The 57,290-nt window shown below is 70.5% G+C and carries 51 protein-coding genes, 1 other RNA gene and 1 pseudogene (1 of these 53 running past the window's edge); 33 read left to right on the top strand and 20 right to left on the bottom strand.

All coding sequences use genetic code 11. The features are described from left to right. Both XM48_RS13510 and lnt read left to right on the top strand, forming a co-directional pair. Window positions 1-1,370, top strand: the 3' portion of a protein-coding gene (locus XM48_RS13510) for an RNA helicase (RefSeq protein ID WP_046456360.1). It extends 904 nt beyond the left edge of the window; the window shows 1,370 of its 2,274 coding nt (coding positions 905-2,274); the start codon falls outside the window, past its left edge; its stop codon occupies window positions 1,368-1,370. Window positions 1,371-1,375: 5 nt separating this feature from the next. After that, complete coding sequence (gene lnt / locus XM48_RS13505; protein ID WP_046456359.1) at window positions 1,376-3,046, top strand: apolipoprotein N-acyltransferase; 1,671 nt, start codon at window positions 1,376-1,378, stop codon at window positions 3,044-3,046. A gap of 24 nt (window positions 3,047-3,070) precedes the next feature. On the opposite strand, the gene XM48_RS13500 is transcribed toward lnt, so the two are convergent. Further along, on the bottom strand, window positions 3,071-3,430 hold the full coding sequence (locus XM48_RS13500; protein ID WP_046456358.1) for an RNA polymerase-binding protein RbpA: 360 nt from the start codon (window positions 3,428-3,430) through the stop codon (window positions 3,071-3,073). A 191-nt stretch (window positions 3,431-3,621) separates the two neighbouring features. Here XM48_RS13500 and XM48_RS13495 point away from each other — a divergent pair, with 191 nt between their 5' ends. The 8 genes from XM48_RS13495 (at window position 3,622) to XM48_RS13460 (ending at window position 16,109) form a co-directional block, all read left to right on the top strand. Then, window positions 3,622-4,386 carry an SDR family oxidoreductase gene (locus tag XM48_RS13495; protein ID WP_046456357.1) on the top strand — a complete coding sequence of 255 codons (765 nt, stop codon included), beginning with the start codon at window positions 3,622-3,624 and terminating at the stop codon, window positions 4,384-4,386. 364 nt (window positions 4,387-4,750) lie between these two features. Continuing rightward, window positions 4,751-9,382, top strand: coding sequence for a glutamate synthase large subunit (gltB, locus tag XM48_RS13490; protein ID WP_046456408.1), 4,632 nt, complete (start codon window positions 4,751-4,753; stop codon window positions 9,380-9,382). Continuing rightward, window positions 9,375-10,820 (top strand): glutamate synthase subunit beta, encoded by a 1,446-nt coding sequence (locus XM48_RS13485; RefSeq protein ID WP_046456356.1) that lies wholly within the window; start codon window positions 9,375-9,377, stop codon window positions 10,818-10,820. The genes gltB and XM48_RS13485 overlap by 8 nt, the downstream gene beginning before the upstream one ends. Window positions 10,821-10,908: 88 nt before the next feature. After that, on the top strand, window positions 10,909-11,553 hold the full coding sequence (locus tag XM48_RS13480) for an NAD(P)-dependent oxidoreductase (RefSeq protein WP_046456355.1): 645 nt from the start codon (window positions 10,909-10,911) through the stop codon (window positions 11,551-11,553). A gap of 64 nt (window positions 11,554-11,617) precedes the next feature. Beyond that, a complete protein-coding gene (locus tag XM48_RS13475; RefSeq protein WP_046456354.1) occupies window positions 11,618-13,225 on the top strand; it encodes a methyltransferase in 1,608 nt (535 codons plus the stop codon). Between the two features lie 10 nt (window positions 13,226-13,235). Next, entirely contained in the window at window positions 13,236-14,558 is a 1,323-nt protein-coding gene (gene hisD, locus XM48_RS13470) for a histidinol dehydrogenase (RefSeq protein WP_197074215.1), read from the top strand. Continuing rightward, window positions 14,558-15,061: a transcriptional regulator NrdR gene (gene nrdR / locus XM48_RS13465; RefSeq protein WP_046456352.1), complete on the top strand. Its 504-nt coding sequence runs from the start codon at window positions 14,558-14,560 to the stop codon at window positions 15,059-15,061. Before hisD ends, nrdR begins: the two co-directional genes overlap by 1 nt. A 13-nt stretch (window positions 15,062-15,074) precedes the next feature. Further along, window positions 15,075-16,109, top strand: a complete 1,035-nt coding sequence (locus XM48_RS13460; RefSeq protein ID WP_046456407.1) for a quinone-dependent dihydroorotate dehydrogenase — start codon at window positions 15,075-15,077, stop codon at window positions 16,107-16,109. Between the two features lie 58 nt (window positions 16,110-16,167). Here XM48_RS13460 and XM48_RS13455 read toward each other — a convergent pair whose 3' ends face one another. Continuing rightward, complete coding sequence (locus XM48_RS13455; RefSeq protein WP_046456351.1) at window positions 16,168-16,746, bottom strand: DUF3043 domain-containing protein; 579 nt, start codon at window positions 16,744-16,746, stop codon at window positions 16,168-16,170. A gap of 163 nt (window positions 16,747-16,909) precedes the next feature. On the opposite strand from XM48_RS13455, the gene XM48_RS13450 reads away from it, so the two are divergent. From XM48_RS13450 to XM48_RS17090, 6 genes are all read left to right on the top strand, one after another. Next, window positions 16,910-17,275, top strand: a complete 366-nt coding sequence (locus tag XM48_RS13450) for an iron-sulfur cluster assembly accessory protein (protein WP_046456350.1) — start codon at window positions 16,910-16,912, stop codon at window positions 17,273-17,275. Between the two features lie 142 nt (window positions 17,276-17,417). Continuing rightward, the gene (coxB, locus tag XM48_RS13445; protein WP_084821180.1) at window positions 17,418-18,272 is read left to right on the top strand and encodes a cytochrome c oxidase subunit II; all 855 of its coding nucleotides are present in this window, start codon (window positions 17,418-17,420) and stop codon (window positions 18,270-18,272) included. A 5-nt stretch (window positions 18,273-18,277) separates the two neighbouring features. After that, window positions 18,278-19,924 (top strand): cytochrome c oxidase subunit I, encoded by a 1,647-nt coding sequence (gene ctaD, locus XM48_RS13440; RefSeq protein WP_046456348.1) that lies wholly within the window; start codon window positions 18,278-18,280, stop codon window positions 19,922-19,924. A gap of 22 nt (window positions 19,925-19,946) precedes the next feature. Next, window positions 19,947-20,369, top strand: coding sequence for a cytochrome c oxidase subunit 4 (locus tag XM48_RS13435; RefSeq protein WP_046456347.1), 423 nt, complete (start codon window positions 19,947-19,949; stop codon window positions 20,367-20,369). Between the two features lie 9 nt (window positions 20,370-20,378). Next, window positions 20,379-20,822 (top strand): GNAT family N-acetyltransferase, encoded by a 444-nt coding sequence (locus tag XM48_RS13430; RefSeq protein WP_046456346.1) that lies wholly within the window; start codon window positions 20,379-20,381, stop codon window positions 20,820-20,822. Beyond that, a complete protein-coding gene (locus XM48_RS17090) occupies window positions 20,809-21,417 on the top strand; it encodes a TetR/AcrR family transcriptional regulator (protein WP_052961517.1) in 609 nt (202 codons plus the stop codon). The genes XM48_RS13430 and XM48_RS17090 overlap by 14 nt, the downstream gene beginning before the upstream one ends. Before the next feature lie 1,398 nt (window positions 21,418-22,815). On the opposite strand, the gene XM48_RS13420 is transcribed toward XM48_RS17090, so the two are convergent. Genes XM48_RS13420 through XM48_RS13405 form a run of 4 tightly spaced genes read right to left on the bottom strand, consistent with a single transcriptional unit; the run spans window position 22,816 to window position 26,995 of the window. Further along, on the bottom strand, window positions 22,816-24,429 hold the full coding sequence (locus XM48_RS13420) for a cytochrome bc complex cytochrome b subunit (protein ID WP_046456345.1): 1,614 nt from the start codon (window positions 24,427-24,429) through the stop codon (window positions 22,816-22,818). Then, window positions 24,426-25,505 carry a ubiquinol-cytochrome c reductase iron-sulfur subunit gene (locus XM48_RS13415; RefSeq protein WP_046456344.1) on the bottom strand — a complete coding sequence of 360 codons (1,080 nt, stop codon included), beginning with the start codon at window positions 25,503-25,505 and terminating at the stop codon, window positions 24,426-24,428. The genes XM48_RS13420 and XM48_RS13415 overlap by 4 nt, the downstream gene beginning before the upstream one ends. Window positions 25,506-25,551: 46 nt before the next feature. After that, on the bottom strand, window positions 25,552-26,352 hold the full coding sequence (locus tag XM48_RS13410; protein ID WP_046456343.1) for a c-type cytochrome: 801 nt from the start codon (window positions 26,350-26,352) through the stop codon (window positions 25,552-25,554). A gap of 19 nt (window positions 26,353-26,371) precedes the next feature. Continuing rightward, window positions 26,372-26,995 (bottom strand): heme-copper oxidase subunit III, encoded by a 624-nt coding sequence (locus XM48_RS13405; protein WP_046456342.1) that lies wholly within the window; start codon window positions 26,993-26,995, stop codon window positions 26,372-26,374. A gap of 247 nt (window positions 26,996-27,242) precedes the next feature. On the opposite strand from XM48_RS13405, the gene trpD reads away from it, so the two are divergent. Together trpD and ybaK are read left to right on the top strand one after the other, a co-directional pair. Beyond that, window positions 27,243-28,304, top strand: coding sequence for an anthranilate phosphoribosyltransferase (trpD, locus tag XM48_RS13400; protein ID WP_046456341.1), 1,062 nt, complete (start codon window positions 27,243-27,245; stop codon window positions 28,302-28,304). 33 nt (window positions 28,305-28,337) lie between these two features. Further along, entirely contained in the window at window positions 28,338-28,844 is a 507-nt protein-coding gene (gene ybaK, locus XM48_RS13395) for a Cys-tRNA(Pro) deacylase (protein WP_046456340.1), read from the top strand. A 60-nt stretch (window positions 28,845-28,904) separates the two neighbouring features. Here ybaK and pdxY read toward each other — a convergent pair whose 3' ends face one another. The 3 genes from pdxY to XM48_RS13380 form a co-directional block, all read right to left on the bottom strand. Beyond that, on the bottom strand, window positions 28,905-29,756 hold the full coding sequence (gene pdxY / locus XM48_RS13390; protein WP_046456339.1) for a pyridoxal kinase PdxY: 852 nt from the start codon (window positions 29,754-29,756) through the stop codon (window positions 28,905-28,907). Between the two features lie 91 nt (window positions 29,757-29,847). After that, a complete protein-coding gene (locus tag XM48_RS13385; protein WP_046456338.1) occupies window positions 29,848-30,456 on the bottom strand; it encodes a phosphoribosylanthranilate isomerase in 609 nt (202 codons plus the stop codon). A gap of 83 nt (window positions 30,457-30,539) precedes the next feature. Then, window positions 30,540-32,999 carry a glycosyltransferase gene (locus XM48_RS13380; RefSeq protein ID WP_084821179.1) on the bottom strand — a complete coding sequence of 820 codons (2,460 nt, stop codon included), beginning with the start codon at window positions 32,997-32,999 and terminating at the stop codon, window positions 30,540-30,542. A gap of 130 nt (window positions 33,000-33,129) precedes the next feature. On the opposite strand from XM48_RS13380, the gene XM48_RS13375 reads away from it, so the two are divergent. After that, window positions 33,130-33,606, top strand: coding sequence for a GNAT family N-acetyltransferase (locus tag XM48_RS13375; RefSeq protein WP_052961516.1), 477 nt, complete (start codon window positions 33,130-33,132; stop codon window positions 33,604-33,606). 10 nt (window positions 33,607-33,616) lie between these two features. Here XM48_RS13375 and XM48_RS13370 read toward each other — a convergent pair whose 3' ends face one another. Then, window positions 33,617-34,999: a PLP-dependent aminotransferase family protein gene (locus XM48_RS13370; protein WP_046456336.1), complete on the bottom strand. Its 1,383-nt coding sequence runs from the start codon at window positions 34,997-34,999 to the stop codon at window positions 33,617-33,619. A gap of 225 nt (window positions 35,000-35,224) precedes the next feature. On the opposite strand from XM48_RS13370, the gene XM48_RS13365 reads away from it, so the two are divergent. Both XM48_RS13365 and XM48_RS13360 read left to right on the top strand, forming a co-directional pair. Continuing rightward, a complete protein-coding gene (locus tag XM48_RS13365) occupies window positions 35,225-35,701 on the top strand; it encodes a GNAT family N-acetyltransferase (RefSeq protein ID WP_046456335.1) in 477 nt (158 codons plus the stop codon). A gap of 103 nt (window positions 35,702-35,804) precedes the next feature. Beyond that, window positions 35,805-36,758, top strand: a complete 954-nt coding sequence (locus XM48_RS13360) for a beta-ketoacyl-ACP synthase 3 (RefSeq protein WP_231580883.1) — start codon at window positions 35,805-35,807, stop codon at window positions 36,756-36,758. 31 nt (window positions 36,759-36,789) lie between these two features. Here the strand turns inward: XM48_RS13360 and XM48_RS13355 are convergent, their stop codons facing one another. Beyond that, on the bottom strand, window positions 36,790-37,791 hold the full coding sequence (locus tag XM48_RS13355) for a hypothetical protein (RefSeq protein ID WP_046456334.1): 1,002 nt from the start codon (window positions 37,789-37,791) through the stop codon (window positions 36,790-36,792). A 125-nt stretch (window positions 37,792-37,916) separates the two neighbouring features. On the opposite strand from XM48_RS13355, the gene XM48_RS18015 reads away from it, so the two are divergent. Then, window positions 37,917-38,486, top strand: a complete 570-nt coding sequence (locus tag XM48_RS18015) for a hypothetical protein (RefSeq protein ID WP_052961515.1) — start codon at window positions 37,917-37,919, stop codon at window positions 38,484-38,486. A 15-nt stretch (window positions 38,487-38,501) separates the two neighbouring features. Here XM48_RS18015 and XM48_RS13345 read toward each other — a convergent pair whose 3' ends face one another. Further along, window positions 38,502-39,479 carry an RNA polymerase sigma factor gene (locus XM48_RS13345; protein WP_052961514.1) on the bottom strand — a complete coding sequence of 326 codons (978 nt, stop codon included), beginning with the start codon at window positions 39,477-39,479 and terminating at the stop codon, window positions 38,502-38,504. After that, entirely contained in the window at window positions 39,449-40,426 is a 978-nt protein-coding gene (locus XM48_RS18695) for a TIGR00730 family Rossman fold protein (RefSeq protein ID WP_156175069.1), read from the bottom strand. The genes XM48_RS13345 and XM48_RS18695 overlap by 31 nt, the downstream gene beginning before the upstream one ends. A 74-nt stretch (window positions 40,427-40,500) precedes the next feature. Between XM48_RS18695 and XM48_RS13335 the strand changes: the two genes are divergently transcribed. Beyond that, complete coding sequence (locus XM48_RS13335) at window positions 40,501-41,304, top strand: aspartate dehydrogenase domain-containing protein (protein WP_046456333.1); 804 nt, start codon at window positions 40,501-40,503, stop codon at window positions 41,302-41,304. Window positions 41,305-41,324: 20 nt separating this feature from the next. Here the strand turns inward: XM48_RS13335 and XM48_RS13330 are convergent, their stop codons facing one another. From XM48_RS13330 to XM48_RS13310, 5 genes are read right to left on the bottom strand one after another with little or no spacing between them, the layout of a single operon-like run. Beyond that, complete coding sequence (locus tag XM48_RS13330; protein ID WP_046456332.1) at window positions 41,325-42,779, bottom strand: MFS transporter; 1,455 nt, start codon at window positions 42,777-42,779, stop codon at window positions 41,325-41,327. Continuing rightward, the gene (locus XM48_RS13325; protein ID WP_046456331.1) at window positions 42,776-44,119 is read right to left on the bottom strand and encodes a M20/M25/M40 family metallo-hydrolase; all 1,344 of its coding nucleotides are present in this window, start codon (window positions 44,117-44,119) and stop codon (window positions 42,776-42,778) included. The genes XM48_RS13330 and XM48_RS13325 overlap by 4 nt, the downstream gene beginning before the upstream one ends. A 53-nt stretch (window positions 44,120-44,172) precedes the next feature. Next, entirely contained in the window at window positions 44,173-45,156 is a 984-nt protein-coding gene (locus tag XM48_RS13320) for an epimerase (protein WP_255350872.1), read from the bottom strand. Then, entirely contained in the window at window positions 45,153-46,013 is an 861-nt protein-coding gene (locus XM48_RS13315; RefSeq protein ID WP_046456330.1) for a universal stress protein, read from the bottom strand. Before XM48_RS13315 ends, XM48_RS13320 begins: the two co-directional genes overlap by 4 nt. Window positions 46,014-46,058: 45 nt before the next feature. Next, complete coding sequence (locus XM48_RS13310; RefSeq protein WP_046456329.1) at window positions 46,059-47,498, bottom strand: glyceraldehyde-3-phosphate dehydrogenase; 1,440 nt, start codon at window positions 47,496-47,498, stop codon at window positions 46,059-46,061. 230 nt (window positions 47,499-47,728) lie between these two features. On the opposite strand from XM48_RS13310, the gene XM48_RS13305 reads away from it, so the two are divergent. The 5 genes from XM48_RS13305 to XM48_RS13285 all read left to right on the top strand — a co-directional run bounded on the left by XM48_RS13305 (window position 47,729) and on the right by XM48_RS13285 (window position 52,076). Then, the gene (locus XM48_RS13305) at window positions 47,729-48,643 is read left to right on the top strand and encodes a MetQ/NlpA family ABC transporter substrate-binding protein (RefSeq protein ID WP_046456328.1); all 915 of its coding nucleotides are present in this window, start codon (window positions 47,729-47,731) and stop codon (window positions 48,641-48,643) included. 127 nt (window positions 48,644-48,770) lie between these two features. Beyond that, on the top strand, window positions 48,771-49,799 hold the full coding sequence (locus XM48_RS13300; RefSeq protein WP_046456327.1) for a methionine ABC transporter ATP-binding protein: 1,029 nt from the start codon (window positions 48,771-48,773) through the stop codon (window positions 49,797-49,799). Further along, window positions 49,799-50,464 (top strand): methionine ABC transporter permease, encoded by a 666-nt coding sequence (locus tag XM48_RS13295; protein ID WP_046456326.1) that lies wholly within the window; start codon window positions 49,799-49,801, stop codon window positions 50,462-50,464. The genes XM48_RS13300 and XM48_RS13295 overlap by 1 nt, the downstream gene beginning before the upstream one ends. Window positions 50,465-50,466: 2 nt before the next feature. Next, window positions 50,467-51,336 carry a Nif3-like dinuclear metal center hexameric protein gene (locus XM48_RS13290; protein ID WP_046456325.1) on the top strand — a complete coding sequence of 290 codons (870 nt, stop codon included), beginning with the start codon at window positions 50,467-50,469 and terminating at the stop codon, window positions 51,334-51,336. An 11-nt stretch (window positions 51,337-51,347) separates the two neighbouring features. Beyond that, complete coding sequence (locus XM48_RS13285) at window positions 51,348-52,076, top strand: zinc ribbon domain-containing protein (RefSeq protein ID WP_046456324.1); 729 nt, start codon at window positions 51,348-51,350, stop codon at window positions 52,074-52,076. 7 nt (window positions 52,077-52,083) lie between these two features. Here XM48_RS13285 and XM48_RS13280 read toward each other — a convergent pair whose 3' ends face one another. Further along, the gene (locus tag XM48_RS13280) at window positions 52,084-52,773 is read right to left on the bottom strand and encodes a helix-turn-helix transcriptional regulator (protein WP_046456323.1); all 690 of its coding nucleotides are present in this window, start codon (window positions 52,771-52,773) and stop codon (window positions 52,084-52,086) included. Window positions 52,774-52,838: 65 nt separating this feature from the next. Here XM48_RS13280 and XM48_RS13275 point away from each other — a divergent pair, with 65 nt between their 5' ends. Both XM48_RS13275 and rnpB read left to right on the top strand, forming a co-directional pair. Beyond that, on the top strand, window positions 52,839-53,471 hold the full coding sequence (locus tag XM48_RS13275) for a flavin reductase family protein (protein WP_046456322.1): 633 nt from the start codon (window positions 52,839-52,841) through the stop codon (window positions 53,469-53,471). 15 nt (window positions 53,472-53,486) lie between these two features. Beyond that, window positions 53,487-53,863: RNase P RNA component class A (gene rnpB, locus XM48_RS17105), an RNA gene on the top strand. 194 nt (window positions 53,864-54,057) lie between these two features. On the opposite strand, the gene map is transcribed toward rnpB, so the two are convergent. Further along, window positions 54,058-54,930 (bottom strand): type I methionyl aminopeptidase, encoded by an 873-nt coding sequence (gene map, locus XM48_RS13270; protein WP_046456321.1) that lies wholly within the window; start codon window positions 54,928-54,930, stop codon window positions 54,058-54,060. A gap of 18 nt (window positions 54,931-54,948) precedes the next feature. Here map and XM48_RS13265 point away from each other — a divergent pair, with 18 nt between their 5' ends. From XM48_RS13265 to XM48_RS13255, 3 genes and pseudogenes are all read left to right on the top strand, one after another. Beyond that, window positions 54,949-55,152, top strand: coding sequence for a hypothetical protein (locus tag XM48_RS13265; protein WP_046456320.1), 204 nt, complete (start codon window positions 54,949-54,951; stop codon window positions 55,150-55,152). A gap of 82 nt (window positions 55,153-55,234) precedes the next feature. Further along, window positions 55,235-56,572: a type I glutamate--ammonia ligase gene (gene glnA, locus XM48_RS13260; protein WP_046456319.1), complete on the top strand. Its 1,338-nt coding sequence runs from the start codon at window positions 55,235-55,237 to the stop codon at window positions 56,570-56,572. Between the two features lie 7 nt (window positions 56,573-56,579). Continuing rightward, window positions 56,580-57,290, top strand: a pseudogene (locus XM48_RS13255) (hypothetical protein); the annotation flags it as partial.

Here is a 57,290-nt window from a genome sequence, read left to right as displayed (position 1 = left end):
GCCTGTTCGAGGGCATCCGGCTCACGACGCGCGAGGAGCGCGACGAGATCCGGCGCATCGTGGATCGCGAACTCGACGGGCTCGATCCCGAAGACCTCCGCGTGCTCGGCGTCAGCGAGTGGCGCTCCGCGCTTGAGCGCGGGGTCGCGGCGCACCACGCCGGCCTGCTCCCCGTCTTCAAATCGATCGTCGAGAAGCTGTTCCAATCCCGCCTCGTCAAGCTCGTGTTCGCGACGGAGACGCTCGCGCTCGGCATCAACATGCCGGCCCGCTCGGTCGTGATCGAGCGGCTCGACAAGTACAACGGCGAGCAGCGCGTGCCGCTGACCTCGGGGGAGTACACGCAGCTGACCGGCCGCGCCGGCCGCCGCGGCATCGACGTCGAGGGGCACGCGGTCGTCGTCTGGAACGACGGCACCGACCTCGAAGCGGTCGCGCACCTGGCATCGACGCGATCGTTCCCGGTGAAGTCGAGCTTCCGTCCGACGCCGAACATGGCCGTGAACCTGCTGCAGCGCATGAGCTTCGAGCGGGCGCGCGAGACGCTCGAGCTCTCGTTCGCCCAGTTCCAGGCCGACCGCGCCGTGGTCGACGACGCGCGCGAGCTCCGCGCCGAGCAGGATTCGCTCGCCGGCTACGACGCCGCCGCGAAGCGAGCCCACGGCAAGGATCGCGTCCGCTGGGAAGAACGCGCCCGCAAGCTGCGCCGTGAGATCGAGCGGGGCCGCCGCCGCATCACCGCGCGGACGGGCACGATCGCCCGCACCTTCGACCGCGTGGTCGACATGCTCGCCGAGCTCGAGTACCTGGCGCCGGAATCCGCGCAGAGCGACGATCTGGTCGTGACCGACTGGGGCACGATCCTGTGCCGGATCTACGGCGACCGGGACCTGCTCGTCGCCGAGTGCCTGCGACGCGATGCCTGGCGCGGTCTCGACGCCTCGGGCGTCGTGGCGATGTGCTGCGCGCTGAGCTATGAGCCCCGGCGCGACGACGAGCCCGAGGGGCGCCTGCCCTCCGGAGCGTTCCGCGGCGCGTTCGAGCGCACGATCCAGCTCTGGGAGGAGCTGGACGAGCTCGCCGAGCGCAACCGGCTTCCGCGCACCGCGCAGCCGCACGCCGGCCTCGCCTGGTCGATGTTCGCCTGGGCGAACGGGCAGTCCCTCACCCGCATCCTGGAAGACGGGATGATGAGCGCGGGCGACTTCGTGCGCTGGGCGAAGCAGACCATCGACCTGCTCGATCAGGTGGCGCAGGCCGCCGAATCGGAAGCCGGAGCGGCTGCGGGCCTCACCGAGCTGGGCGCGCTCGCGCGCGAGGGCAAGAAGCGGATCCGGCGCGGCATCGTCGAAGCGTCGAGCACGTCGTGAGGATCATGATCGGCGCGGGCGCCGCGGTGCGCCTGCGCTTCTGGGCCGCGATCCCGCTCGCCGCGCTCGGCGGCTGGCTGCTCGGCTTCGCCACCCCGCAGCTCGCCTGGTGGCCGATGCTGTTCGTCGGCGTGGCGTTCGTGCTCGCATCCCTCTGGCGGCAGCGGCTCGGCGTCGCCGCCTTGGCCGGTGCCGCAGCGGGGGCCGGGTTCTGGTTCCCCGTGCTCTCCTGGCTCACCCTCTATCTCGGTCCGGTGCCGTGGCTCGGCCTCGGGGTCGTGATGGCGGCCTGGTACCTGCTCATGGGCCTCGCGATCGCGGCCGCCACGCGCGGGCTCGCGCTGCTGCCCGCGCGCCCCTGGCTGCGCATCACCGTCGTCGCGCTGGCCGTCGCCGGGCTCTGGACGCTGCGCGAGCAGCTGCAGGGCTTCGTGCCGTACGGCGGGTTCCCGTGGGGGCGCCTCGCGCACTTCGTCGCGGAGACGCCGCTCGCCTCGCTCGTGTCCTGGCTCGGATTCTCGGGGCTCAGCGCGGTCATCGCGCTGGCCTGCGCGGTGCCGGTCGCGGTGCTGTTCGAACGGCTCGGCGCGAAGCGCGCGAGCGCGGAGGCGTCGGAGACCCCGGAACGCGAGTCTGCGCCCGCGGGTCTCGTCTCCCGCGCCCGGGTCGTCGCGATCCCGACCGCGTTCGCCGTGCTCGGGACCGCGCTCGCGCTCGCCCTCCTCGCCGTCGTGCCCGTGGCGCCGGTCGAGCGGACGGGATCGCTGCGCGTCGTCGCCGTGCAGGGGAACGCGAAGGCCGGGATCTTCGACGACCGCGAGTCCGGCGACGTGCTGCGCGCCCACCTGGACGCCACCCAGCAGGTCGTCGACCGCCTGCGCGCCGAGGGCGAGCGCGTCGACGTGATCGTCTGGCCCGAGAACAGCGCCGAGTTCAACCTGCCGCGCAATCCGCTCGCCGAGGTGCAGATCGCCGCGCTCGCACGCGAGGCCGGGGCGCCCATCGTGCTCGGCTCGGTGCTGCAGGATCCGGACGGCAGCTACACCAACAGCTCGCTCGTGTGGACGGGGGAGGGCGACGCCGGCGTCCGCTACGACAAGATGCACCCCGTGCCCTTCGCGGAGTACATGCCGAACCGGGAGTTCTTCCGCGCCCTCGCCCCCGACCTCGTCGACCTCGTGCAGCTCGACTACCGGACGGGTACGCGGTCGCCCGCGATCGAGGTGCCCGTCGGCGAGACCGCCGAGCGGATCCGCGCGGGGATCGCGATCTGCTTCGACATCATCTTCGACGACCAGGCGGAGCGCATGGTCGACGACGGCGCGCAGGTCATCTTCGCGCAGACCAACAACGCCGACTTCGGCCGTACCGCCGAGAGCGCGCAGCAGCTGCAGATCGCGCGGCTGCGCGCGATCGAGACGGGACGCGCGGTCGTCAACATCTCCACGGTGGGCACCAGCGCGATCGTCGCGCCCGACGGCCGCGACCTCGCGCGGCTGGAACCCTTCACCGCGGATGCGATGGTCGCCGACGTGCCGCTCACGCGCGGCGAGACGCCCGCGATCCGCTTCGGCGCCTGGATCTGCGGCGCCTGGATCGCGCTGGGCGCGGCCGGCCTCGTCGGAGGCTCGGCGCTGAGCATCCTCGCGCGTCGCCGTGCGCGCGACGGGGCGTAGCGGCCCCGATCTGCCGGGCGGCGGCTACGCGCCGCCGGCGCGCCGCGAGCGCAGCAGTTCGAGCCGCTCCTCGAGCAGCACCTCGAGCTCCTCGCGCGTGCGCCGCTCGAGCAGCATGTCCCAGTGGGTCCGCTGCGACGAGCCCTTCTCCTCGAACTCGGCGCGGGCGGCACGGCCGGCCTCGTCGTCGAGGAACCCCACCTCGCCGCTGCGCTGATCGGCCCATTCCGCGGGTGGTTCCGCGTCCGCGTCGAACATGACCGTGAATCGGGTGCCCTTGTCGGTGAGGTACTCGATCCGCTGGCGTGGAGCCAGCTCGATCCCCTCCTCGCCCTGCAGGCTCGTCGAACCGATCCTCGCTCCGCGGAGTGTGCGCTCGGCCATGGGATCCTCCCCTCGTGCGGGGACCCCGGCTGTTCGAGGCCCCGTCGATCGTGTCTCCTCGGTTGCAGAGTACATGCCGTGCCTTGGCGGCGATAGAGTCTCGCCGGATTCGCTCGTATCCCGGCCGCGCGGGCGGCTTCGACTACAGTGGAAACCTCATCACCGCCCCGTTTCCCACGCAAGGAGCACCCGTGTCACAGCCACTCGAACCGCAGAGCCTCACCGGACGCCGAGCCCTGGTGACGGGATCGTCGCGGGGCGTCGGCGCCGACACCGTCCGCTACTTCGCAGAAGCCGGCGCCGACGTCGTCATCAACTTCCGCAACAAGGCGCCGCGCGCCGAGAAGCTGGCGGGCGAGCTCCGCGAGCTGGGCGTCCGCGCGCTCGTGCAGGGCGCCGATCTGACCGACGCGTCGTCGGTGGATCAGCTCATGGTCGCCGTGCGCGAGGAGTTCGGCGGACTCGACATCCTCGTGCTCAACGCCTCGGGCGGCATGGAGAGCGGCATGGCGGAGGACTACGCGCTGCAGCTCAACCGCGACGCGCAGCTCCGCGTGCTCGACGCCGCGCTGCCGCTGCTGGGCGAGGGATCCCGCGTGGTGTTCGTGACCAGCCACCAGGCGCACTTCATCAACACCACGCCGACCATGCCCGAGTACGAGCCGGTCGCCCGCTCGAAGCGCGCCGGCGAGGACGCGCTGCGCGAGCGGATCCCGGCGCTCGCCGAGCGCGGCATCGAGTTCGTCGTGGTCTCCGGCGACATGATCGAGGGCACCGTCACGGCCACCCTCCTCAACCGTCTGAACCCGGGCGCGATCGAGGAGCGCCGCGAGCAGGCGGGCAAGCTCTACAATGTGGCCGAGTTCGCCGCAGAGGTCGCCCTCGCCGCGGTCGAGCAGGTTCCCGCCGACCACACCCGCCTCGTCGGCGACACCTCGAGCTTCGGCGGCGAGTAGTCTCCGCGCAGCGCGAACCGAAACGGCCGCGCGGTCCCGTCGATGACGGGACCGCGCGGCCGTTCCGTTTTCCGGCGTGTCGTGGGAGGATTCCCGCACCGAAGATCTCGCGCGCCGACGGGGGGCATCGCTTCGCGAAGCTGCGGCCCAGATCATATATTTTCGCAGAAATCACGGTCGTGCTTCGAGTGTGACCGCGTGTTGCGCAGAAAGTTCGCCGCCGAATTGCATTCGCCGAAGAAGTCGCTGCTATTCTCAAAGCTCCCACTCCGCTCACGGCGGCACGGCAATGATGCCGACCGGTGCACCCGTCGAGCGAGTCTCCACGCGGGCCGCCGACGTCCCGATGATCGAGAGGACGTCGATGCGAACGACTCCTGCGACCCCGAACCCGGCCGTGACGAGCGGATTCCCCGCTGCGACCGGCCTCTACCGCCCGGAGGACGAGCGCGACGCGTGCGGCCTCGCCGCGATCGTGGCCCTGACGGGAGCGCCCGGACACGAGGTCATCTCGCAGGCGCTCGAGGCGCTCGAGCACCTCGAGCACCGCGGCGCGGTCGGTTCCGACGCGGGCACCGGCGACGGCGCCGGGATCCTGAGCGATCTGCCCGACGCGCTGATCCGCGCCGAGTTGGCCGAGCACGACCCCGAAGCGGTGCTGCCGGAACCCGGCCGCTATGCGGCGGGCCTCGCGTTCCTGCCGCAGTCCTCCACCGAGCGGCGCGCGGTGCGCTACCGCATCGCGGCGATCGCCGCGGAGGAGTCGCTCGACGTGATCGCCTGGCGTCCCGTCTCGGTACGTTCGGAGGTGCTCGGCGAGAGCGCGCGCGAGGCGGCTCCGCGGATCGAGCAGCTGATCCTCGCACCGCGCGTCGACGAGGCCGGGGGAGCCGCGCTGCTCGGCCAGGTGCGCCCCATCGACACCGACGAGCTCGAACGCCGCGCCTTCCGCACCCGGAAGCGGGTCCAGAACGAGACGGGCGTCTACCTGCCCTCGCTCAGTGCGCGCACCATCGTCTACAAGGGCATGGTCACCACCCTGCAGCTCTCCGGCTTCTACCCGGAGCTGTCCGACGAGCGCTTCGCGAGCCGCTTCGCGATCGTGCACTCGCGCTACTCGACGAACACCTTCCCGTCCTGGCACCTCGCCCAGCCGCTGCGCCTCGTCGCGCACAACGGCGAGATCAACACGGTGCGCGGCAACCGGAACTGGATGCGGGCGCGCGAGGCGCAGCTCGAGAGCGACCGCCTCGGCGACGTGCGGCAGCTCGCGCCCATCTGCTCCGACGGCGGCAGCGACTCGGCCAGTTTCGACGAGGTGCTCGAACTCCTGGTGATGGCGGGACGCAGCCTGCCGCACGCGCTCGCGATGATGGTGCCCGAGGCGTGGGAATCCGAGCGGGGCCTCAGCCCCGAGCTCGTCGAATTCCTCGAGTACCACTCGCTGCTCATGGAGCCGTGGGACGGACCCGCCGCCATGATCGCGACCGACGGCACCGAGCTCGTGGCGCTGCTCGACCGCAACGGCCTGCGGCCGGGACGCTATCTCGTGACGAGCGACGGCACCATGGTGATCGCCAGCGAGACGGGCGTGCTCGACATCGCCCCGGAGCGCGTGGTCAAGCGCGGGCGCCTGCAGCCCGGCCGCATGCTCGCGGTGAACCTCGCGACCGGCGAGATCCGTGACGACGAGACCGTGAAGAACGAACTGGCCGGTCTCGCGCCCTGGGGCGAGTGGCTCGACGAGGGGCGGATCCGCCTGTCGGACCAGCCCGAGCGCGAGCACCTGATGCACCCGCCGGCCTCGATCACCCGGCGCCAGCGCACATTCGGCTACACCGACGAGGAGCTGCGGCTGCTGCTCACTCCCATGGCGCGCGAGGGCATCGAGCCAATCGCGGCGATGGGCACGGACACCCCGATCGCGGTGCTGAGCGAGCGGCCGCGGCTCATCTTCGACTACTTCGTGCAGCAGTTCGCGCAGGTGACGAACCCGCCGCTCGACGCGCTGCGCGAGGAGCTCATCACGAGCCTGCGCGCGGGCATGGGGCCGCAGGAGAACCTGCTCACCCAGTCCGCGGCGCACGCCCGGCAGGTGATCCTCGACTTCCCGGTCATCGACAACGACGCCCTCGCGCGGATCCAGCACTTCGGCGAGGACTTCGAGCGCGAGCGCGCGGTCGCGCTGCGCGGCCTCTACCCGGTCGACTTCGGGGCGAAGGGCCTCGCCGACCGGCTCGAAGCGCTCTGCTGGGAGGCCAGCGCGGCGGTCGACGCCGGCGCCGAGTTCCTGGTCATCTCGGATCGAGATTCGAACAAGGACCTCGCGCCCGTGCCCTCGCTGCTGGCGGTCTCCGCCGTGCACCACCACCTCATCCGGGAGGGGCAGCGCATGCGTGTCGCGCTCATCGCCGAGGCCGGCGACGTGCGCGAGGTGCACCACGTGGCGGCGCTCATCGGCTACGGCGCGGCGGCGGTGAACCCGTACCTCGCGATGGAGACCGTCGGCCTGCTCGTGCGCGACGGCTCGATCGGCGGCGTGACCGAGGAGCAGGCGATCGCCCGGCTGATCAAGGGCCTCGGCAAGGGCATGCTCAAGGTGATGAGCAAGATGGGCATCTCGACCGTCGCCTCCTACTGCGGCGCGCAGACCTTCGAGGCGGTCGGGCTCGCGCAGGACGTGGTCGACCGGTACTTCACCGGGACCGCCTCGCGACTCGGCGGGGTCGGGCTCGACGTGATCGCTGCGGAGGTCGCCGCGCGCCACCGCTCGGCCTACCCGGACGACGCGGCGACGCTCGCGCACCAGCGGCTCGCCACCGGCGGGGAGTACCGGTGGCGGCGCGGCGAGGAACCGCACCTCTTCGACCCCGAGACGATCTACAAGCTGCAGCACGCCACCCGCACCGGGCGCCGCGAGATCTTCTCGGAGTACACGCGGCGGGTGAACGAGCAGCAGGAACGGCTCATGACGCTGCGCGGTCTGTTCCGGTTCTCCGCGCAGCGGCCGCCAGTCCCGCTCGGCGAGGTCGAGCCGGTGAGCGAGATCGTGAAGCGCTTCGCGACGGGAGCCATGAGCTACGGCTCCATCTCGCCCGAGGCGCACCAGACGCTGGCGATCGCCATGAACCGGCTCGGCGGCAAGTCGAACACGGGCGAGGGCGGCGAGAGCGACGAACGGCTCATCGATCCCGAGCGCCGGAGTGCGATCAAGCAGGTCGCCTCGGGCCGGTTCGGGGTCACCTCGATGTACCTCACGAACGCCGACGAGATCCAGATCAAGCTCGCGCAGGGCGCGAAGCCCGGCGAGGGCGGCCAGCTGCCGCCCGCGAAGATGTACCCCTGGATCGCGCGCACCCGGCACGCGACGCCCGGGGTCGGCCTCATCTCGCCGCCGCCGCACCACGACATCTACTCGATCGAGGATCTCAAGCAGCTGATCTTCGACCTCAAGCGGGCGAACCCCTCGGCGCGCATCTCGACGAAGCTCGTCGCGCAGTCGGGCATCGGTCCGGTGGCCGCGGGCGTCGCGAAGGCGCTCTCCGACGTGATCCTCGTCTCGGGGCACGACGGCGGCACGGGCGCGAGCCCCATGAACTCGCTCAAGCACGCGGGATCCCCGTGGGAGCTCGGCCTCGCCGAGGCGCAGCAGACCCTCATGCTCAACGGCCTGCGCGAGCGCGTGGTGCTGCAGGCGGACGGGCAGCTGAAGACGGGCCGCGACGTCGTGATCGCGGCGCTGCTCGGCGCCGAGGAGTTCGGCTTCGCGACGGCCCCGCTCGTGGTGTCCGGCTGCATCATGATGCGGGTCTGCCACCTCGACACCTGCCCCGTCGGCGTCGCGACGCAGAACCCGGAGCTGCGCGAGCGCTTCACCGGGCAGGCGGAGCACGTCGTCAACTTCTTCCGCTTCATCGCGGAGGAGGTGCGCGAGATCCTGGCCTCGCTCGGCTACCGCACGCTCGACGAAGCGGTGGGCGACACCGCGGCGCTCGACGTCGACGATGCGATCCGGCACTGGAAGGCCGACGGACTCGATCTCTCGCCGATCCTGCGGGGCCCGGACTTCGACGAGTCGGCGCCGCGGCGCAGCGGCCGGGAGCAGGATCACGAGCTCGCCGAGCACTTCGACGCCGGCCTCATCGAGATCTCGACCGACGCGCTCGAACGGCGCGAGCCGGTGATCATCGACCTGCCGATCAGCAACATCGACCGCGCGGTCGGCACGATGCTGGGGCACGAGGTGACGCGCCGCTTCGGCGCGGAGGGGCTCGCCCCCGCGACGATCGACGTCACGCTGACGGGGTCCGCGGGCCAGTCGCTGGGGGCCTTCCTCCCGACCGGCATCGCCCTGCGCCTCGTGGGCGACGCCAACGACTACGTCGGCAAGGGCCTCTCGGGCGGCGAGATCTCGATCCGCCCCGATCCGAACGCCGGGCACCCGGCCGCGGACAACGTGATCGCGGGCAACGTGATCGGCTACGGCGCGACGAGCGGATCGCTCTGGATCGCCGGCGTCGTGGGGGAGCGGTTCATGGTGCGCGGCTCCGGCGCGACCGCGGTCGTCGAGGGCACGGGCGATCACGCGCTCGAGTACTTCACCGGTGGTTTCGCGCTGATCCTCGGTCCGACGGGGCGCAACATCGGCGCCGGCATGTCGGGCGGCGAGGCCGTGCTGCTCGACCTCGACCCGGCCGACGTCAACGCGGCGGAGCTCGGTTCGGGCGACCTGCTGCTGACCCCCGTCCCGCAGGAGCTGCGCGAACGGATCGTCGGCCTGCTCGGGCGGCACGTCGAACAGACCGGATCGGAGCTGGCGGAGACGCTGCTCGGCGACATCGAGACGGATCCCGAGGCCGCGTTCGCGCGCTTCACGCGGATCATCCCGAAGAACTACTCGCGCGTGCTCGAGATCCGCGAGCGCGCCGGAGCGACCGGGGCGGATCCCGACGGCGAACAGGTGTGGAACGAGATTCTGGAGGCGACCCATGGCTGACCCGCGCGGATTCCTGAAGACCCGCGAGCGCGAGCTCGCGCCCAAGCGCCCGGTCGCGCTGCGCCTCATGGACTGGCGGGAGGTCGTCGACCCGGCGAACCCCGGCATGGTGCAGCGCCAGGCCTCGCGCTGCATGGACTGCGGCGTCGCGTTCTGCCACCAGGGCTGCCCGCTCGGCAACCTGATCCCCGAGTGGAACGACCTGATGTACCGGGGTCGCGAGCGCGAGGCGATCGAGCGGCTGCACGCGACGAACAACTTCCCCGAGTTCACGGGGCGCGCGTGCCCGGCGCCGTGCGAGTCGGCTTGCGTGCTCGGCATCAACCAGCCGGCGGTCACGATCAAGCAGATCGAGAACAGCATCATCGACCAGGCGTTCGCGAACGGCTGGGTGCAGCCGCAGCCGCCCGAGCGGCTCTCAGGCAAGACGGTCGCGGTCGTCGGCTCGGGTCCCGCCGGCCTCGCCGCGGCCCAGCAGCTCACCCGCGCGGGTCATACCGTGGTCGTCTACGAGCGCGACGAGGAGCCGGGCGGCCTGCTGCGCTTCGGGATCCCCGACTTCAAGCTCGAGAAGGAGCTGGTGAGCCGCCGGGTCGAGCAGCTCCGGGCCGAGGGCACCCGGTTCCGCTGCGGGATCGAGATCGGCGGCGACATGAGCTGGGCCGAGCTGCGGCGCCGCTTCGACGCGGTCGTCGTCGCTACGGGATCGACGATCCCGCGGCCGCTGCCGATCGACGGCCGCGACCTCGCTGGCGTGCATTACGCGATGGAGTACCTGACCGCGCAGAACCGCATGGGCGGGCTCCCCGGCGCCCCGATCGACGCGGCCGGCAAGCACGTGATCGTGATCGGCGGCGGCGACACCGGCGCGGACTGCGTGGGCACCGCCCACCGCCAGGACGCCGCGTCGGTGACGAGTCTCGCGATCGGGCGTCGTCCCGCCGAGAGCCGCACCGACGCGCAGCCCTGGCCCGTGCATCCGACGCTGTTCGAGGTGTCGAGCTCGCACGAGGAGGGCGGCGAGCGGAAGTACCTGGCCTCGACGGTCGAGTTCGTCGGCGACGACGCCGGCCGCGTGACGGGCCTGCGGGTCGCCGAGACGGGGTTCACCGAGGAGGGGCGTGTGCCGATCCCCGGGACCGAGCACCTCCTCGAGGCCGACCTGGTGCTCATTGCGATGGGCTTCACCGGACCCGAGACGATCGACGACGCCGGCTTCGCGCTGCCCGTCGCGCGCCGGGGGGCGTTCGCCCGCGCGGCCGACTTCTCGACCGAGCTGCCCGGCGTCTACGTCGCGGGCGACGCCGGCCGCGGGCAGTCGCTGATCGTCTGGGCGATCGCCGAAGGCCGGGCCGCGGCGGCCGCGGTCGACCGGCACCTGACCGGCTCGACGGAGCTCCCGGCGCCCGTCGGCGCGAACGACCGCGCGTTCGCCTGATCCGGAGAAACGCCGGATACGGTCGGAATAGGCCCCGGCCGAGTCCGGTTGTGGCCAACGACCCCAACACTCGGTGAAAGGACGGAACATGACTCGTGTGACAGTCATCGGCGGCAGCGGATACGCGGGCTCCCACATCGTGGAGGCCGCGGCGGTGCGCGGGCTCGAGGTGACGAGCGTGACCCGCAAGGAAGCGCCGAACCAGATCGCGAACGTGCGCTACACCACCGGATCCATCACCGACCCGGCCGACCGCGCGCGCGTGCTCGCCGAGTCCGACGTGGTCGTCGTCGCGGCGTCACCGCGCGGGGACATGGTCGATGCGCTGCGTCCCGCCATCGCCGAGTTCGCCGCCGAGGCGGACGCCGCGGGCGTGCGGTTCGGCGTGGTCGGCGGGGCGGGTTCCCTGCTGGTCCGCGAGGGCGGCCCGATGGCGGCCGAGACGCCCGAGTTCGGCGACGAGTACCGGCCCGAGGCGCTCACCATGGCCGGTGTGCTCGAGGATCTGCGGGGGACCCCCGAGAGCCTCGACTGGTTCGTCATCTCGCCTCCCGGCGACTTCGGCCCCTGGATCGCCGGCGAGTTCCGCGGCGAGTACCGGGTGGGCGGCGACCTCCCCGTCGTCGCTGCCGACGGCAGCTCGACCATCGGCGGCGCCGACTTCGGCGTGGCCGTGGCCGACGAGATCGAGCAGCCGGCGCACCGCCGGGCCCGGTTCACCGTCGCCTACTGAGCCGCTCCGCCCGTTCCAGCTTCGGGCGTGCCCGGGACCTCCGGGCACGCCCTACGCTGGAACGGTGCATCTCGAACCCGAACTGATCGACCGGCTCGCCGCCGACCTCGCCGCCGCCGACTACCGCGTCCCCGCGGTGCGGGAACGCCTCGGTGCCGCCGCCGATGACGCGCGGCAGCGCGGGGTCTTCGCGGCTGCGACCGCCGTGCTCGACGCAACCGAGGCCGAAGCGGGCGCGGACCCGCTCGGCACCCTGATCCGGCTGCTGCTGCTCGGCGAACCCCTGCGGCCCGAGCGGATCGACGCCGCGCTGCCCGAGCTCGGCGCGGCGGGCGCACGCGCGCTCGGCGTGCTCGTCCCGAGCGGCGACGAACTCTCGATCGCGCTGTCGCTGAGCCCCGTGCTCGCGAACGACGCGATCGCCGACGATCCCCGGCACTGGTGGATCCTCTCCGACCTCGACGACCAGCTGCGCCGCGGCCCCGCACGCAGCGATCACGTCATGGGCGTCGGGGGAGCCACGCGCTCCCTCATCTCCCAGGCCCCCGCCCAGCCGGTCGAACGCTCGCTCGACCTCGGCACGGGATGCGGCATCGTGGCACTGCACCTCGCGCTCCGCGGCCCGGTCGTCGCCACCGACATCTCGGAGCGGGCGCTCGCGCTGGCACGCGCGAACGCGCGGCTCAACGGGCTCGCCGATCGGATCGAGTTCCGCCGGGGCGATCTGTTCGCCCCGGTCGCGGGCGACCGCTTCGACCTGATCCTCTCGAACCCGCCCTTCGTGATCACGCCGCGGGAGCCGGGCGCGGCCGTCTACGAGTACCGCGACGGCGGGCGCACGGGCGACGAACTCGCCGCGGACGTCGTGCTTGCGGCGCCCGAGCACCTGCGGACCGGGGGCACGATGCTGTGCCTCGCCAACTGGGAATCGCCGTGGGGCGAGAACGGGCTCGAGCGGGTGCGCGGCTGGATCGAGGACGCCGCGGGCCGTCTGGGCGACGATTCGCTCGCCGCGTGGGTGATCGAGCGGGATCGCGTGCTCCCGGTGCAGTACGCCGAGACCTGGGCGCGCGACGGCGGCGCCCGGCCCGGCGACCCCGCGTTCGACGCGCTCGTCGCCTCCTGGCTGCGCGATTTCGCCGCCCGGCGCGTCGTGTCCATCGGGCTGGGCGCGATCCGGATCCGCCGGCTCGCCGCAGCCGCGGCCTCCGCAGCCGCGGCCTCCGCGGCCCTCGGCGCCGCGGAATCGCGCGCCGGTGCACCGCTGATCCACCTGGAGCAGGCCACCGGAGCCTTCGCGCCGGAGCGACTCGGAACGCTGCTCGAATCGGCCTTCGACGCCGGGCTCGCCGCAGCGGCGAAGCGCAGCGCGGACGCGCTCGATGCCCACTGGCTGCTCGACCGGGCCGTGGTCGAGGAGCGCGAGCACGTGCCCGGACAGGAGGCCCCGAGCTCGATCGTGCTGCGCACCGATCGGCCGATCGCGCGCCGGGTCGCCGCGGATCCGCTGCTGGCCGCCGCGGTGGGCGCCTGCGACGGCGAGCTCACGCTCGGGCAGATCGCGGACGCGCTCGCGACCCTGCTCGAGGTCGATGCGTCGGCGGCTCGGGAAGCGCTGGTCGCCGGTGCCCGGGAGCTCGCGTGGTTCGGAATGCTGCAGCCGATAGACTGAGCGCAATATGATGCGCACGATCGACCTCCGCGGCCGCGAGCTGAGCCGCGCCGAACTGCTGCAATTGGTCCCCAGGGCCGCCGTCGACACCGGCATCGCCGTCGAGCGGATCCGCCCGCTCGTCGACGCGGTCCGCGATCGGGGCGAGGCCGCGCTGCGCGAGCAGGCGCGCGATTTCGACGGGGTCGAGGGGCACGCGCTCCGGGTGCCCGAGGCCGAGATCGCGGCATCGCTCGCGAGTTGCCCGCCCGAGATCGAACAGGCGCTCCGCCTGCTGGCCGAGCGGCTGCACGTCGCCTCGGCCGCCCAGGTGCCCGAGCCGCGCACCACGCGCTTCGGCGACGGCGCCGTCATCCGGCAGCGCTGGCAGCCGGTGTCGCGGGTGGGGCTCTACGCGCCCGGCGGCAAGGCCGCGTACCCGTCCTCGGTGCTCATGAACGCCGTCTCGGCCCAGGCCGCCGGCGTGCCGAGCCTCGCGCTCGCCTCGCCCGCGCAGCGGGAGCACGGGGGAGGCGTGCACCCCGCGGTGCTCTGGGCCGCGGCGATCGTGGGCGTCACCGAGGTCTACGCCATCGGCGGCGCCGGCGCCATCGCGGCCTTCGCGCACGGAGTGCCGAGCATCGGGCTCGATCCGGTCGACGTGGTCACCGGTCCGGGCAACGTCTTCGTGGCCGCCGCCAAGCGGGTGGTCAACGGACTCGTCGGCATCGACTCCGAGGCCGGAACGACCGAGATCCTTGTGATCGCCGACGGCACCGCCGAGCCGGGCTTCGTCGCCGCGGACCTCATCAGCCAGGCCGAGCACGACGAGGCGGCCGCCTCGGTGCTCGTGACCGACTCGCCCGAACTCGCGGAGCGCGTCGGAGCCGAGGTCGAGCGCCGTGCCGCGCGCACCCGGCACGCGGAGCGCGTGCGCCAGGCGCTCGGCGGCCCGCAGTCCGCGGTGATCCTGGTCGACGACCTCGCCACGGCGGCGCGCGTGAGCGACGCGTACGGCCCCGAGCACCTCGAAGTGCAGACCGCCGATCCCGAAGCGCTGCTCGGCTCGCTGTCCAACGCGGGTGCCATCTTCCTGGGCGGGCACACGCCCGTGAGCCTCGGCGACTACCTCGCCGGTTCGAACCACGTGCTGCCCACCGGCGGCACCGCCCGTTTCGCGGCCGGGCTCGGCGCGCACACCTTCTTGCGCCCGCAGCAGGTCATCTCCTACGAGCGCGACGCGCTGTCGGAGGTGCACGAGCCGCTGCTCGCCATCGCCGGCGCAGAGGGGCTACCCGCGCACGGCGAGGCGGTCACCGCCCGCTTCGAATCCGAGACCGAGGGGACCGTCTGATGCACTGCCCGTTCTGCCGCCACCCCGATTCCCGGGTCATCGACTCCCGCACCTCAGACGACGGCCTGTCGATCCGTCGCCGGCGCCAGTGCCCCGAGTGCGGCCGCCGGTTCAGCACCACCGAGACCGCGAGCCTCACCGTGATCAAGCGCTCCGGCGTGGTCGAGCCGTTCAGCCGCGAGAAGGTCATGAGCGGAGTCCGCAAGGCCTGCCAAGGCCGCCCGGTCACCGAGGCCGACCTCGCGATCCTCGCCCAGCGCGTCGAGGAATCGGTCCGCTCCGCGGGCATCGCGCAGTTCGAGGCCAACGAGATCGGCCTCGCGATCCTGCCACACCTCCGCGAGCTCGACGAGGTGGCGTACCTGCGCTTCGCGAGCGTCTACCAGGCCTTCGAATCGCTCTCCGACTTCGATTCGGCGATCGCCGAGCTGCGGGCGCACCCGCGCACGGGGTCCATGCCGAGCATCGACGAGCCCGCTTCGATCCAGAACCCCCAGGAGTAGCCGCACCATGCGCCTGTACCCCCAGCTCTTCAACACGCTGCTGCGCCGCATGGACCCCGAGCAGGCCCACCACCTGGCGTTCGGCGTCATCAAGGGAGCCCCGGCGGCCGGAGCGGCGCTCCGCGCCCTCTGCGCTCCCGATCCCTCGCTGCGCGTCCGCGCGCTCGGCCTCGACTTCCCGAGCCCCTTCGGGCTCGCCGCGGGCTTCGACAAGAACGCCGAGGGCATCCTCGGCCTCGGCGCCTTCGGCTTCGGCCACGTCGAGGTCGGCACCCTGACCAGGCACGCGCAGCCCGGCAACCCGAAGCCGCGCATGCATCGCCTGGTCGACGACCGCGGGCTCATCAACCGCATGGGCTTCAACAACGGGGGATCCGCGGCCGCGGTGGCCCGAATCGAGCGCGCTCGGCTGTCGCGGCACCGCCCGATCATCGGCGTGAACATCGGCAAGAGCCGGGTCACCGAGGTCGATGACGCGGTGCAGGACTACGTGTGGAGCGCGCAGCGCCTCGCGCCCGTCGCCGACTACCTCGCCGTCAACGTGAGCTCACCGAACACGCCCGGGCTGCGCGGACTGCAGGAACTCTCCATGCTCCGTCCGCTGCTCGCCGAGGTGCGCGACGCGGCCCAGGGCACGCCGCTCCTCGTGAAGATCGCCCCCGATCTCGACGACCCGCAGATCGACGGCATCGTCGATCTGGTGGGGGAGCTGGGCCTCGACGGCATCATCGCCACCAACACCACCATCTCGCGCGAGGGGCTCACCGCCCCGGCGTCGGAGGTCGAGGCGATGGGCGCGGGCGGCCTGTCCGGCGCACCGCTCAAGGAGCGCTCGCTGGAGGTTCTGCACCGGATCCGCGCGGCAGCGCCCGCCGATCTCTGCGTCGTCTCGGTCGGGGGGATCACCACGGCCGCCGACGTGCGCGAGCGGCTGGACGCCGGCGCGACCCTCGTGCAGGGCTTCACCGCCTACATCTACGAAGGTCCGTTCTGGGCCCGCGAGATCAACCGGGGGCTCGCCGCTTCCGGCTGGCGGCAGCACGCATAGGAACGCACAGAAAAGGGAGCGGAGGCGATGCCTCCGCTCCCTTCTTTCGTCGTCCCGATCAGTTCGGGTACTGGCGGCGCTTGACCTGCGGCTTCGGCATCCGCAGGAAGCGCATCTGGAACGCGCGCATGGCGGCGTACCAGCGGAAGCCCTTCTGGACGTTCTCCTTGCCGAACTTCGCCGCGAGCTTGCCGTTCAGGCGCACGCCGAGGAGCACCGAGTCGAGCACCGCGAGGGCGACGAAGCCCCAGACGATGAAGACGCTGTAGACGCCGGCCATGCCGGGCAGGAACGTGCCGAGCAGCATGAGCAGCATGAGGGGGATGAGGATCTCGCCCATGCTGAAGCGCGCATCGACGAAATCGCGCACGTAGCGGCGCTGCGGGCCGCGGTCGCGTGCGGTGAGGTAGCGCTCCTCGCCGTTCATCATGCCGAGGCGCGCGCGATCGCGGTCGGCCATCTGGCGCTGACGCGCGGCCTTCATCGAGGCCTTGTCGCGGCTGCCGACGAGCGGCTGCGCGTTCGCGGCCTGCGCGGCCTTGCGGCTCGGCGTGGGGCGCCCCTTGCCGACGACCGGTTCCGTCGCTCCGCTCTCAACGCTCGGCTTCGACGAATCTTCGGTCCGCTTCGGTGCCACGCCCGACTCCTTGACTGCTTCTGGGCGCCGCGTCGATCGCGACGCCGCCCTCGTGCGCCCGACGATTGTGCGGGCCGTCCTCCAGGATACCCGGTGCGCATGTGAGCGACGCGCGCGGGCGTAGACTTGATTCAGACATGTTCATCGCGAGCAAGGAGTCGGTGTGAGCACTGATACCCAGACCCCCGAGGTCGAGGCCCCGGCGCACGGCGTCAAGCTGTCCGAGACGGCACAGGACAAAGTCCGCAGCCTGCTCTCGCAGGAGGGTCGTGACGACCTCCGCCTGCGCATCGCAGTGCAGCCCGGAGGCTGCTCCGGCCTCATCTACCAGCTCTACTTCGACGAGCGCGTGCTTGACAACGACGCCGTCGTCGACTTCTCCGGCGTCGAGGTGATCGTCGACCAGATGAGCAAGCCCTACCTGGACGGCTCGACCATCGAGTTCGAGGACACGATCCAGAAGCAGGGCTTCACCATCGACAACCCCAACGCCCAGGGCAGCTGCGCCTGCGGCGACAGCTTCAGCTGAACCGAAGATCCTGCGACGCACCGGCCCGTGTCCTGGGCGCTTGCCGGATCGCGCTAAGCTGTCAGGGAGTCATCAGTTTCGCCTGCCCGCCGGGTGGCGAACATCACGTTTCGAAAGGTATGCGGTGCGTTCCAATCGTCGAATGAAATGGGTCGCGACCCCACTCGCGCTGGCTGCAGCGCTGGTGCTCGCAGGCTGCACCTCCGAGCAGCAGCGGGGCTTCCTCCCCGCTGGCTCCGAAGGCGCGACGAACCATACGGACGGCATCACCAGCCTCTGGGTCAACTCCTGGATCGTGCTGCTCGCCGTCGGTGTGATCACCTGGGGTCTGATCATCTGGGCGGCGATCGCATACCGCCGTCGCAAGGGCCAGACCGGCATGCCGGTGCAGCTGCGCTACAACATGCCCATCGAGACCTTCTTCACGATCGTCCCGGTCATCCTGGTCATCGGCTTCTTCGCCTTCACCGCGCAGGAGCAGTCCAAGATCGAGGCGCGGGATCCCAACCCCGAGAACGTGGTCGAGGTCTTCGGTAAGCGCTGGGCGTGGGACTTCAACTACGTGAAGGACGACGTCCACTTCCAGGGCGTGCAGGTCCAGACCGACAAGAAGGGCTCGGCCAAGCCCGAGACCATGCCGGTGCTCTACCTGCCCGTCAACAAGACGACCGAGATCCGTCTCGAGTCGCGCGACGTCATCCACTCGTTCTGGGTCGTGGACTTCCTCTACAAGAAGGACATGATCCCGGGCAAGACCAACTACATGACCTTCACGCCCACCAAGACGGGCACCTTCATGGGCAAGTGCGCCGAGCTCTGCGGCGAGTACCACTCGATGATGCTGTTCGAGGTCAAGGTCGTGAACCAGGACGAGTACGACGCATACGTCAAGTCGCTGCGCGAGCAGGGCAAGACGGGTCTGGTCGGCAACGATCAGAACCCGAACCAGGATCTGTTCGCCGCTCCGGCCGCCGCCGGTGAAAAGCACGAGGGATAAGGCACATGAAGAAGGGCAACGTATTCGTCACGTGGATCACGTCCACGGACCACAAGGTGATCGGATACATGTATCTGATCAGCTCCTTCGTGTGGTTCCTGATCGGTGGCCTCATGGCCCTCGTGATCCGCGCCCAGCTGTTCGCTCCCGGCCTCGAGATCGTCGCCACCAAGGAGCAGTACAACCAGCTGTTCACCATGCACGGCACGATCATGCTGCTCATGTTCGCGACGCCGCTGTTCGCCGGCTTCGCCAACGTGATCATGCCCCTGCAGATCGGCGCCCCTGACGTCGCCTTCCCGCGACTGAACGCCTTCGCCTTCTGGCTCTACACCTTCGGCTCGCTCATGGCGGTCGGCGGCTTCCTCACCCCGCAGGGCGCGGCCTCCTTCGGCTGGTTCGCCTACTCGCCCCTCTCCGGTATGACCTTCTCGCCGGGCGTGGGCGGCAACCTCTGGGTGCTCGGCCTCGGCGTCAGCGGCTTCGGCACGATCATGGGCGGCGTGAACTTCATCACCACGATCATCACCATGCGCGCTCCGGGCATGACCATGTGGCGCATGTCCGTGTTCACCTGGAACACGCTCATCACCTCGATCCTGGTGCTCCTCGTCTTCCCCGTGCTCGCCGCGGCCTTCTTCGGCCTCGCAGCCGACCGCATCTTCGGTGCGCACATCTACGACGGCCAGGGCGGCGCCATTCTCTGGCAACACCTCTTCTGGTTCTTCGGGCACCCCGAGGTCTACATCATCGCGCTGCCGTTCTTCGGCATCGTCTCCGAGATCTTCCCGGTGTTCAGCCGCAAGCCGATCTTCGGCTACAAGACCCTGATCTACGCGACCATCTCGATCGCGGCCCTGTCGATGACCGTGTGGGCGCACCACATGTACGTCACCGGCTCGGTGCTCCTGCCGTTCTTCGCCCTGATGACCATGCTCATCGCGGTTCCGACCGGCGTGAAGATCTTCAACTGGCTCGGCACCATGTGGCGCGGCTCGATCACCTTCGAGACCCCGATGCTCTGGTCGATCGGCTTCCTCGTGACCTTCGTCTTCGGCGGTCTCACGGGTGTCATCCTCGCCTCGCCGGCGCTCGACTTCCACCTGTCCGACACCTACTTCGTCGTGGCGCACTTCCACTACGTCGTGTTCGGTACCGTCGTGTTCGCGATGTTCGCGGGCTTCTACTTCTGGTGGCCGAAGTGGACCGGCAAGATGCTCAACGAGCGTCTCGGCAAGATCCACTTCTGGGTGCTCTTCATCGGCTTCCACACGACCTTCCTCATCCAGCACTGGCTGGGCGTCATGGCCATGCCGCGTCGCTACTACACCTACCTCCCCGAGGACGGTGTCACCTGGATGAACCAGCTCTCGACCGTGGGCGCGATGATCCTCGGCGCTTCGATGATCCCGTTCCTCCTGAACGTGTACATCACCTCGCGCCGCGCACCGAAGGTGACCGTGAACGACCCGTGGGGCTTCGGCCGCTCGCTCGAGTGGGCGACCTCCTGCCCGCCGCCGCGTCACAACTTCACCTCGATCCCGCGTATCCGCACCGAGTCGCCCGCCTTCGACCTCAACCACCCCGAGGTCAGCGGCATCCAGCAGGTCGGCCAGGAGAGCGAGCAGCACGAGCTCGCCCCCAAGAAGTGACGACTGAGAGGCAACGAACGACATGAAGTCCAACATCGTCATCTTCTGGATCCTGACCGCGTACCTGGTGCTCCTGGCAGCCGTCTACACCGTCTGGAACCTCATCGACCACGGCGGCGTCGAGTGGGTCGGATCCACCGCGATCCTGCTCTCGGGCGGCCTCACCGGCTTCATCGCCTTCTACCTGCAGCTCACGCGCAGCAAGCAGGGCGGCGAGCTGATCGAGGACCTCGAGGACTCGGACATCGACGACGGCGACCCCGAGCTGGGCGAGTTCAGCCCGTGGAGCTGGTGGCCGATCGTCCTCGCCTTCGGTGCGTCGCTGGTCGTCCTCGGCCTGTGCATCGGATTCGAGTTCTGGCTCGCGTTCCTCGCAGCACCGATCGTGCTCGTGGGCGTGGTCGGCTGGGTCTACGAGTACTACCGCGGCAACTTCGCCCGCTAAGGAACTCGCGTGGGAATCACGATTCGACGGGGCCAGATCGAAGACGCTGCGGCGCTCTTCGATCTGGCTCGCCAGTATCAGACCGGCCGTGAGCCGATCGGCCGCGACGAGTTCCTCGTCGGTCTCGACAACGTGCTCCGGCGCCGCGACCACGAGACCAACGTGCTCTTCGTCGCCGAGCTCGACGAGAAGGTCGTCGGCTACTCGCTGACGACCGTCTCCCGGTTGCTGCACGCACCGGGCCTGACGGCCCACCTGCAGGAGATCGTCGTCGATTCAAACTCTCGCGGGCACGGCATCGGCGATCGCCTGATGCAGGCCAACGAGCACTACTGCATGGGGCGCGGCGTGCGTCAGCTGTCCGCGTCGACCGCTCGCATCGGTTCGTTCTACAACCACCGAGGGTTCGAGGCGGTCGGGGAGCACTACCGGAAGATCCTTGACCTCGGATAGCCAGTTTTTTGCTCCCGCCCGTCCCCGGCGTCGTCCGGGCGAGAACCGGGAGCGCCTGATCGAGGCCGGACTCATCGAGTTCGGCCTCTTCGGCTATCACGGAGCATCGACCGCGGGCATCGCCGCCCGGGCCGAAGTTCCACAGCCGCACGTCTACGCGAGTTTCCCGTCCAAGGGGGAGCTCTTCCTCGCGGTCGTGCGTCGCGTTGCGGAGCGGCTTGCGGGGCCGACCGCATTGGCTCCCGCCGGCACCGGCGAAGGCCTTCTCGGCGGGGCGCCCGATGAAGTTCCTGCTGGTGTGCCTGCTGGCGCCCACGGACCCGGTCTCGACGCGGGCGGCGAGGGCTCGGATGCGCGCGAGAGCGAGAGCCACGGCGCTGGTGAGCGTGAGCGCGACGGCGCTGCCGAGGGCGAGAGCCACGGCGCTGCCGCGGCTCGAGTGCTGCTGCAGGCGATCGCTCTTGCCGCAGACGCTCAGCTGGGACCGGAGCTCCACCTCGAGCTCTCGACGCTGCGCACCAGGATCGGCGCGTCTGCGTTCGATGAGCTGGTGCTGCGTGGCGCGCAGCTGCTGCTCACTGGGCCGGAGGCCTAGCCGGCCGCTGGTTGGACAGGGCGCGGCCGCCGCTGTTGGACAGCCACCTCGCTGCGACACAGCCCTCCCCGTTGCGCAGAAACGGGTTCTGAGCCGGCGCCGGCGTGCACTCGCCGTCCCGAGCTCGCGCATCTCACTCGGCCGTTTGGCGGTGCGGGCACACGTTCAGAAGGAGATCCGCGTTCAGAAGGAGACGAACGGCGAAGTTCGTCCGGAAGAACGCGAATCTCCTTCCGACGGTAGGGCCTGAGTGGATCCTCTGAGCTCGACGTCGGCCCTGGGACGCGTTGGCGCGTGGGAACTGGCCCGGCAGAAGAGGGTGAGAGTCTCGTCGACGGGGGCCGTCGCATCCACGGCGTCCAGGGCTTGCACGGCATCCAGGGCTTGCACGGCATCCAGGGCTTGCACGGCATGCGCGGCGTCGACCGAGGTCTTGGAGCCCGTAACGCGTGGCGTCGCAGGCCCTCGGGCGGCCCGGGCGCGCACGCTTGCGCGGACCGACGCATGCGCGCCCGGGTGTCTTTCGGGCGAACACGCGCGGGTCCGCGCGACCGCCGGGGCTTGAAACGGGGTCCGAGGGTGTTGAGATGCCCGCCCGCCTGCACCGAGTGGCGGCAAACGCATCGAATGCGGGCTCATAAGACCGCTTTGGCGCCGCTCGGCATCAATGGCGGTGCGTTGGGGCGGGAGAGGGCGCGTGCTGGTCACGGTGTGCGCGTGGTGGGCTCGCCGGGGTCAGGGCCAGAGCCAGGGCCAGTGCACGAGCACAGGGCACGAGCACAGGGCACGAGCAGAGCCGGCGCGAGCAGAGCCGGCGCGACAGCCAGGGCCAAGATCACGGGGCCAGTATTCAGGTGTAGGGGGAGAGGCGAGAGGACGAGAGGAGCTGCCTCTCGAACTTGGCGGGCGGCAGATGAGCTGCGGGAGACGCCGCGACGCGCTGCAGCGGATCTGGCCCGGACTTCTCGAGCCCGTGCGAGCCTACGCCTCGGGTATCGTGCGTGGGATCTCGGATCTCGGATCTCGGATCTCGGATCTTCGGACTCCGGCGCACAGGGTCCTGGTGACATCGCCGGGCTCTGGAGACCTGGTGAAATTGCCGGGTAGGGGAGCCGATGCGGTCGCCGATGGGAGAGCGCCGCGTGAGCGGAGTCTCACGTGAGCGGAGGCCGCACGTGGGGGAACGATCATTCCCCTACAACAGCATCTTCGCCCGCGAGACTCTCAGCACCAAGACTTGCCCGCCCAAGTGCCCAGCCCGACGGCCCAGCCCGACGGCCCAGCCCGACGGCCCAGTCCCACGAAGCCCAACCAGCGCCGGCACTCAGCACGCAAAAAACGGGTGGGCCTCCGCAGGAACGAATCCTGCGGAGGCCCACCCGTTGTTCAGCCCGAGAGTCAGTGACCCTCGTGGTGGCTCTGCTCGATCTCACCCTTGGTCGGGGGAACGATACGGTCCTCGAAGAACCAGCGGCTGACGCCGGCGCGCAGACGACGCGAGAAGGGAATCTTGCCCTCGTCGTTCGGGCGCAGCATGAGCGGTGCGTAGTCGTGGTAGCTGACGAGCTTCCAGGACTCGTAGTCGCTGAGCGGCTTGTGCACCTCGATGAACTCGCCACCGGGCATGCGCACGATGCGTCCCGACTCGTAGCCGTGCAGAGCGATCGAACGATCCTTCTTCTGCAGGCCGAGGCAGATGCGCTTCGTGACCTGGTAGGCGACGATCGGGCCGAGGATCAGAAGAGCCTGCAGCGCGTGGATCACACCCTCCATGGAGAGCTGGAAGTGCGTGGCCATGAGGTCCGAGCTCGCACCGGCCCACATCACGGCGTAGAAGGTCACGCCGGCGGCGCCGATCGCGGTACGCGTGGGAGCGTTGCGGGGGCGGTCCAGGATGTGGTGCTCGCGCTTGTCGCCGGTGACCCACGCCTCGATGAAGGGGTAGATCATGACGAGCACGATGAACAGACCGATGATGATCAGCGGCAGGAGCATGTTGAACGACCAGGTGTAGCCGAACCACTCCGCCTCGAGCCCCGGCGGGACCAGACGCAGCATGCCGTCCGCGAAGCCGATGTACCAGTCGGGCTGGGTACCGGCGGACACCGGGGATGGGTCGTACGGTCCGTAGTTCCAGATCGGGTTGATTCCGACGAACGATGCGATGAGCACGATGACGCCGAACACGATGAAGAAGAAGCCGCCGGCCTTCGCCGCGTACACGGGGAGGACGGGGAAGCCGACCACGTTCTGCTGGGTCTTGCCCGGGCCTGCGTACTGCGTGTGCTTGTGGATGACCACGAACGCGAGGTGCAGCGCGACGAACAGGATCACGAGTGCGGGAAGCACCATGATGTGCAGCATGTAGAGGCGTCCGACGATCGCGGTGCCCGGGAACTCTCCGCCGAAGAAGAAGAAGGAGAGGTAGGTGCCGATGACCGGGATGGCCTTGATGATGCCGTCGATGATGCGGAGGCCGTTGCCCGAAAGCACGTCGTCGGGGAGCGAGTAGCCGGTGAAGCCCTCGGCCATCGCGAGGATGAAGAGGACGAAGCCGATCACCCAGTTGAGCTCGCGCGGCTTGCGGAACGCACCCGTGAAGAAGATGCGCAGCATGTGCAGGCCGATGGAGGCGACGAACAGCAGCGCGGCCCAGTGGTGGACGTGACGCATGAGCAGGCCGCCGCGCACCGAGAAGGAGATGTCGAGCGTCGACGCCATGGCGGCGGACATCTCGAGGCCCTTCATGGGCACGTAGGGACCGGTGTAGTGGGTTTCGACCATCGACGCCTGGAAGAACAGGGTCAGGAAGGTGCCCGACAGCAGGATGACGACGAAGCTGTAGAGCGCGACCTCACCGAGCAGGAACGACCAGTGGTCGGGGAACACCTTGCGGCCGAACTCCTTGACGGCGACACCGATCTTGGTGCGCTCATCGATGTAGTTCGCCGCGGCGGCGGTGAATCGGCTCGATCCGCTCGCGGTCGAGGTGGTGGTGGCGGTGCTGCTCACTTGAGACGCTCCCAGAAGCTCGGGCCGACGGGTTCATGGAAATCGCTCTGCGCGACGAGGTAGCCCTCTTCGTCCACCGTGATGGGGAGCTGGGGAAGGGGGCGCTTCGCCGGGCCGAAGATGACCTTGGCGTGCTCGGACACATCGAACTGCGACTGGTGGCAGGGGCAGAGCAGGTGGTGGGTGCGCTGCTCGTAGAGCGCCACCGGGCAACCGACGTGGGTGCAGACCTTCGAGTACGCGACGATGCCGTTGTACGACCAGGTCTTGCGGTCGGGGAGCTCCTTGAGGTCCGCAGGATCGAGGCGCATGAGCAGGACGATGGCCTTGGCCTTCTCGTCGAGCACGTGCTCTGCCTCGTGCAGGTTCTCGGGGATCACGTGGAAGGCCGATCCGATGGTGACGTCGGAGGCCTTGATCGGGACGCCGGAGGGGTCGCGGGCGAGACGGACGCCCTTGTCCCACATGGTGTGCTTCAGCAGCTCCACCGGATCCTTGTCCTGCGGAGCGAGACCGCGGAGCAGGGTGATGCCGGGGAGGGGGAACGCGACCAGGGCGCCGATGAGGCTGTTGCGCACGAGCGAACGGCGCGAGAAGCCCGACTCCTTGTCGGCGAGCTCGAACACCTCGGCCGAGGCCTCGCGGGTCGCGGTGTCGCTGGCGACCGGGTGGCGCTCGTCGATCGACTCGTGGTCGGCCATGAGGGCCTTGCCCCAGTGGACGGCACCGATGCCGACGGCGAGCAGCGCGAGCGCCATGCCCAGACCCACGAACAGGGTGTTCAGGCGGATGGCCATGAGATCCCCGGTCTCGATGGGGAAGAACATGTAGGCGAGGACCGAGCCGAGGCTGCCCGCGATCGACAGGTAGAAGAGAGTGAAGACGATGCGCTCGGCTCGCTTCTCCTTCTTCGGATCGGTGTCGGTGACACGCTTCCGGTGCGCAGGAAGGCCCGGGTTCTGAACGGCGTCGTCGGAGACGACCGCGGTACCGACCGCGACGTCACCTGCTGCGCCGTGGCTGCGGGCTGCGACAGCGGCGCTATCGCTGCCGCTGTTCATCGCTTCCTCTGCCATGTTGCTCCTTGATTCGTGATGTTTCACTGCTGATCCGCGTCCGTCGTCAGTTCGACTTCGCGGTGACCCAAACGGTGAAGGCGATGACGATGCCGAGGCCGATCACCCAGATGAAGAGGCCCTCGGCCACGGGGCCGATCGAACCGAGCGTGATACCGCCGACGGCGGGCTTGTTCTCGATGTACTTCAGGTAGGTGATGATGTCGGCCTTCTCCTGGGGGGAGATGTTCGCATCGTTGAAGACGGGCATGTTCTGCGGGCCGGTGATCATGGCCTCGTAGATGTGCGAGGGTGCGACGCCGGTCAGCTTCGGCGCGAACTTGCCCTGGGTGAGCGCACCGCCGGCCGCGGCCACGTTGTGGCACATGGCGCAGTTGATGCGGAAGATCTCGCCGCCCTTGGCCGCGTCGCCGTCGGCCTGGAGGTACTTCGAGTCGGGGATCGAGGGCCCGGGAGCCAGCGACGCGACGTACGCGGCGAGCTCGAGGGTCTGCTCCTCGGTGAACTGCTTCGGCTTGACCATGCCCTGCGGGCCCTGGAAGGCGAGGGGCATGCGGCCCGTGCCGACCTGGAAGTGCACGGCGGCGGCGCCCACACCCACGAGGGTGGGGCCGTCCTTGGTGCCCTGTGCGTTCATGCCGTGGCAAGTGGCGCAGTTGGCGCCGAACAGCTTCTGACCGGCCTCGATGGTCGAGGGAGCCTTCATATCGACCTCGGCGGTCGCGGAGGTCTGGCTGAACCCGGCGTACGCGCCGCCGGTGACGAGCAGACCGATGGCGACGAGGGCCACGGTCGCGAGCGGGTGCCGACGGCCGGACTTGCGGAGGTGCTTCTTGGCGCGAGCCATGTGACGAGTGCTCCTGACCTTACTTGAGGACGTAGATGACGAGGAAGAGGATGATCCAGACGATGTCGACGAAGTGCCAGTAGTAGGACACGACGACGGCCGTGGTCTCTTCCTTGTGCGTGAAGTTCTTGACCGCGTAGATGCGGCCGATCACGAGGAGGAAGGCGATGAGGCCGAGGGACACGTGGATTCCGTGGAAGCCGGTGGTCATGTAGAAGGCCGCACCGTAGGGGTCAGCGCCTTCGCCGCCGAGGGTCACGCCCTCCGAGACGAACGTCGCGTACTCCCAGGCCTGGCCCGCCACGAAGATGGCGCCCATGAAGAACGTGAGGTAGAACCACTCCACTGCGCCCCACTTGAGCGGGCTCTTGCCCGTGGCGCGAGGCTGCATGCGCTCGGCGGCGAAGACGCCGGCCTGGCACGTGAACGAGGAGGCAACCAGGATCAGCGTGTTGATGAGCGCGAAGGTGAAGTTGTGCTTTTCGGTCTGCTCGGCCCACAGCTCCGGGTTCATTGCCCGCAGCGTGAAGTAGATCGCGAAGAGGCCCGCGAAGAACATGACCTCGCTGCCGAGCCACACGATCGTGCCGACAGCGACGATATTTGGTCGCTTCACCGTGGGCACGGCTGACTTCGTATTCATAGTGGTCGTAGTCACCTCTCCATTATGGCTGAAAGTTCGGTGTGGAAATCGCACACGAGCGCGGCGTGCCGAACTTTCGGCGAGACCTCTCGAAAGCCTACCGCGGTTCGGAGCCGTTCTTGGCCGCTCAGCGCCGCCCATGCCCGAAGATCCTGCGCACCAGCCGGACGCGGTCCGGCGCGTCCGGTGCCGTTCGGGCTCCCGCGCCGCTTCGGGGCGCGGGTTTTCGCGCCGATAGGATTGCCGCATGATCGACGAACGCACCTGGCCGACCGTGCTCACTTCCCTCCTCTCGGGGGACGACCTCAGCGTGTCGCAGGCCGAGTGGGCCATGGCCGAGTTCATGGCCGGCACCGCGACGCAGGGGCAGATGGGCGCGTTCCTGGTCGCGCTGCAGTCGAAGGGCGTCACGGTCGACGAGATCGTCGGCTTCCGCGACGCGATCCTCGACGCGGCCCAGCCGATCGACCTGCCCGCGATGTCGCTCGACATCGTCGGCACGGGCGGCGACCGCTTCGGGACCGTCAACGTGTCGACCATGGCCTCCCTGATCGCCGCGTCCGCGGGGGTGCCCGTGGTGAAGCACGGGAACCGCGCCGCGAGCAGCAAGTCCGGTTCCTCCGATGTGCTGGGCGCCCTGGGCGTCCAGCTGATGCTCGAGCCCGAGCAGCTGCGCGCGGCGTTCGACCGCTCCGGGATCGCGTTCGTGCACGCGGCGAAGTTCCATACCGGGTTCCGGCACGTGGCGCCGGTCCGCGCCGAGATCGGGATCCCCACCGTCTTCAACTTCCTCGGACCGCTGTGCAACCCCGTGCGCCCGGAGGCCTCGGCGGTCGGCGTGGCGGACGTGGAGCGCGCTCCGCTGATCGCCGGCGTCTTCCAGATCCGCGGCGCCTCTGCCCTCGTGTTCCGCGGCGACGACGGGCTCGACGAGCTCACGACGACGGGGCACTCCCGGATCTGGGAGGTGAGCCGCGGCAGCATGACCGAGCACGACCTCGACCCGCGCGACCTCGGGATCGCGCGTGCGCGCATCGAGGACCTGGTCGGCGGCACTCCCGAGGAGAACGCCGACACGGTGCGGCGCGTCCTCGCGGGCGAGCGCGGACCGGTCCGCGACATCGCGGTGCTCAACGCCGCGGCGGGGCTCGTCGCATTCGACCTCGCGAAGACCCCCGAGTCCGTCGATCGTCCGATCCTCGAGCGGCTCGCCGAGCAGATCGGCAACGCCGAGCGCGCGATCGACTCGGGCGCCGCCGCGGCGAAGCTCGACGCCTGGGCGAGCGCGACCAGCGAGGCCGCCGCCTGACGGCGGCTCCGTCGACGCACCGCGAAGGACCCCGTGGCCAGATCGAACCGCGTGCCCGCGACTCCGGCGACCCGCGCGCTGCAGAACGCGGGGGTCGCGTTCGAGCCGAGGGTCTATTCGCACGATCCGCGCACGACCGACTACGGGGCGGAGGCGGTCGAACTGCTCGGAGTGCAGGCGGAGCGGGTGTTCAAGACGCTCATCGTGCGGTTCGCGCCGTCCGAGCGGAACCGCAGCGGCGCCGCCTGCGCGGTGATCCCGGTGGAGCGACGGTTATCCACCCACGAACTGGGCGCGGTGCTCGGTGAGAAGGGGATCGAGCTCGCGGATCCCGCGTTCGCCGAGCGGCGCACGGGGTACGTGGTCGGCGGGATCAGTCCGATCGGGCAGCGAACGCCCGTGCCGACGGTGATCGACGAGAGCGCGTGGGATCACGGGACCGTGCTCGTCTCGGGTGGGCGGCGGGGCTTCGACCTCGAACTCGCCCCCGAAGATTTGCGTCGGGTGCTCGACGCACGCTCGGCGGCGATCACTGCCTGAGCGACCCCGGCGTGCGGGACCTGCGACGGGCAGGAGCCCCGCGGCCCCGCACGGGCGCGGTCAGCGCAGGCGCTGCGCGGTGAAGGACGCGGTCGGGGCGACGTACTCCTCCTGAGACTCGACCAGCTGCAGCTCGCGCTGACCCGACTCAAGCGTGTTCTTGAGGAGGCCGTAGACGCTTGCGGCCGAGCGCTCGAGCGCGAACGCCAGGTCGCCGGTGCGCTGGAAGTGCGCGGAGAACAGCGCCGCGGTCACGTCGCCGGAGCCGTTGGCGTGGAAGGGCAGGTGCTGCGTCTGCACGATCCATGCGCCGGACTCTCCGACGGCGAGCATCTCGATCGTGTCGGCGGGACGGTCGGGTCGCTCGACGCTCGTGACGAGGACCGTGCGGGGGCCCTGCGCGCGCAGCAGCTCGACGGCGTCGAGCGTCTCGTCGATCGTCCGCGGGTCGGTGCCGGTGAGGAAGCCGAGCTCGAACTGGTTCGGGGTGAGCAGGTCCGCGTGCGGAACGACCCGATCCCGGATCAGCTCCTGCACCTCGGGCTTCACGAAGCAGCCCGAAGTCGCGTTGCCGAGCACGGGATCGCAGGCGTAGACGGCTGCGGGGTTGCGGCGCTTCACGCGGTCGACGGCATCGAGGATGGCATCGCCGATGTCGTCGGCTCCCTGGTAGCCCGAGAGCACGATGTCGACGTCGTCGAGACCGCCCCGCTCCTCGATCCCGGTGACGACCTCGCGCACGTCGGTTCCGCTGAGCAGCGGGCCGCGCCAGGCGCCGTAGCCGGTGTGGTTCGAGAAATGCACCGTGTACACCGGCATCACCTCGATCCCCATGCGCTGCAGGGGGAAGACCGCGGCCGAGTTGCCGACGTGGCCGTATGCGACGGAGGACTGGATGGAGAGGACCTTCATAGTCCTCGATCCTGGCACTGGTCCAGGTCGTGGTCCAGTCCGCGCGTTTCGCGATGGACCACGGATCGGATCGCGAAGCCCGCCGCGCGGCTCAGGCGTCGCGCGCGGCGCGCACGAAGCGCTCGATCGCGTCGAGATCCTTGACCCCGGGAGCGGACGACTCGACGCCGCTCGAGACGTCGACGCCCCACGGCGCGACCTCGTGGATCGCGGCCGCGACGTTCTCGGGGGCGAGGCCGCCCGCGAGGATCCAGTGCTCGCCGAGGCGCTCGCGATCGATAGCGCCGAGATCCCAGGTCTCTCCGGAGCCTGCGCGTGCGCCGTCGAGCAGCACGAGTTCCTCGCCGTGCTCGCCGGCCCGGAGCTCGGGCTCGCGGGCGAGGGACGTCGCGCGCCAGACGCGCGGGAGTCGCGCGACAGCCAGTGCGAAGTCGTCGTCGGAATAGCGGCCGTGCAGCTGCAGCACGTCGAAGCCGAGCGCCTCGACCGTCTCGACGGCCTGTCCGACCGGCATCTCGCGAACGACGAGAACGGTGTCCACGGGGCGATCCGCGACCGCGTCGAGCACGGCGCGCGCCTGTTCGGGAGAGGCGTGCCGCGGACTCGGCTCGCTCATCACCACGCCCACGGCGTCCGCGCCGAGGTCGGCCGCGCGCGTCGCGGCTTCGGCGGTGGTGAGTCCGCAGATCTTGACGTACACGCTCGAATCCTCCCGAAGTCCCGATGCTGCTGCCATGGTAGCCCGCCGAGCCGGGCGCCGACCGCGGCCCGGCCTGCTCGCGCTCAGACGGTCGGGGTCGCGGGGTCGCCGAGCTCGAGCACCCGCTCGAGCTCGACGCTGACGTCGGCGACGTAGTCGTCGAACTCGAGGCGGCTCGGCGGCACCTCGCCGCGCAGATAGGCGAGCATGCCGTCGCGCAGCGCCGCGTCGTCGGTGTCGACGACGCGGATCGTCGGCTCCGGCAGTGCGTCCTCGACCGAGGCGAACGCGGTGGATACGATCGGGAGCCCGCACAGGGCGGCCTCGAGGAGCACCATCGGCTGGCCCTCGTAGTTGCTCGAGAGGACGAAGCAGTCGGCCGCGACGAGGAGCGAGACGGGCTGGTTCCGTCGACCGGCGAGGAACGCGGCGTCCTGCAGGCCGGCCTCGACGATCTGCGCGGCGAGGGCTGACTGCAGCGGGCCGCCGCCCACGATGAGCAGGCGGGCCGAGGGATCCTCGGCGTGGACCTCGGCGAACGAGCGGATCAGCCGGGCGTGGTTCTTCTCGGGCGAGAGGCGCCCGACCGAGATGAACCACTTCGTGGTGCGCTCCGCGTTCTCGAGTTCCCGCATCCACACCGGCGGCTCCTCGTCCTCCCAGAGCAGGTCGGAGATGCGGTGCTCGGGCGAGGGCATCGCCGAGGTCGCGGGGAAGTTGCGCACGGTGGTGAAGTGCGACGGCGGGGCGAACTCCGCGAGCTCGCGGCGATTGACCTCCGTGAGTCGCGGGGAGACCGAGACGAGCGCGTCGAACCCGCGGTAGAGGCGGAACACCAGACCGAGGGAGCGCTGCATGGGGCGGCGACCGCCGACGGTCCGCATGCGGTCGGAAGCCATCTCGTTGTGCAGCCAGATGGCGCGGGGCGTGTCGGGGGCCTGCAGGAGCAGGTTCGCCCAGAACGGGCTGTATCCGCTGAAGTCCGCGACCCAGTCGAACCGCGAGGAACCGAAGATCCGGTGCCACTCGTCCTTCCAGAGCGAGTCGTGCCACTGCTCGTTGCCGGGCAGGAGCGGGATCGAGGCGAGGTCGCGCACACGGCGGCGGAGCTGGAAGAACTTCGAGCCGTTCATACCGCCCATGCGCATGACCAGACGCACGCGGGGATCGATCCGATCCTGGTTGGCGCGCGGCGTCGCGGCCTTGAAGTAGGGCGTGAGCGCCGTCACGTCGTAGCGGTCGTGGTCGATACGGCTCAGCATGTTCATGGCCGAGCTCGTGATGCCGTTCGAACGCATGCCGCCCAGGTAGAACATCAGGCGCTTGCGTCCGTCGGTACGAGCGCGGCGCACGCGGTACCCCTCGCGCTCCCCGCCGAAGACGATGTCGATGACCCGTCGGGTCGCCTCGCCGTCCTCGAACGGGGTGAAGCGCTCGGCCCACTCGGCGTAGCGCTCGTGGGACTCCGGTGCGGAGCCGTCGGCCGGCCCGAGCAGGCGAGCGACGTGCGCGACGGCCTCGGCGGGGTCCGCGGTGACGGGCCCCGGCAGCTCGTCGAGCGGCATGTAGGTGCCGCGGGTGTCGGCGTAGTCGTCGGCATCGGGGGTGAAGAAGACGATGGGGCGACCGGTCGCCAGGAAGTCGAAGAAGATCGAGGAGTAGTCGGTGACGAGCGCGTCGGCCGCTCCCAGCATGACGTTCGTCGGGATGCTGTTCGGCACCAGCATGCGGCGCAGCTCCGGACGATCCTCGGCGAAGCCGTGCACGACCTGGTGGGTCTTGAGCAGCAGGACCTCGTCGTCCCCGAGCGCGGCCTGCATGGCGGTCGCGTCGGCGACGAGCGCATCGATGTTGTCCTCGGGGGATCCGAAGGAGGCGCCGCGCCAGGTGGGCGCGTAGAGCACGACCCGGCGCTCGCGGATGTCGAGACCGGAACGGCGGAGCTCCGCGCGGACCTCGGCCAGCTGCTCGGGGTTCAGGCGCTGGCGGTCGATGCGCGGGTAGCCCTCTTCGATCAGCTCGCCGCCGTAGACGTTGGTGAGGCGGTAGGACTGCTCGTACATGCGCTCGGCCATGAACGGGTTCGCGGCGAGGAGGAAGTCGGCGCTGAGGAAGTTGCGCAGCGTGTTCGCGGACTGGTGGGCCCCGTCGGGCATGTCGAAGCCCATGAGCTTCAGCGGGGTGCCGTGCCAGGTGTTGAGGTAGACCTGGCCGGTGCGCTTGCCGAACGCCGGCGGGAACGTGGCGTTGTTCACGAGGAAGCCGGAGGTCGACAGCGCGCGCCAGTACTCGACGCCGCCGCGGCGCACGGCGGACACCCGGGGGTGGTCGCCGAACTCGGCTTCGAAGCGGGCGAGCACGGTCGGGTCGGAGATCGCCCAGACGTGCGAGAGGCGGGCGTGCTTCGGATCGTCGAGCAGCTCGCGGAAGATCGCCTCCGGGTTGCAGAGGACTCCGTTGCCGGCGAAGGACTCGTAGAGCACCACGTCGGGCTGGATGGGGCGGCGTCGCTGGAGGGCGATCCGCTCGGCGGTCACCGCCATCTTGGCTCGCCGAGCGTACCGACGGATCTTCTTCACAGGCCTGCGCACATCAGAAGATTATTCCGCAGGCCACCTTGGAACTCCCCATGCGGCGGGGCGCGCCGCCGGATCGCCGTGCCACGATGGGGGAATGACCGCACTGACGCTCCGCCCGATGACCGATGCCGAGTACTCGGCCTGGCAGATCGCTCTCGCTCGCGACTACGCCGCGGAGAAGGTCGAAGCGGGCCAGTGGCCGGAGGAAGGCTCGGTCGAACGCGCGCGGCGCGAGAACGCCCGGCTGCTGCCCGGCGGGCTCGAGACTCCGCGGACGCTCCTGCTCACCGCGGTCGGCGACGGCGGCGAGGCGCTGGGCCGAGCCTGGATCGCGCTCGATCACCCGGAGGGGATCCGGGGCATCGCCTACCTGTACGACATCGAGGTGCACGAGGCGCATCGGGGCGAGGGCTTCGGCCGGGTGCTGCTCGGCGCGGTCGAGGCCGCGGCCCGCGAAGCGGGCGCGGAAGCGCTCGAACTGAACGTGTTCGGCACGAACGAGGTCGCGCTCGCGCTCTACGGCAGCTCGGGGTACCGCTCGGTGACGCAGCGCATGCGCAAACCCCTTTGAACCGCGCACGCTAGCGCGCGAGCAGTGATCCGAGCCGCCGCACCCCCTCCGCGATCTGCGCGGGCGTCGCCGCGCCGTAAGAGAGCCGGACGAACGACGCCGGCGGCTCGTCCACGAAGAAGTGCCTCCCGTCGCCGACGAGCACACCGGCGGCGCCGGCCCGTTCGGCGAGGTCGCGGCTGTCGACGCCCGCGGCGAGGCGGACCCAGAGGTGCAGTCCGCCGTCCGGGATCCGGGCGATCCGGGCGTCGGGCAGCGTGGTGCGCACCGCGGAGACGAGGGCGTCCCTGCGCGTCGTGAGCTCGGCGCGCAGCCGCTTCAGGTGGCGCGGCCAGGCCGGCGAGGTGAGGAGGTCGGTCGCGATCTCCTGCAGTAGGGGTGCGACGCCGAGGTCGTCGGCGGTGCGCGAAGCGCGGATCCGCTGGCCGGCGGGACCCCGGGCGATCACCGCGCCGATCCGCAGCCCGGGCGAAGCGGGCTTGGCGAGCGTGGTCACCGTGACGACGTGCCCGTGCGGATCCTCGGCGAAGAGCGGCGGCGGGGTGGTCCGCTCCAGTCCGAGGTGCCGCGCCCAGTCGTCCTCGATCACGAAGGCGCCGTGCTGGGCGGCGAGTTCGAGCACGCGCGCCCGCCGTTCGGGACTGAGCACGGCGCCGCTCGGGTTCGCGAAGCTCGGCTGCAGGTAGACGACGCGAGCACGCGTGCGCTCGAGCTCGACGGCGAGGCGGTCGATCAGGATTCCGTCGGCGTCCGCGGGGACGGCGGCGAGCGCGAGTCCGGCGCTCTGCGCGGCGAGGATCGCTCCGGGGTAGCTGGGGCTCTCGGTGATGACGGTGGATCCGGGCTCGGCGAGCGTGCGCATCGCGAAGATGAGGCCCTGCTGGCCGCCGGGCACGATGAGCACGTCGCCCGGGTCGGCTCGGTAGTCGGCGGCGATGACGCGGCGGAGCTCGGGGGAGCCGGCCGGGGGCGTGAGCTGCCAGGCCCGCGAGCCGCGTGCGGCTCGGGCGCCGATCCGCTGGAGTTCTTCGGCGGGGAGGAGCTCGGCGGCGAGGTAGCCCCAGGAGAGGGGGATCTGCTCGGGGGAGCCGTGGCCGCCGAGGCGGGAGGCGCGGTCGGGGTCGACGCGGGTGCGGCCGAGGGTCTGCGACTGCCAGGCGAAATCGGGATCGCGTCGGTGCGCGCGTTCGGCGACGAAGGTGCCTCTGCCGGGTTCGGCTCGGACGAGGCCGAGGGCGCCGAGTTCGGCGAGCGCGGCGGAGACGGTGGCGGCGCTCGCGCGGAACTCGCGCGAGAGTTCGCGCACGCCGGGCAGTTTCGAGCCCGGGGCGGCGGAGTCGATGCGGCCGCGCAGTTCGGCGGCGAGGACTGCCGATCTGTTATCGTTGTTCATGAAGCTATTAGATAACGTTACCCAGTTTTGGGCAAGAGTGTTTCTCTCTGCGCCGCTGGCGGCTTCTTCGATCCCCGACTCGGGCGCGCGAGCGCGCTGCGGCGAGAGGGGGTGCGCCATGAGCGGCTAGTCGCCGTGCGGCCGCGATCCCGCGCGAGCCGCCTTCCGGCCGGGCCGCGGGCCCGGCACCCCCTGCACTTCAGAGACGAAACCGGAGCATTTCCCATGACGCAGCACACCACCACGACCGCCCCCACGATCCGCGCACTCGCGCCCGCCGATGAGACGCGGTGGCGCGAGCTGTTCCGCGCATATCGCGAGTTCTACCGGCTCGCGGAGTCCGAGGAGGTCGTCTCGCAGGCCTGGGCCTGGATGATGGATCCCGCTCACGAGTGCCGCGCGCTGGTGGCCGAGGCGGACGGATCCGTCGTCGGCTTCGCGCACCATCGCCGTTTCTCGTCGCCCTACACGGGGAGCAGCGGCATCTTCCTCGACGACCTGTTCACCGACCCCGAGGCGCGCGGCCGCGGGGTCGGCCGGGCCCTCATCGGTCGTCTCACCGAGATGGCCGACGACGAGGGGCGGAGCGTCGTGCAGTGGGTGACCGCGGACGACAACCACCGGGCGCAGGCGCTCTACGACACCCTGGCCGAGCGGACCCGATGGGTCACCTACGAGGCGGATCCCACCGCCCGGGCCTGATGGACCCGCGGCTCGCGGGTCGGCGGTGGCGAAGCACCGGCCGGCTCGCGAGCCGCGCTCGTGCATGCCCCGATCCCGATGCGGCGGGGAGTAGCGTGCGGGCGTGAAGATTTTCGAGATGCGCGGCTCGCGCCTGCTGGGCCTCGGGCACTTCCAGCCCGAGCGGATCGTGACCAACGAAGACATCGCGGCGATGGTCGAAACGAACGACGAATGGATCCGCAGTCGCACGGGCATCCGCGAGCGCCGCATCATCGGGGAGAGCGACTCGGTGCTGTCGATGGCGGTCGCCGCCGCCCGCATGGCGATGGATGATGCCGGCGTTGCGCGCGTCGACCTGGTGGTGCTCGCGTCGACCACGTCCGAGCATCGGAGCCCGAACGCGGCCGGTCGCGTGGTCGCGGAGCTCGGACTCGACGGTGCGGCCGCCGTCGACATCAACACCGCGTGCTCGGGCTTCGAATACGCGCTCGGCATCGCGGAGCAGGCCGTCCGCACCGGCAGCGCGGACACGGCGCTCGTGATCGGCGCCGAGGCGCTCAGCGCCTTCACCGACTGGACGGACCGCAGCACCTGCGTGCTGACCGCGGACGGTGCCGGGGCGGTCGTCGTCGGGGTCTCGGACGAGCCGCGGATCTCCCCGGTCGTCTGGGGCACGGTGCCGGGCCTCACCGAGGCCGTGCGGATCGACGGAGCGCCGCAGCTCTTCTCCCAGGACGGACGCAAGATCATGCGCTGGGCGCTCACCGGGGCCGCGCCGATCGCCGAACGGATCCTCGACACCGCGGGGGTGAGCGCCGGTGAGATCGACGTGTTCGCCCTGCATCAGGCAAACCTGCGGATCATCGAGCCGCTGACGGACGCTCTGGGCGCCTCCGCGCAGCAGATCGTGATCCGCGACATCGAGGAGTCGGGCAACACCTCCGCGGCGTCCGTGCCGCTCGGGCTCTCGAAGGCCTGGCATCGCGGCGAGCTGCCGCGCGGCGGCACGGTGCTGCTCTTCGGCTTCGGCGGAGGGTTCGCCTACGCCGGCCAGGTCGCCGAACTGCCCGAGTAGCGGCCAGGCGGCCCGGATTAGGCGGACCGGATCAGGCGGCGTCGGCGTGCAGCCGGCCCTCACCCCACTCGCGGAGCAGCGTGACGAGGGCGGCGATCTGCTGCTCCGTGAATCGCGTCGGGATCTCGTGCGCCTCGCCCGCACCGAGCAGGATCCGGTGCGCGTTGTCGGGTGCGAGCCGGATCTGATCGGGGACGAACTGCTCGGTCGGCGTGAACACCGGCTCCTCGCCGAGATCCTTCGAGCGTGCGCCGCGGTCGGTGAGGAGGAACCCGTACGCGCCGATCAGCGTGCTGTCGGTGCAGGCGATCAGGATCCGTTCCCCGGCGTCGAGGGGCAGCTTCTTTGCGAGCTTCGCGAAGTGCTTCGCGTGCTTCGGATCGTCGGGCAGCTTCACCGCGCTCCCGAGCCCCAGCTCGCGGACGCGTCCGAGCAGCTCGGCCGAGGTCGGGGGTTCGGGAGCGAGCTCCGCGCCGAGGCGCTGCAGCGTCTCCATCGCGGTGACGAGGAGCTCGGAGAGCAGGAGGCCGAGACCGGACGCGGTGTCCGCATCGATGAGGGAGCGCGCGAACTCCCAGTCGTAGGCGGACGAGGCGGACGACGCGATTTCGGACGCGGATCCCGCGACGCCCGCGCTGCCGACGAACAGCGGGTACTGGCGGGGAGCCGCGGTTCCGAACACGCCGTCGACCTGATCCTTGACCACGAGCCGGCGGTCGGTGAGCAGGAAGCCCTGCGCCTCCCGGCGTCCGGTGAACCGGTTGACGACGTCGTAGCCGATCCAGGCGAGCGGGAGCTCGTCCGCGCCCGCGGGCTCCGGGAGCGCCAGCTGCTCGACCGCGTGCCAGAAGCGATCCGCGCCGTCCTCGTACTCCGGGTGCTCGAGGCCCGCGATGAACAGCAGCTCCTGCTCCCGCGGGGCGGTCGCAGCGCGTTCGGCGATCGCCGCGGCGACGACCGCGTGGGTGCGGACGCGCGCTTCGGGGAGGGCGGCGAGGTACTGGGCGAGCGATCCGGTGGGGTCGGCGGGCATGGCGGCTCCTCGAAGGGGTCGTGCACTGACAGGGCGTCGGGTGATTCCTGACTAGAGTACGGGAAGTCGGGTGCGCTCCGAGCTGAATGCGGGGGCACAGGGCCGCGGGTTACCATCGAAGCACTGTGACCGCATTCGCCCAGACCGCCCGCACCGGATCCGTCCGGTGGTCGCGCGTACGCGGAATCGGGGCCGTCGCCGGTGTCGCGGTGCTGCTCGGCTCGGCCGCGCTGGCACCGCTCTCCATGCCGAACGCCTTCGCGAGCGACGGATCCGGCGGGGCCGCCGACGCTCGGACGCAGAGCTTCGCCGCGGCCGACAGCGCGGAACCGGCCGTCGACCTCGGCGTCTCCGACATCGAGCGCATCGGCGCGACGAACGCGGCCGTGAAATCGCCCAGCAAGCAGCTCGTCGGCGCGCCCCTCTACACGCTCGCGCAGTTCATGTTCAGCGGCGCGGTCGAGTGGGGCGGCTACAAGTTCACCTACTACAGCCAGCAGGTGCTGCCGGGTCAGGGACTCGAGGTGCCCGGACGGCACGTCAACGAGGACGGCTACGTGAGCGACGGCGACGGCTTCATCGTGCTCGCGGGTTCGGCGCCGAAGGGCACCGTGTTCCCGACCCCGTTCGGGTACCAGGGCAAGATCTACGACCGCGGCACCGTCGGCAACCACCTCGACGTCTACATCCGCTGACCGGTCGGACCCGGACTACCTCGGTTCCGCGTCCAGCCGCCGCATCCTCTGCTCCAACCGCGTCCGCTCGGCGGCGTCCTCGGCGAGCAGCAGCGCTTCTTCGAACGCCGTGCGCGCCTCGTCCCGGCGGCCCAGCTGCACGAGGAGGTCGGCGCGGGCCGCGGCGAGGCCCTCGGCCGCGGCGAGCTCCGGATCCTCTGCGAGCCGATCGAGCTCGGTCAGTCCGGCGGCGGGGCCTCGCAGGAAGCCGAGCGCGACGGCGCGGTGCAGCAGGATCCCGGGGGACGGCCGAGCCTCGGCGAGCACCTCGTACAGGCCGTGGATCTGCTCCCAGTCGGTGTCCGCGAACGTCTCGGCGTCGTCGTGCACCGCCGCGATGGCGGCCGTGAGCGCGAATCGGCCCGGCGCACCGCCGCCGAGCTCGCTCAGCGCGCGATCGAGGAGGCGGGTGCCCTCCGCGATCCGGGAACGATCCCACTGGCGGCGATCCTGCGCGTCGAGCGGGACCGGAAGCCCCTCGTGGTCGGTGCGGGCCGGGCGCCGCGCATCGATCAGCAGCAGGAGCGCCAGCAGGGCCACGGCCTCGGACTCGCCGGGCAGCAGCTCGACGAGCATCCGTGCCAGGTCGATCCCGCGCTCGGCGAGCTCGGGCCGGACCGGTTCCGCATCGAGGGGCGCCGTGCGCCCGGACGTGAAGACGAGATGCACGACCGCGAGGACCGGTTCGAGCCGATCCTGCAGCTCGGTCGGATCCGGATCCCGTTCGGGGAGCCCGGTCTCCGCGATCCGCTGAGCGGCGCGCGTGATCCGATCGGCCATCGTCGTCTCGGAGAACCGCAGCGAATCCGCGATCTCGGAAACGGGAAGACCGCAGACGAGACGCAGCGTCAGGGCGAGCTGCTCCTCCTCCGACAGGGTGGGATCGCAGCAGGCGAAGAGGAGCCGCAGGCGGTCGTCCACACTCAGCCCCACTTCGCCGGGGGCGGCGTCCACTCCGAGAGTCGGCGCAGCAGCGCTTCCGGATCGCTCTCGACGATCAGCGAGTCGAGGTACCGCTGGGCGAGGAACCCGCGCTCGACCATGTCGCCGAGCGCCGTGAGCATCGGCTGCCAGTATCCGTCGACGTCGACGAGCGCGACGGGACGGTTGTGCAGCCCGAGGTTCATCCAGGTGAAAGCCTCGAAGAACTCCTCCAGGGTTCCCGGTCCGCCCGGGAGCGCGACCAGCGCGTCGGCGAGCGCGATCATGCGCCGCTTGCGCGCGTGCATGTCGGGCACCACCTCGAGCCGGGTGAGCCCGGCATGACCGATCTCGCCGTCGACGAGCCGCTGCGGGATCACCCCGAACGCCTCGCCGCCGCCCGCCAGCACCGCATCGGCGACCACACCCATCAGACCGACCTTGCCGCCGCCGTACACCAGGTCGATGCCCCGAGCGGCGAGCACCGCCCCGAACTCCTCGGCAGCCCGCGCGAAGCGGGGATCCCCGCCCATCGCCGATCCCGTGTACACGGCGATCCGCTGCGGTGCGAGACGCGCGAGCGGTGCGCGATCGATCAGGCCGGGGAAGACGTGCTCGGAGTTGAGCGGAGCCATGCTCCCGCGCGCTGCCGAGGGATCCACCCACTCCAGGTGCTCGATCTCGGCGCGGGGCGCATCCACCGCCCGGAACGGATGCTCGAACACATCGGCCACCAAGGAGTGCCCCGGCTCGTTCGCCGCCGCCGTCGTGAACCGGCCGATCCCGCGCAGCAGGAGCGGATCCAGCTCGACACCCAGCTCCTCGGCGAACTCCCGCACCGCCGTGTCGCGGGGATCCTCGCCGGCCTCCGGCTTGCCGCCGGGCAGCATCAGCATCGAGGTGCCGCGCTTGCGCACGTTCAGCACCCGCCCCGACTCGTCCCGCATCACGACCGCACTGACCCGAATGGTTCTGCTCACCGCAGCAGCCTATCGAGCCGCACCCGCGCGACCCCCGATTGGAAGCGGCGTCCCACGGCACCTAGGCTGGCCCCATGCCCCAGCAGCCCCTGCTCCGCGTCGCCCTCCTCGGGCTCGGCGCCATCGGCGCGCGCGTGGCCGACGGACTGCGGAACGGGGCAGCGCCCGGCGCCGTCCTGGCCGGCGCGGTCGTCCGCACCCCGGGAGCCGCGACCGCGCGGGGGATCGCCGAACTCGATCTCGACGACGCCATCGCCTCCAGCGACCTGGTCGTCGAGTGCGCGGGAGTCCTCGCCGCCCGCGAACTCGGTCCGCGGGTCATCGCCGCGGGGCGCGACCTGCTGCTCGTCTCGATCGGCGCCCTCGCCGACCCCGCGGATCGTGCCCGGTTGCTCGACGGCCCCGGCGTCTGCCGTCTCTCCTCCGGAGCGATCGGCGGCCTCGACCTCCTGCGCGCCGCGACGCGCGACGGCGGACTCGCCCGGGCCTCGCTCACCACCACCAAGCGTCCCGAAGCCCTCGTGCAGCCCTGGATGACCGAGACCGAGCGGGCCGCCCTGCTCGGCCTCACCGAACCGACCCGGATCCTTACCGGCACCGTGCAGGACGCGATCGAACGGTTCCCGAGCTCGCTCAACGTCGCCGTGGCGCTCGCCGCCGCCACCGGACTCTGGGACGAGACCGAGGTGCGACTGGTCGCTGACCCCAGCGCCCCGCACACCGAGCACGTGATCGAAGCTTCGGGCCCCGCAGGGGAGTACCGCTTCGCCGCCGCGAACGCTCCGCTGCCCGAACGGCCCGCATCGAGCGGGATCGTGTCGCAGGCGGTGCTGCGCGGCATCGCGGACCTCGCACGGCCCGGGGGCACGTTCGTCTAGCCGCCGCCGATGCGGCGCCGCTACGCGCTCGCGGGGGCGATCGACTCGCGATCCTGGAACGCGGTGCGCGGGACGAAGCACAGCAGCACGGCCGAGCAGAGCGCGCTCGCACCGCACACGATCCAGACGATCATGTACCCGGACAGCGACCCCGCCGTAGCCGTCTCGCCGGCTGCGGCACCCGTGGCACCGTGCAGCAGCGCGATCCCGAACACGCAGGAGGCCAGCGCGCCGCCGACGGTCTTCACCGAGTTGGTGAGACCCGTCGCGACGCCCGTCTGCGTCTCGGGCGCCGCCGACGCCGCGGCCGCAGGGAGCGCCGCGACGAGCGCCCCGGACCCGAGCCCCGCGACGACCATGTTCGCGACCACCTGGCCGTACCCGTCGTGGAAGGGCAGGAAGAGCAGGTACCCCACGCCGATGCAGGTCGACGCCACCACGAGCGCCAACCGCGGCGTGATCCGACGCGCCAGCTTCGGGAACAGCAGCGCCCCCGTGATCATCGCGATCAGGTAGAAGCCGATCAGGAGCGATGCGCCGAACCCCGACGCACCGAGCCCGTAGCCGTAGCGCTCGGGATCGGTGCGCGCGAAGGTCGACAGCGGAGCCTGCGCCCCCAGCACGCTCATCCCGAAGAGGCCGGCGGTCAGGAAGATCGGCAGCAGTGCCGGCGACCGGAACATGCGCACATCGATCAGCGGATCCGGATGACGCAATTCCCACAGGGCGAAGGGAACGATGAGCAGGAGGCCGAGCCCCAGCGCCACCCAGGGCAGCGGTTCACCCGCACCCTGCAGACGGAGCAGGCTGAAACCGCCCGTCAGCGCCAGCAGCGCGAGGGAGATGAGCGACGCACCGACCCAGTCGAACTCGCCCCGGTTCGGGATCCCGACGTCGGACACCCCGAACCGGACGACGAAGAAGCAGATCACCACGCACACCGCGGGGACCGAGAGCACGACGGGCAGGGGCAGCACATCGATGAGCGCCCCACCTCCCAACGCACCCAGGATCGCGCCCAGCTCGAGCGCCGCCACCAGGATGCCCGCGGCGCGCGTCGTCAGCACCGAACGCCCATCGCTGCCCCGGGTCCGCGACCAGATGATCGCGATCTCGAGGGGGAGCCAGACCACGTAGAAGCCCTGCAGCGCCCACGCCGCCAGGAACACCCCGAAGTTGTCGGTGAACGGCAGCACCGCGCTCGCCGCAGCGGTCACCGCGGTCGAGACGAGCAGGATCCGCTTGTGCCCGACCATGTCGCCGAGCTTCGCGAGCGCGGGCACGATGAGCGCGGACAGCATCAGCTGCGATCCCTCGAGCCAGTTCACGTCGGCGTCGCGCACGTCGAGGTGGCGCGCGATGTCGGTGAGCATCGGCGTGTAGTAGCCCTGCAGGATCCCGCTCGTGAACTCCACGAAGGCGAGCAGGCCCACGATTCCCGCGACGCTGCGGAGCGTGATGCGCGACACGGTCACAGCCCCATCAGCAGTGCACGGTGGAAGCGCTCGCCGCGTTCCAGCTCGGAGACGGAGACGCGCTCGTCGACGCCGTGGATCGTGGCGCGGAGCTCGGCCGACATGGCGAGCGGAGCGAAGCGGTAGACCGCCGGACAGAACCGATGGAAGTACCGGGAGTCGGTCTCGGCCATCATCACGTAGGGGACCGTCGCCGCCTCGGGGTGGGACGTTCCGACCGAGCGGGCGATGAGCGCGAACTGCGCGTTGTCGGTGCGCGACTCGGCCGAGGGCTCGCTGCCCTCGAGCAGCTCGACCCGTACCCCGCGATCCCCGATCCGGCGCGTCACCCGACGCGTCGCCGAGGCGACGCTCTCGCCCAGCGCGATACGCAGGTTCAGAGTCGCAGTCGCCTGCGACGGCAGCACGTTCGCCGCGGTGCCGCCCGACTGCATGGTCGCGGCGATCGTGGTGCGCACGAGTGCCGCGGGCTCGCCGCCGAGCCGCGCGAAGAGCCGAGCGGTGACCGGCGGCATCGCCGCGAGCGCGCGGAGCAGGAGGCCCGCGGGGCGGTTCGCGCGCGCGGAGAAGAGTCTCAGCATGCGCGAGATCCCGGCGGGCGTGCGCGGGCGGAACGTCGTGGGACCGAGCCGGTCGACCGCCCGGGCGATCCGGCCGACCGCGGTGCGGGTCGGTGGAGCGGATGCGTGGCCGCCGTCGCCGCGGGCGCTGAGCTGCAGGGTCGCGATGCCCTTCTCGCCGACGCCGACCATGGCGGCGGCGCCGCGGACGAAGGGCAGCGGCGCGTCGACCACGGCGCCGCCCTCGTCGATCACCATCCAGGGCACGATGCCCCGCTGCCGCAGGGCCTGCGCGATCGCCTCCGCCGCGTCGCCGAACGTCTCCTCGTTCCCGCCGAACGAGAGGTAGACCTCGCGGGCCGGTGCGAAGCCCGCGGCGAGCAGGTTCTCGACGGCCTCCAGCACCACCAGCAGCGGCCCCTTGTCGTCGAGCGCGCCGCGCCCGAAGACGAAGCCGTCGGCTACGACGCCGGCGAACGGCGGATGCGTCCAGTCGTCGCTCTCGTCGACGGGGACGACGTCGAAGTGCGCCATCAGCACGAGCGGCTCGCGCTCGTACGCCGCGCCGCGCCAGCGGTAGAGCAGGCCGAGCGTGCCGACGCGTTCCAGCTCGAGGCGCTCGTGCACGAGCGGGTAGAGCTCGCGCAGCAGTTCGACGAAGGCCTCGAAGGGGGCATCACCGCGCGTCTCGTGCTCGGCCGAGACGGTGGGCAGCTGGATCATGCGCGAGAGGCGCTCGGCCGCGCCGCCGCGCGCCGCAACATCGATGTCACTGGGCATGGCAAAACCCTAGTGGGTCGGCACGGCTTTCCGTACTCGAGTCGCGCAGCAGGTCAGGAGAAGGATTCGCGCAGCGCCGGTTCGAGCTGCGGGTAGGCGAAGCGGAATCCCGCCTCCTGGAGCCGTTCGGGCAGCACCCAGCGGCTCTTCAGCACGAGCTCGGTCTCGGTGCGGATCGCGGCGGCCCCGATTTCGAGCATCCACCGCGGCATCGGCACGCCGAACGGAATCCCCAGCACGCGGCGCACGGTCGCCTGCAGCTCCCGATTGGTCGACGGGTTCGGCGAAGCGACGTTGATCGGTCCATCGAGCTGCGGACGGGACTCGAGGAACCCGACGATGCGCGCGACGTCCTCGACGTGGATCCAGCTGAAACGCTGCGCGCCCCAGCGGGCGCCGAAGCGGTGCGCCGTACCAGCCCGGCGGCGGCTCGCGGGGATCGGCCAGCGGCCGTCCCACTGCGCCCCGCCGAGGCCCAGGCGGGCCAGCGCGCCGATGGGACCGAGCACTCCGCCGTGGCCGAGCACGATCGCCGTGCGCAGCGCGACGCGGCGGGTGCCGGGCAGTTCGCCCGAGAAGAACTCGCGCTCCCAAGCGCGAGCGATGCCGACCGAGAACCCCTCGCCGAGCTCGCCCGCGCGCTCCGTCATGGGGCGGTCCTCCGCGTGCCGGTAGATGGTCGCGGTGGACGCGTTGATCCAGAGCGGGGGCGGTGCATCCGCGGTGCGGATCGCGCGTCCCAGCGCTGCGGTGGTGCCGACGCGCGAGCGGAGGATCTCGGCGCGGTTCGCGGGGGTGTAGCGGCAGTTGACGCTCTTGCCGGCGAGGCCGAGCACCAGCGACGCGCCGTCGACGGCGCGGGCGAGGCCCGCATCGTCGTCCCAGCGCAGATCGGCTCCGCGTCGGCCGACCGTGAGGACCTGCCGACCGGACTCGCGCAGACGCTGCACGAGCACGCCGCCCATGAAACCCCCGGCTCCGCCGACGACCACGCGGCCGGTCGGCTGAGCCGGGGACTCCGAGGGACCGGTGGTCACTCGGCGCGGGTCACGAGGGTCGGGCAGGGCAGTTCCTGCAGCACGCCGTGGCTGACCGAGCCGAGCAGCAGGCGGGAGAACCCGCCGTGACCGCGGCTGCCGACCACGAGCAGGTCGGCGCCCGTCGCGGCCTCGACCAGAGCGGTCACCGGGGGAGACTGCACGAGCTTGCGCTGCAGCTCGAGATCGGGGTAGCGCTCGGCGAGGCCGGCGGTGCCGATCGCGATGGCCTCCTCGGCCGCCGAACGCTGCGCGGCGATGAGGTCCTCGCTCCAGAGATACTCGAGGCCGGGCGTGAGGGGCGGCATCCAGGCGTAGACCGCGATGAGCGGCACGCCGGCCCGGGACGCCTCGGCTGCGGCGACGGCGATCGCGCGCTTCGAGGGCTCGGATCCGTCGACGCCGACCACGATGCCGGGGACGCGCTCGACCTCCTCCGCAGTGCGCGGCTTCGGGATCACGGCGACCGGGCAGTGCGCGACCGCGGCGACCTTGACGGCGCGGGTGCCGAAGAAGGTGCCGGCGAAGCGACTGCCCGAGTGGGCTCCCAGCACGAGGAGATCCGCGCGCTTCGACGCCTGCTCGAGCTCGGTGACGGGGTGGCCGACCACGGCGGTGCCGGTGACCGAGCCCGCGAAGCCGCTGCGCTTGGCGTAGGCGCACTCTGCGGCCAGCATCTCGTCGGATGCCTTCTGCGCCTCGGAGACGAAGGCGACGCTCTCGGAGAGGAAGGTGTCGTCGGTGACGTACATCAACTCCACCGACGCGCCGCGTTCGCCGGCCCGCCTCAACCCCCAATCGAGCGCTGCGCGACTCTGCTCGGAACCGTCTACTCCGATGATGAACTTCTCGGACATGGTGCTCCTTTCGGGGGCTGAGGCGGGTGGGGCCGGGCCGGGCTGCTAGGCCTCCAGCGCCGGGAGATGGGCCGGGTGGCTGCCGGCGAGCTGCTCGATGATGCGGACCACCTGGCAGCTGTAGCCGTACTCGTTGTCGTACCAGACGTAGACCACGGCGCTGTCGCCGGTCACGATGGTCGCGAGACCGTCCACGATGCCGGCGCGGTTCGAACCGACGAAGTCGGTCGAGACGATCTCGGCGGACTCGACGTAGTCGATCTGCGTGCGCAGCGCGCCCGTGAGCGAGACCTGCTCGAGGATCGAGTTGAGCTCCTCGCGGGTGGTCTCGCGCTCGAGCTGCAGGTTGAGCACGGCCATCGAGACATCGGGGGTGGGAACGCGGATCGCGTTGCCGGTGAGCTTGCCCTCGAACTCGGGGAGCGCCTTCGACACGGCCTTCGCGGCACCGGTCTCGGTCAGCACCATGTTGAGCGCCGCCGAGCGGCCGCGACGGTCGCCCTTGTGGAAGTTGTCGATCAGGTTCTGATCGTTGGTGTACGAGTGCACGGTCTCGACGTGCCCGCGCTTGACGCCGAAGTGGTCGTTCATGACCTTGAGCACCGGCGTGATGGCGTTCGTGGTGCAGGAGGCCGCGCTGAGGATGGTGTGCTCGTCGGTGATCTTCGAGCTGTTCACGCCGTACACGACGTTGAGCATGTCGCCCTTGCCGGGAGCGGTGAGGAGAACGCGCGAGATGCCCTGGTTCTGCAGGTGCTGGCCCAGGCCCTCGGCATCGCGCCAGCGGCCCGTGTTGTCGACGAGGATCGCGTCCTCAATCCCGTACTGCGTGTAGTCGACGCTCGCGGGATCGTTCGAGTAGATGACCTGGATGCGCACGCCGTTGGCGAGGATCGCGTCCTCGTCCTCGAGCACCTTGATGGTGCCGTTGAAGGGGCCGTGCACCGAATCGCGCTTGAGGAGGTTGGCGCGCTTCGCGAGATCGTTCTCGGAGCCCTTGCGCACGACGATCGCGCGCAGGTTCAGGCCGTTGCCGCTGCCCGAGTGATCGATGATGATACGGGCGAGCAGGCGGCCGATGCGGCCGAAGCCGTAGAGCACGACGTCGGTGCCGTTGCCGCGCTCGGCCTCGAGCGCGGGAGCCAGCTCGGCGCGCAGGTAGGCCTCGAGATCGCTCTGGCCCGACGCGCGGAAACCGTTGGCGAGCAGCGCGAGGTCGACCGAGACGGGGCCGGGCTGGATCTTCGCCAGTGCTTCGACGACCGCCGACGACTCGTCGAGCGGCAGCTCGACGTCGTCGATCTTGCGCGCGAAGCTGTGCGCCCGGATGATGTCGATCGGGGAGCGGCCCACCAGGCTGCGCCCGTGCACCGACATGACCACGTCGTGATCCCGATACAGCTGACCGATGAGCGGGATCATCCGCTCGGCGAGCTCCTGCTTGGCCTTCCAAGCTTCGAGGTGTGCATCCGCGCGCTGGATCATGTGAACGGTGGGTTCCTTCCGTGGAATGTCGAGGACTCCCGGCCTGCCCGCCGGCGCCGTCTGAGGCGTCGTACCTCAGTATCCCATGCGCGTGGCCGCCGCGCGTCCGCGGCGCTCCGATTTCGCAGGATCCTCGCCTCCGTCATGAAACGTCACGCAGTTCGCGTCGGCCGGGCGGCATCGCCCAGACTCGTGGTGACCGAGCCAGATCGTCACGAAACGAGGAATCCATGGCACTCAGCAAGAAGCGCGGCATCATCGCCGCTTCGATCACCGCCCTGGCGCTCGTGGCTACCACCGCGCTCGCAGGCTGCGCGACCTCGAACGACTCCGCGGACTCCGGGTCGTCCGATGCGAAGCACGTCAAGATCGGCGTGGTGGGCGCCAGCGACCCGTACTGGAAGACCTTCGTCGATGCCGCCAAGAAGGAAGGCATCGATGTCGAGCTGAAGGACTTCACCGACTACAACCAGCCGAACCCCGCGCTCAGCGCCGGTGAGCTCGACCTGAACCAGTTCCAGCACATCGTCTACCTCGCGGACTACAACGTGCAGAACAACGACGACCTCGTGCCGGTGGGCTCGACGGCGATCTACCCGCTCGCCGTGTTCTCGACCAAGCACAAGAAGCTCGACGAGATCCCCAAGGGCGGCACCGTCGCGATCCCGTCGGATCCGACGAACCGCGCCCGCGGCCTGAACGTGCTGCAGTCGGCGGGCCTGCTGAAGCTCAAGGACGGCGGCACGCTGTTCTCGACCCCGAAGGACATCGACGAGGGCGCCTCGAAGGTGAAGGTCAAGGAGATGGACGCGTCGTTCACCGCGACCTCGCTCGCCGACGTCGACGGCGCGGTCGTGAACAACGACTTCGTCACGAAGGCCGGCCTGAAGTTCTCGGACGCCCTCTACCAGGACGACCCCAAGGACGCCGGCGCGAAGTACTTCATCAACATCTTCGCCGCGAAGAAGAAGGACGCCGACAACCCGACCTTCAAGAAGCTCATCGACCTCTACCAGAGCGACGAGGCCGTGCAGAAGGGCGTGCTCGAGAACTCGGGCGGCAGCGCGATCCTGCTGAAGACCCCCGTGTCGGAGCTGCAGGATATTCTGAAGGACGCCGAGAAGCAGGTGAAGGAGCACAAGTAAGCGCTCCCGCCGTTCGAACGATCGAGCGAGCGCGACGAGTCGGAACCGAGGATCTCGTGATTCCGATGCGTCGCGCTCGCTCGATCGGCGTTTCCGGCACCACCATCCACTCAGAAGTGAGGGAACGATGACCCGTGTCCAACTGATCGGGGTCGGCAAGCAGTACCCCGGCCGAGGCAAGGCGAGCGACCCGATCGTCGCCGTCGACGATGTCTCGATCGACGTCGCCTCCGGCGAGATCCACGCCGTCATCGGCTACTCCGGCGCGGGCAAGAGCACGCTGCTCCGGCTCGTGAACGGACTCGAGCGCGCCACCAGCGGCACGATCCTGGTGGGCGACGACGAGATCACCGCACTGCCCGAGCGGGCGCTCCGCGGGGTGCGCGAGCGCATCGGCATGATCTTCCAGCAGTTCAACCTGTTCCACTCGCGCACCGTCGCGAAGAACGTCGAGTACCCGCTCGTCGTCGCGGGCGTCCCGACAGAGGAGCGCCGCGCGCGCGTCGCCGAGCTGCTCGACTTCGTCGGTCTCGGCGACCGGGCGGGCGCCTACGTCGAACAGCTCTCGGGCGGGCAGAAGCAGCGCGTCGGCATCGCACGCGCCCTCGCCACCAACCCGGGCGTGATCCTGGCCGACGAGGCCACGAGCGCGCTCGACCCCGAGACCTCGCAGGAGGTGCTCGCGCTGCTCCGCCGCATCAACCAGGAGCTCGGCGTCACGATCCTGCTGATCACCCACGAGATGGACGTCGTGCGCGAGCTCGCGCACCGCGTCACCGTCATGGACGGTGGCCGCGCCGTCGAGCAGGGCGGCGTCTTCGAGGTCTTCTCGAGCCCGAAGACCGAGACCACGCGCCGCTTCGTGTCGACCGCGCTGCCGACCGAACCGAATCCCGAGCACCTCGCCGAGCTGCGCGAGCGGCACCGCGGCACGCTCGTCACCCTCACGCTCAAGGACGGCGGCGTCGACCAGCCCGTCGTGTTCCAGACCCTCGCCGATCGCGGCGTCGGCGTCAGCATCATCCACGGCGGCATCACCGACGTCGGCGGCCGCAGCTTCGGCCGCCTCACCCTCGAACTCATCGGCAACGACCTGCAGGTCGAGCACGCGGTCGCGGCGCTCGGGCAGCAGGCCGAACTGGAGGTGCTCCGCTGATGGACGGACTGATCAGACTCATCCAGGACGGCTCGTTCCTCCTGGCGACGTTCCAGACGCTGACCTACGTGCTCGTCGCGATGACGGTGGGCGGCGTGTTCGGGCTGCTGCTCGGCGTCATCCTGACGGTGACGCGGGCGGGCGGGCTGCTCGAGAGCCGGCCGGTGTTCGTCGTGCTGAACTTCCTCGTGAACTTCTTCCGTCCGATACCCTTCGTCCTGCTGATCTTCGCGCTGCAACCGCTCGCGAGAATCGTGGTCGGCACTGGCATCGGCGACCCGGCCCTCATGTTCGTGCTCGCGTTCGCCGCGACCTTCGGCATCGCGCGGCTCGTCGAGCAGAACCTGCTCACGGTGCCCCCGGGCGCCATCGAAGCGGCCCGCGCGATGGGCGCGGGGCCGCTGCGCACGATCATCACCGTGCTGATTCCCGAGGGGCTCGGGCCCGTCGTGCTCGGCTACACCTTCGCGTTCATCGCGGTCGTCGACATGACGGCGATGGCCGGAATCATCGGCAGCGGCGGTCTCGGTAACCTGGCCATGCAGTACGGCTACCGCCAGTTCAACCCGTGGGTGACCTGGTCGGCGGTGCTGATCATCATCCTGATCGTGCAGCTCGTGCAGCTGCTCGGCAACGGTATCGCCCGCAAGCTGCTCCGGAGGTAGTCATGACGCAGGACGCACCGCACACCCTCGGCGATCTGCGCCGCACGGCCGAGCGCTTCTGGCCCGAGGCCACGGCCGAGAGCTGGGATCGCGTCGGCCTCGTCACCGGCCGTGCCGCGGCTCCGCTGCGCCGAGTGCTGCTCGCGGTCGACGCCGTCGATGCCACGGTCGAGGAGGCGCTCGACTGGGACGCCGACGCGCTGCTCACGCATCACCCCATGCTGCTGCGCGGCATCAACTCGATCGCCGAGGACACGGCCAAGGGATCGCTGCTCGCGCGCCTGATCCGCGGCGAGTGCGCGCTGCTCGCAGCGCACACCAACGCCGATCAGCCCGAGGGCGGGGTCTCCGACGTGATCGCACGACGGCTCGGCCTGGCGGATGCGCAGCCCATCGTGCCGATGGCGAGCGATCCGAGCGCCGGGATCGGCCGGGTGGGGGAGCTGCCCGCACCCGAAACGCTCCGCGCGTTCGCGGAGCGGGTCGCCGGGATCATGCCGGTCACGGTCAGCGGAGTCCGCGTCGCGGGGGATCCCGCTCGCCCGGTCCAGCGCGTCGCGCTGCTCGGCGGTGCCGGTGACAGCCTGCTCGACCACCCGCTCGTGCGCGGAGCGGACGTCTACCTCACCTCCGACCTGCGGCACCACCCCGCGCAGGAGTCGCTCGAGCAGTCGGCGGTCGCCGGCGGCCCGGCGCTCGTCGACGTGGCGCACTGGGCGAGCGAATCGCTCTGGCTCGAGGGCGCAGCCGAGCGCCTCGCCGCCGAACTGCCCGGCGTCGAGTTCCGGGTGAGCGCGCGCCGCACCGATCCGTGGGCCTTCTCGGTCGGCGCGAACGACGGCCGCGCATCCGGTGCGGGCTCCGGGCGCTAGTCTTGGGTGCTATGAAGGCCAGTCCCCGCCAGCAGCGACTGCTGCTCGACCTGCAAGAGCTCGATACGACCGCGGCTCGGCTGCGGCGCAAACGCGAGCAGATCCCGCAGCGCGCCGAGCTGGCGTCGCTGCAGGGCGAGCTGTCTGCGGCGAAGGAGCGCTTCATGGGGCTCCAGCGCGAGCTCGACGGACAGCAGGCCGAGATCGATCGGCTCGAGTCCGACACCCAGATGGTGCGGGATCGCAAAGCTCGCGACGAGCAGCTGATCGCCGCGAGCACCTCGCCCAAGGAGGCGCAGGCCCTGCAGAACGAGCTCGACACCCTGGCGCGCCGCACCGGCGAGCTCGAGGAACGCGAGCTCGAGCTCATGGAGGTCGCTGAGCAGACGAAGGCGCGCTTCGACGAGGCGGCCGCCGCGCTCAGCGGTGTCGATGGTCGTCGCGCGGCCCTCGAGGCCGCGATCGGCGAGGCCGAAGCTGCCATCGCCCGCGAGGCCGCCGCAGCTGCTGAGGAGCGCGCCGGTGTGGCCGCCGAGATCCAGCGCGACCTGCTCGGTCTCTACGAGGAGACCCGCTCCCGCAACGGCATCGGCGCGGCCCGTCTGCGGGGCAACGTCTCCGAGGGATCCAACATGGCTCTCGCGCCGGCCGAGCTCATGACGATCCGCGAGACCGCACCCGACGAGATCGTGTTCTGCCCGGGCAGCGGCGCGATCCTCGTGCGCGTCGACGAGGCGTAGGCTCCGCTCACTCGAAGAGGCCGAGCCGACGATCCAGCTCGGCGCGGCCCTGTTCGGTGACGCGCACCGCTCGGGGCACCGAACCGCGAGCCAGCCATCCGAGGACCAGGAACCGCTCGAATACGGCGGCGCCGAGGCTCCCCGCCAGATGGTCCCGGCGTTCGGTCCAGTCCAGGCAGCGCCGGACGAGCGGGCGGCGAGACTGCTCAGCGGACTCGAGTTCGATACCGAGTTCGACGCACCACCGTTCGCCGGCGGCGGTGAGCCCGGTTCCCGGACCGATCAGTTCCCGCTCCTCCATCGTCCGCAGCAGCGTCACCCCTGCGGCGCCCGCGAGGTGGTCGTAGCAACTGCGCGCTTCCCGAAGCGCCCGGTCCGCCGCGATCCCGCGGAGCGACGGCTTCGGCGGAGACGGCGCCGTCGACAGCGAGAGGCTCTCGACCAGTGCGGCCGCGCGCGAATCGGCGAGGCTCAGGTAGCGGTGGCGTCCGGCCCGACGCTCCACGACCAGTCCGCTGTCGACGAGCACGTGCAGGTGCTCGGAGGCGGTCGAGCGGGCGATCCCGGCATGCGCGGCGAGTTCGGTCGCGGTCCAGGCGCGACCGTCGAGCAGGATGAGCAACATGGTGGCTCGGCTGGTGTCCGAGAGCACCGAGGCTGCCCGTGCCAGCGCGGCTCCGTTTTCGCGCGCGTCCATGCGGCTATTCTTCCCGATCGATGCTTCGGCGCGCGCCGAAACGTCACGCGGTCACACTGTTCCGCATGCTCGAAACGAATCCCTCGGCTACCGATCCCTCCGGCGTGCATCGCACCATCACTCCATCCGTGCTCTACTTCGGGACGCCGGTCGGGGTGCTGTCCACGGCGAACGCGGACGGCACATCGAACCTCGCGCCGATCTCCTCCTACTGGGCGCTCGACGATTTCCTGGTGATCGGGCTGGGCGCGACGGGGCACAGCATCGCCAACCTGCGGAGGAGGCCCGAGCTGGTGCTGAATCTCGTCGACGAGGGCCGATGGGAGCCTGTCGAACGGCTCGGGCGGACGACCGGTGCCGACCCGATTCCCGAGGGCAAGCGCGAGGGCACCCGCTTCGTCGCCGACAAGTTCGCCGCAGCGGACTGGCATCCGTTGAGCTCGAGCACCGTCGCGCCGGATCGGGTCGCCGAGCTCCCCGTCCACCTGGAGGCCCGGGTCACCGGGATCCACGAGGAGCCGGACGGGCTCGCCAGCGTGCATGCGCGGGTGCGCGCGGTGCATGTCGCAGACGAACTCACCATTCCGGGAACCTCGCACGTGAACCCGGAACGGTGGCGGCCCCTGATCTACAACTTCCGGCACTACTACGGGCTGGGCGATCGTCGCGGCATCGCCGGTATCGCCGAAGTTCAGTAGACTGTTCACCGAGAATGGGTCGGTGAGACGGTCGCGTCGCGTTCGCTTCGGCGGGCGTGCCGAGGAACGTCCGGGCTGCACAGAGGAGAACGGTGGGTAACGCCCACCCGGGGCAACCCGCGAGAAAGTGCAACAGAAAGCAGACCGACCGCTCCGGGCAACCGGAGCGGCACGGGTGAAACGGTGGTGTAAGAGACCACCGGCGTCCGTGGTGACACGGGCGGCCAGGTAAACCTCGTTCGCAGCAAGGCCAGACAGCAGGCGTTGAAGCTCCTCGCCGAGTCTGCGGGTAGGCCGCTAGAGGGTGTCGGCAACGGCACTCCGAGAGAGATGACCGTCACCGCCGGTTTCGGCCGGCGGGACAGAACCCGGCGTATGATCCGGCCCATTCTCCTTTTGCCCCTGTCTGCCGCATGATCATGCGGTCTGCGGGAGCATTTTGCTGCCGTGGGTCGGGTTCAAACGAGCTTCCACCGGTGGACCGCCTATCCGTCATTGGGTGGCGTGTCGGGCGCAACCGAGACGTCCAATCGTCGGTTCGACGTCCACTGGTCGATGCAGGGAGGCGCGAACGCGCCCGCGCGCCTCAGTCGTCCGACAGCGTGAGGATCTCGACGCCCTGCTCACGCACCACGAGCGTGTGCTCGAACTGCGCGGTCAGTGAGCGGTCGCGGGTGGTCACGGTCCAACCGTCCTCCCACTGATCCCACTCGTGGGTGCCGAGCGTCAGCATCGGCTCGATCGTGAACACCATGCCGGGCACGATCACATCGTCGAACCGGGGTGCCGAGTCGTAGTGGGGGATGATGAGCCCCGTGTGGAACGCGGCGCCGACGCCGTGCCCGGTGAAGTCTCGCACCACGCCGTAGCCGAAGCGCTTCGCGTAGGTCTCGATGACCCGGCCGATCACGTTCACCTCGCGGCCGGGCGCGACCGCCTTGATCCCGCGCATGAGCGCCTGCTCGGTGCGCTGGATCAGCAGGTCGGCCTCCTCGGAGACCTCGCCGACGCGGAACGTGCGGTTGAGGTCGCCGTGGTAGCCGTCGAGGTACGCGGTGACGTCGATGTTGACGAGGTCGCCCTCGCGCAGCACGGTGTCGTCGGGGATGCCGTGGCAGATGACCTCGTTGACCGAGGTGCAGCTCGACTTCGGGAACCCGCGGTAGCCGAGCGTCGACGGGTAGGCGCCGTGCGAGACCACGTACTCGTGCGCGATCCGGTCGAGCTCCTCGGTGGTGACGCCCGGGCGGATCGCCGCCGCGGCCGCGTCGATGGATCGCGACGCGATGCGGCCCGCGGCGCGGATCTTCGCGATCTCGTCCTCGGTGTAGGTGTTGTCGCCCGTGTAGGGCGGCGGCGCGTCGAGTCCGACGTACGGCGGTCGCTGGATCTGCTTGGGGACGGCCCGCACGGGGCTGACACGACCGGGGACCAGGTGACCTGCGGAATCGAACGGCATGCGTCTAGTCTATGGAACATGAGCAAGCGGGATTGGGGGATCGACGATCCCCAGGAGACGTACTGGTACAACACGCGCACCGGCGAGGTCGAGGACGGGCCGCAGTCGCTCTCGGTCGACCGCATCGGTCCGTTCGCGACGCGCGAGGAGGCCGCCCGAGGCCCCGAGATCGTCGCGGAACGCGCCAGGAAGTGGGCCGAGGAAGACGCGCAGGACGACTGAGCCGCGCGGGGGCTCCGCGCCGGTAGTCTGAGAGCAGTCCTCGCGCAGCGCGGGGAGGATCATCGACCCGATCGGAGCCGGCGTGAGCAAGCAGCGGGATTTCGTCCTCCGCACCATCGAGGAGCGCGGCGTCAAGTTCGTGCGCCTCTGGTTCACCGACGTCGCGGGGACGCTCAAATCGGTGGCGCTCGCGCCCGCCGAGGTCGAGGGCGCCTTCGGCGAGGGCATCGGTTTCGACGGGTCCGCGATCGAGGGCCTGACGCGCGCCTACGAGTCGGACCTGCTCGCGGTCCCGGATCCCTCGACGTTCCAGCTGCTGCCGTGGCGCAGCGAGACCGACCCGACGGCGCGCATGTTCTGCGACATCCGCACGCCCAACGGCGAGCCGGCGGTCGCCGACCCGCGCAACGTGCTGAAGCGCGGTCTCGCCCGCGCGGCGGAGCGCGGCTTCACGTTCTACACGCACCCCGAGATCGAGTTCTATCTGCTCAAGTCGAAGGAGTTCGGCGCCGAGGGCCCCGTCCCTGTCGACCGTGCGGGCTACTTCGACAACGTCCCCGGGGGCACCGCGCACGACTTCCGGCGCGACAGCGTCAACATGCTCGAGGATCTCGGCATCTCGGTCGAGTTCAGCCACCACGAGGCGGGTCCGGGGCAGAACGAGATCGACCTGCGGTACGCCGACGCGCTCACCATGGCCGACAACATCATGACCTTCCGCACGGTCGTGAAGGAGGTCGCCATCGCCCAGGGCGTGCACGCGACCTTCATGCCGAAGCCGCTCGCCGGGCAGCCGGGATCGGGCATGCACACGCACCTCTCGCTGTTCGAGGGCGACGCCAACGCGTTCTACGACCCGGCGGCGAAGTACCAGCTCTCGCAGACGGGCCGCCGGTTCGTCGCGGGCCTGCTGCGGCACGCGCCCGAGATCACGGCGATCACCAACCAGTACATCAACTCGTACAAGCGTCTGTGGGGCGGCGACGAGGCGCCCTCGTTCGTGAGCTGGGGCCACAACAACCGCTCCGCCCTCGTGCGCGTGCCGAGCTACAAGCCGAGCAAGGGCGGCAGCGCCCGCGTCGAGTACCGCGCGCTCGACAGCGCGGCTAACCCCTACCTCGCTTTCTCGGTGCTGCTGGCAGCCGGCCTCAAGGGCATCGAGGAGGAGTACGAGCTCCCGCCCGAGGCGGAGGAGAACCTGTGGGCGCTGAGCGACGGCGAGCGTCGCGCGCTCGGCTTCGATCCGCTGCCCACCAGCCTGGATCACGCGCTCGCGGTGATGGAGCGCTCCGAGCTCGTGGCGGAGGCGCTGGGCGAGCAGGTGTTCGCTTATCTGATCCGCGAGAAGCGTCGCGAGGTCGACGAGTACCGCAGCCAGGTGACGCCGTTCGAGCTGTCCTCGATGCTCGGCACGATCTGATCGGCCGATGGCTCCGGGATCCCGCCCTTCCACGCTCGGCCGCGTCGCGCGCGCCGGGTTCCAAGAGCTGAGCGAAGCTCGTGACCGCATCGACGGTCTCGCGGCGCTGCTCGCCGAGCAGGCGGGCGGCGCCGCGAACGCGGGCGTCGCGCCGGTCGACGCCGAGACCCTGCTCGACGCCTTCGCCGGGGCGGCCGATCCCGACACTGCGCTCGCGCGGCTGAGCGAGCTCGCCGAGCGGTGTCCGGATCTCTGCGCGGGGCTCGGCGCGAGCGAGTGGGCGCGGCTGTGCCGCCTCGCGGGCGCCTCGCCCGCGCTCGCCGAGTTCTTCACGCGGAACCCCCGCGACCTCGCGCGCCTGCTGCGGGACGGTGGGCGCGTGCCCGATGCCGCGGAGGCGCGGCACGAGCTGCTCGCCGCCGTCGGGGCTGCGGATCCGATCCCGGGGACGGTGGTCGCGGATCCGGCCGTCGCCGACGACCCGGCCGTCGCCGCGGGTCAGCGCGTGCCGATCGCGTCGTCGTCCGACGAGTCCGCCTGGAACGCGCTCCGGACGCGCTACCGCGAACTGCTCGCCGAGCTGATGGTCGCGGACCTCGAACGCGGCGCGGCCGCGGGGGAGCCCGCGCCATTCGCCGAGGTCGCGGCCGCGCTCTCCGACCTGGCCTCGGCCGCGCTCGAGGCCGGCCTCGCGGTCGCGCGACGGCGCCTGCTCGAC

The sequence above is a fragment of the Leucobacter sp. Ag1 genome (assembly GCF_000980875.1).
Taxonomy (GTDB): domain Bacteria; phylum Actinomycetota; class Actinomycetes; order Actinomycetales; family Microbacteriaceae; genus Leucobacter; species Leucobacter iarius.
This window is presented reverse-complemented; position numbering and strand designations above follow the sequence as displayed.

Coding starts and splice junctions, on each gene's coding strand:
- lnt (WP_046456359.1), top strand. CDS start 1,376: ATGATCGGCGCGGGCGCCGCGGTGCGCCTGCGCTTCTGGGCCGCGATC.
- XM48_RS13500 (WP_046456358.1), bottom strand. CDS start 3,430: ATGGCCGAGCGCACACTCCGCGGAGCGAGGATCGGTTCGACGAGCCTG.
- gltB (WP_046456408.1), top strand. CDS start 4,751: ATGCGAACGACTCCTGCGACCCCGAACCCGGCCGTGACGAGCGGATTC.
- XM48_RS13485 (WP_046456356.1), top strand. CDS start 9,375: ATGGCTGACCCGCGCGGATTCCTGAAGACCCGCGAGCGCGAGCTCGCG.
- XM48_RS13480 (WP_046456355.1), top strand. CDS start 10,909: ATGACTCGTGTGACAGTCATCGGCGGCAGCGGATACGCGGGCTCCCAC.
- hisD (WP_197074215.1), top strand. CDS start 13,236: ATGCGCACGATCGACCTCCGCGGCCGCGAGCTGAGCCGCGCCGAACTG.
- nrdR (WP_046456352.1), top strand. CDS start 14,558: ATGCACTGCCCGTTCTGCCGCCACCCCGATTCCCGGGTCATCGACTCC.
- coxB (WP_084821180.1), top strand. CDS start 17,418: ATGAAATGGGTCGCGACCCCACTCGCGCTGGCTGCAGCGCTGGTGCTC.
- ctaD (WP_046456348.1), top strand. CDS start 18,278: ATGAAGAAGGGCAACGTATTCGTCACGTGGATCACGTCCACGGACCAC.
- XM48_RS13435 (WP_046456347.1), top strand. CDS start 19,947: ATGAAGTCCAACATCGTCATCTTCTGGATCCTGACCGCGTACCTGGTG.
- XM48_RS13415 (WP_046456344.1), bottom strand. CDS start 25,505: ATGGCAGAGGAAGCGATGAACAGCGGCAGCGATAGCGCCGCTGTCGCA.
- XM48_RS13410 (WP_046456343.1), bottom strand. CDS start 26,352: ATGGCTCGCGCCAAGAAGCACCTCCGCAAGTCCGGCCGTCGGCACCCG.
- XM48_RS13405 (WP_046456342.1), bottom strand. CDS start 26,995: ATGAATACGAAGTCAGCCGTGCCCACGGTGAAGCGACCAAATATCGTC.
- trpD (WP_046456341.1), top strand. CDS start 27,243: ATGATCGACGAACGCACCTGGCCGACCGTGCTCACTTCCCTCCTCTCG.
- pdxY (WP_046456339.1), bottom strand. CDS start 29,756: ATGAAGGTCCTCTCCATCCAGTCCTCCGTCGCATACGGCCACGTCGGC.
- XM48_RS13380 (WP_084821179.1), bottom strand. CDS start 32,999: ATGGCGGTGACCGCCGAGCGGATCGCCCTCCAGCGACGCCGCCCCATC.
- XM48_RS13375 (WP_052961516.1), top strand. CDS start 33,130: ATGACCGCACTGACGCTCCGCCCGATGACCGATGCCGAGTACTCGGCC.
- XM48_RS13370 (WP_046456336.1), bottom strand. CDS start 34,999: ATGAACAACGATAACAGATCGGCAGTCCTCGCCGCCGAACTGCGCGGC.
- XM48_RS13365 (WP_046456335.1), top strand. CDS start 35,225: ATGACGCAGCACACCACCACGACCGCCCCCACGATCCGCGCACTCGCG.
- XM48_RS13355 (WP_046456334.1), bottom strand. CDS start 37,791: ATGCCCGCCGACCCCACCGGATCGCTCGCCCAGTACCTCGCCGCCCTC.
- XM48_RS13335 (WP_046456333.1), top strand. CDS start 40,501: ATGCCCCAGCAGCCCCTGCTCCGCGTCGCCCTCCTCGGGCTCGGCGCC.
- XM48_RS13325 (WP_046456331.1), bottom strand. CDS start 44,119: ATGCCCAGTGACATCGATGTTGCGGCGCGCGGCGGCGCGGCCGAGCGC.
- XM48_RS13315 (WP_046456330.1), bottom strand. CDS start 46,013: ATGTCCGAGAAGTTCATCATCGGAGTAGACGGTTCCGAGCAGAGTCGC.
- XM48_RS13310 (WP_046456329.1), bottom strand. CDS start 47,498: ATGATCCAGCGCGCGGATGCACACCTCGAAGCTTGGAAGGCCAAGCAG.
- XM48_RS13305 (WP_046456328.1), top strand. CDS start 47,729: ATGGCACTCAGCAAGAAGCGCGGCATCATCGCCGCTTCGATCACCGCC.
- XM48_RS13300 (WP_046456327.1), top strand. CDS start 48,771: ATGACCCGTGTCCAACTGATCGGGGTCGGCAAGCAGTACCCCGGCCGA.
- XM48_RS13295 (WP_046456326.1), top strand. CDS start 49,799: ATGGACGGACTGATCAGACTCATCCAGGACGGCTCGTTCCTCCTGGCG.
- XM48_RS13290 (WP_046456325.1), top strand. CDS start 50,467: ATGACGCAGGACGCACCGCACACCCTCGGCGATCTGCGCCGCACGGCC.
- XM48_RS13285 (WP_046456324.1), top strand. CDS start 51,348: ATGAAGGCCAGTCCCCGCCAGCAGCGACTGCTGCTCGACCTGCAAGAG.
- XM48_RS13280 (WP_046456323.1), bottom strand. CDS start 52,773: ATGGACGCGCGCGAAAACGGAGCCGCGCTGGCACGGGCAGCCTCGGTG.
- XM48_RS13275 (WP_046456322.1), top strand. CDS start 52,839: ATGCTCGAAACGAATCCCTCGGCTACCGATCCCTCCGGCGTGCATCGC.
- map (WP_046456321.1), bottom strand. CDS start 54,930: ATGCCGTTCGATTCCGCAGGTCACCTGGTCCCCGGTCGTGTCAGCCCC.
- XM48_RS13265 (WP_046456320.1), top strand. CDS start 54,949: ATGAGCAAGCGGGATTGGGGGATCGACGATCCCCAGGAGACGTACTGG.